At 68.1% G+C, this 54,602-nt stretch carries 52 protein-coding genes and 14 pseudogenes (1 of these 66 running past the window's edge); 29 read left to right on the forward strand and 37 right to left on the reverse strand.

Annotated elements, in window-relative coordinates; translation table 11 throughout:
- Window positions 1-331: 331 nt before the first annotated feature.
- Entirely contained in the window at window positions 332-1,210 is an 879-nt protein-coding gene (locus tag ACNPQM_RS27530; RefSeq protein WP_418086096.1) for a GNAT family N-acetyltransferase, read from the reverse strand.
- Between the two features lie 367 nt (window positions 1,211-1,577).
- Here ACNPQM_RS27530 and ACNPQM_RS27535 point away from each other — a divergent pair, with 367 nt between their 5' ends.
- Window positions 1,578-2,384, forward strand: a complete 807-nt coding sequence (locus tag ACNPQM_RS27535; RefSeq protein ID WP_418086097.1) for a glycoside hydrolase family 15 protein — start codon at window positions 1,578-1,580, stop codon at window positions 2,382-2,384.
- Between the two features lie 516 nt (window positions 2,385-2,900).
- The gene (locus ACNPQM_RS27540; protein WP_418086098.1) at window positions 2,901-3,110 is read left to right on the forward strand and encodes a hypothetical protein; all 210 of its coding nucleotides are present in this window, start codon (window positions 2,901-2,903) and stop codon (window positions 3,108-3,110) included.
- Window positions 3,111-3,258: 148 nt separating this feature from the next.
- Here the strand turns inward: ACNPQM_RS27540 and ACNPQM_RS27545 are convergent, their stop codons facing one another.
- Window positions 3,259-3,519 carry a hypothetical protein gene (locus tag ACNPQM_RS27545; protein ID WP_418086099.1) on the reverse strand — a complete coding sequence of 87 codons (261 nt, stop codon included), beginning with the start codon at window positions 3,517-3,519 and terminating at the stop codon, window positions 3,259-3,261.
- On the opposite strand from ACNPQM_RS27545, the gene ACNPQM_RS27550 reads away from it, so the two are divergent.
- Entirely contained in the window at window positions 3,518-3,709 is a 192-nt protein-coding gene (locus ACNPQM_RS27550) for a hypothetical protein (protein ID WP_418086146.1), read from the forward strand. The genes ACNPQM_RS27545 and ACNPQM_RS27550 overlap by 2 nt on opposite strands.
- A gap of 269 nt (window positions 3,710-3,978) precedes the next feature.
- Here the strand turns inward: ACNPQM_RS27550 and ACNPQM_RS27555 are convergent, their stop codons facing one another.
- On the reverse strand, window positions 3,979-4,485 hold the full coding sequence (locus ACNPQM_RS27555; protein WP_418086100.1) for a hypothetical protein: 507 nt from the start codon (window positions 4,483-4,485) through the stop codon (window positions 3,979-3,981).
- Between the two features lie 203 nt (window positions 4,486-4,688).
- Window positions 4,689-5,249: a hemerythrin domain-containing protein gene (locus tag ACNPQM_RS27560; protein WP_418086101.1), complete on the reverse strand. Its 561-nt coding sequence runs from the start codon at window positions 5,247-5,249 to the stop codon at window positions 4,689-4,691.
- Window positions 5,250-5,416: 167 nt separating this feature from the next.
- Between ACNPQM_RS27560 and ACNPQM_RS27565 the strand changes: the two are divergent.
- Window positions 5,417-5,542 (forward strand): annotated as a pseudogene (locus ACNPQM_RS27565) (catalase); the annotation flags it as partial.
- A 59-nt stretch (window positions 5,543-5,601) separates the two neighbouring features.
- On the opposite strand, the pseudogene ACNPQM_RS27570 reads toward ACNPQM_RS27565, so the two are convergent.
- Window positions 5,602-6,060: pseudogene (locus ACNPQM_RS27570) on the reverse strand (HAD family hydrolase); the annotation flags it as partial.
- A gap of 89 nt (window positions 6,061-6,149) precedes the next feature.
- On the opposite strand from ACNPQM_RS27570, the pseudogene ACNPQM_RS27575 reads away from it, so the two are divergent.
- Together ACNPQM_RS27575 and ACNPQM_RS27580 are read left to right on the forward strand one after the other, a co-directional pair.
- A pseudogene (locus tag ACNPQM_RS27575) lies at window positions 6,150-7,226 on the forward strand (SDR family oxidoreductase).
- Between the two features lie 6 nt (window positions 7,227-7,232).
- A complete protein-coding gene (locus ACNPQM_RS27580; protein WP_418086102.1) occupies window positions 7,233-7,556 on the forward strand; it encodes a plasmid stabilization protein in 324 nt (107 codons plus the stop codon).
- A gap of 142 nt (window positions 7,557-7,698) precedes the next feature.
- On the opposite strand, the pseudogene ACNPQM_RS27585 reads toward ACNPQM_RS27580, so the two are convergent.
- A pseudogene (locus tag ACNPQM_RS27585) lies at window positions 7,699-8,118 on the reverse strand (relaxase domain-containing protein); the annotation flags it as partial.
- A gap of 452 nt (window positions 8,119-8,570) precedes the next feature.
- On the opposite strand from ACNPQM_RS27585, the pseudogene ACNPQM_RS27590 reads away from it, so the two are divergent.
- Window positions 8,571-9,118: pseudogene (locus tag ACNPQM_RS27590) on the forward strand (dihydrofolate reductase family protein).
- Window positions 9,119-9,348: 230 nt separating this feature from the next.
- Here ACNPQM_RS27590 and ACNPQM_RS27595 read toward each other — a convergent pair.
- Window positions 9,349-9,999 carry a site-specific integrase gene (locus ACNPQM_RS27595; protein WP_418086141.1) on the reverse strand — a complete coding sequence of 217 codons (651 nt, stop codon included), beginning with the start codon at window positions 9,997-9,999 and terminating at the stop codon, window positions 9,349-9,351.
- Window positions 10,000-10,460: 461 nt separating this feature from the next.
- On the opposite strand from ACNPQM_RS27595, the gene ACNPQM_RS27600 reads away from it, so the two are divergent.
- On the forward strand, window positions 10,461-11,702 hold the full coding sequence (locus ACNPQM_RS27600) for a PP2C family protein-serine/threonine phosphatase (protein ID WP_418086103.1): 1,242 nt from the start codon (window positions 10,461-10,463) through the stop codon (window positions 11,700-11,702).
- A 442-nt stretch (window positions 11,703-12,144) separates the two neighbouring features.
- Complete coding sequence (locus ACNPQM_RS27605) at window positions 12,145-12,354, forward strand: hypothetical protein (RefSeq protein WP_418086104.1); 210 nt, start codon at window positions 12,145-12,147, stop codon at window positions 12,352-12,354.
- Window positions 12,355-12,411: 57 nt separating this feature from the next.
- Here the strand turns inward: ACNPQM_RS27605 and ACNPQM_RS27610 are convergent, their stop codons facing one another.
- The gene (locus tag ACNPQM_RS27610; RefSeq protein WP_418086105.1) at window positions 12,412-13,488 is read right to left on the reverse strand and encodes a Ku protein; all 1,077 of its coding nucleotides are present in this window, start codon (window positions 13,486-13,488) and stop codon (window positions 12,412-12,414) included.
- A gap of 154 nt (window positions 13,489-13,642) precedes the next feature.
- The gene (locus ACNPQM_RS27615) at window positions 13,643-14,584 is read right to left on the reverse strand and encodes a hypothetical protein (protein WP_418086142.1); all 942 of its coding nucleotides are present in this window, start codon (window positions 14,582-14,584) and stop codon (window positions 13,643-13,645) included.
- Between the two features lie 357 nt (window positions 14,585-14,941).
- Here ACNPQM_RS27615 and ACNPQM_RS27620 point away from each other — a divergent pair, with 357 nt between their 5' ends.
- Together ACNPQM_RS27620 and ACNPQM_RS27625 are read left to right on the forward strand one after the other, a co-directional pair.
- Window positions 14,942-15,268: a plasmid stabilization protein gene (locus ACNPQM_RS27620; protein ID WP_329449489.1), complete on the forward strand. Its 327-nt coding sequence runs from the start codon at window positions 14,942-14,944 to the stop codon at window positions 15,266-15,268.
- A gap of 195 nt (window positions 15,269-15,463) precedes the next feature.
- Window positions 15,464-16,021, forward strand: a complete 558-nt coding sequence (locus ACNPQM_RS27625) for a hemerythrin domain-containing protein (protein WP_418086143.1) — start codon at window positions 15,464-15,466, stop codon at window positions 16,019-16,021.
- A 296-nt stretch (window positions 16,022-16,317) separates the two neighbouring features.
- Here ACNPQM_RS27625 and ACNPQM_RS27630 read toward each other — a convergent pair whose 3' ends face one another.
- From ACNPQM_RS27630 to ACNPQM_RS27645, 4 genes are all read right to left on the reverse strand, one after another.
- A complete protein-coding gene (locus ACNPQM_RS27630) occupies window positions 16,318-16,734 on the reverse strand; it encodes a CBS domain-containing protein (RefSeq protein ID WP_418086106.1) in 417 nt (138 codons plus the stop codon).
- 139 nt (window positions 16,735-16,873) lie between these two features.
- Window positions 16,874-17,380, reverse strand: coding sequence for a hypothetical protein (locus tag ACNPQM_RS27635; RefSeq protein WP_418086107.1), 507 nt, complete (start codon window positions 17,378-17,380; stop codon window positions 16,874-16,876).
- Window positions 17,381-17,449: 69 nt separating this feature from the next.
- Entirely contained in the window at window positions 17,450-17,731 is a 282-nt protein-coding gene (locus ACNPQM_RS27640) for a hypothetical protein (RefSeq protein WP_418086108.1), read from the reverse strand.
- Window positions 17,686-17,910, reverse strand: coding sequence for a hypothetical protein (locus tag ACNPQM_RS27645; RefSeq protein ID WP_418086109.1), 225 nt, complete (start codon window positions 17,908-17,910; stop codon window positions 17,686-17,688). Before ACNPQM_RS27645 ends, ACNPQM_RS27640 begins: the two co-directional genes overlap by 46 nt.
- A 204-nt stretch (window positions 17,911-18,114) precedes the next feature.
- On the opposite strand from ACNPQM_RS27645, the gene ACNPQM_RS27650 reads away from it, so the two are divergent.
- Together ACNPQM_RS27650 and ACNPQM_RS27655 are read left to right on the forward strand one after the other, a co-directional pair.
- A complete protein-coding gene (locus ACNPQM_RS27650; protein WP_418086110.1) occupies window positions 18,115-18,939 on the forward strand; it encodes an SDR family NAD(P)-dependent oxidoreductase in 825 nt (274 codons plus the stop codon).
- Between the two features lie 988 nt (window positions 18,940-19,927).
- Window positions 19,928-20,215 (forward strand): putative quinol monooxygenase, encoded by a 288-nt coding sequence (locus tag ACNPQM_RS27655; RefSeq protein ID WP_418086111.1) that lies wholly within the window; start codon window positions 19,928-19,930, stop codon window positions 20,213-20,215.
- Between the two features lie 184 nt (window positions 20,216-20,399).
- On the opposite strand, the gene ACNPQM_RS27660 is transcribed toward ACNPQM_RS27655, so the two are convergent.
- The gene (locus tag ACNPQM_RS27660) at window positions 20,400-21,242 is read right to left on the reverse strand and encodes an IS5 family transposase (RefSeq protein WP_418086112.1); all 843 of its coding nucleotides are present in this window, start codon (window positions 21,240-21,242) and stop codon (window positions 20,400-20,402) included.
- A 231-nt stretch (window positions 21,243-21,473) separates the two neighbouring features.
- Between ACNPQM_RS27660 and ACNPQM_RS27665 the strand changes: the two genes are divergently transcribed.
- A complete protein-coding gene (locus tag ACNPQM_RS27665; RefSeq protein ID WP_358863357.1) occupies window positions 21,474-22,439 on the forward strand; it encodes an LLM class F420-dependent oxidoreductase in 966 nt (321 codons plus the stop codon).
- A gap of 123 nt (window positions 22,440-22,562) precedes the next feature.
- Entirely contained in the window at window positions 22,563-22,946 is a 384-nt protein-coding gene (locus ACNPQM_RS27670; RefSeq protein ID WP_358863356.1) for a 50S ribosomal protein L11 methyltransferase, read from the forward strand.
- A 5-nt stretch (window positions 22,947-22,951) separates the two neighbouring features.
- On the opposite strand, the pseudogene ACNPQM_RS27675 reads toward ACNPQM_RS27670, so the two are convergent.
- Window positions 22,952-23,081: pseudogene (locus tag ACNPQM_RS27675) on the reverse strand (VOC family protein); the annotation flags it as partial.
- 477 nt (window positions 23,082-23,558) lie between these two features.
- Between ACNPQM_RS27675 and ACNPQM_RS27680 the strand changes: the two are divergent.
- The gene (locus ACNPQM_RS27680) at window positions 23,559-24,437 is read left to right on the forward strand and encodes a Rieske 2Fe-2S domain-containing protein (protein WP_418086113.1); all 879 of its coding nucleotides are present in this window, start codon (window positions 23,559-23,561) and stop codon (window positions 24,435-24,437) included.
- Window positions 24,438-24,456: 19 nt separating this feature from the next.
- Here the strand turns inward: ACNPQM_RS27680 and ACNPQM_RS27685 are convergent.
- The 12 genes and pseudogenes from ACNPQM_RS27685 to ACNPQM_RS27740 all read right to left on the reverse strand — a co-directional run.
- Window positions 24,457-24,678 (reverse strand): annotated as a pseudogene (locus ACNPQM_RS27685) (plasmid stabilization protein); the annotation flags it as partial.
- A gap of 163 nt (window positions 24,679-24,841) precedes the next feature.
- Entirely contained in the window at window positions 24,842-25,627 is a 786-nt protein-coding gene (locus ACNPQM_RS27690; protein ID WP_418086114.1) for a GvpL/GvpF family gas vesicle protein, read from the reverse strand.
- Window positions 25,624-26,067: a gas vesicle protein gene (locus ACNPQM_RS27695; RefSeq protein WP_358862133.1), complete on the reverse strand. Its 444-nt coding sequence runs from the start codon at window positions 26,065-26,067 to the stop codon at window positions 25,624-25,626. The genes ACNPQM_RS27690 and ACNPQM_RS27695 overlap by 4 nt, the downstream gene beginning before the upstream one ends.
- Before the next feature lie 12 nt (window positions 26,068-26,079).
- Window positions 26,080-26,373, reverse strand: coding sequence for a gas vesicle protein GvpG (locus ACNPQM_RS27700; RefSeq protein WP_418086115.1), 294 nt, complete (start codon window positions 26,371-26,373; stop codon window positions 26,080-26,082).
- 9 nt (window positions 26,374-26,382) lie between these two features.
- Window positions 26,383-27,096 carry a GvpL/GvpF family gas vesicle protein gene (locus ACNPQM_RS27705; protein WP_358862132.1) on the reverse strand — a complete coding sequence of 238 codons (714 nt, stop codon included), beginning with the start codon at window positions 27,094-27,096 and terminating at the stop codon, window positions 26,383-26,385.
- 3 nt (window positions 27,097-27,099) lie between these two features.
- A complete protein-coding gene (gene gvpJ / locus ACNPQM_RS27710; RefSeq protein ID WP_358862131.1) occupies window positions 27,100-27,546 on the reverse strand; it encodes a gas vesicle protein GvpJ in 447 nt (148 codons plus the stop codon).
- 83 nt (window positions 27,547-27,629) lie between these two features.
- Window positions 27,630-27,893, reverse strand: a pseudogene (locus ACNPQM_RS27715) (gas vesicle protein); the annotation flags it as partial.
- 213 nt (window positions 27,894-28,106) lie between these two features.
- The gene (locus ACNPQM_RS27720; RefSeq protein ID WP_418086116.1) at window positions 28,107-29,117 is read right to left on the reverse strand and encodes an SRPBCC family protein; all 1,011 of its coding nucleotides are present in this window, start codon (window positions 29,115-29,117) and stop codon (window positions 28,107-28,109) included.
- A gap of 6 nt (window positions 29,118-29,123) precedes the next feature.
- Window positions 29,124-29,966 (reverse strand): histone protein, encoded by an 843-nt coding sequence (locus ACNPQM_RS27725; RefSeq protein WP_418086117.1) that lies wholly within the window; start codon window positions 29,964-29,966, stop codon window positions 29,124-29,126.
- A 7-nt stretch (window positions 29,967-29,973) separates the two neighbouring features.
- On the reverse strand, window positions 29,974-30,132 hold the full coding sequence (locus tag ACNPQM_RS27730) for a hypothetical protein (protein ID WP_418086118.1): 159 nt from the start codon (window positions 30,130-30,132) through the stop codon (window positions 29,974-29,976).
- 95 nt (window positions 30,133-30,227) lie between these two features.
- Complete coding sequence (locus tag ACNPQM_RS27735; RefSeq protein ID WP_358862127.1) at window positions 30,228-30,680, reverse strand: GvpL/GvpF family gas vesicle protein; 453 nt, start codon at window positions 30,678-30,680, stop codon at window positions 30,228-30,230.
- 684 nt (window positions 30,681-31,364) lie between these two features.
- Complete coding sequence (locus ACNPQM_RS27740; RefSeq protein WP_345512025.1) at window positions 31,365-31,520, reverse strand: DUF6131 family protein; 156 nt, start codon at window positions 31,518-31,520, stop codon at window positions 31,365-31,367.
- 1,021 nt (window positions 31,521-32,541) lie between these two features.
- Here ACNPQM_RS27740 and ACNPQM_RS27745 point away from each other — a divergent pair.
- The 3 genes and pseudogenes from ACNPQM_RS27745 to ACNPQM_RS27755 form a co-directional block, all read left to right on the forward strand.
- On the forward strand, window positions 32,542-33,021 hold the full coding sequence (locus ACNPQM_RS27745) for an SRPBCC family protein (RefSeq protein ID WP_358862126.1): 480 nt from the start codon (window positions 32,542-32,544) through the stop codon (window positions 33,019-33,021).
- 69 nt (window positions 33,022-33,090) lie between these two features.
- Window positions 33,091-34,707: a phytoene desaturase family protein gene (locus ACNPQM_RS27750; RefSeq protein ID WP_418086119.1), complete on the forward strand. Its 1,617-nt coding sequence runs from the start codon at window positions 33,091-33,093 to the stop codon at window positions 34,705-34,707.
- Between the two features lie 378 nt (window positions 34,708-35,085).
- Window positions 35,086-35,575: pseudogene (locus ACNPQM_RS27755) on the forward strand (pyruvate oxidase); the annotation flags it as partial.
- A 73-nt stretch (window positions 35,576-35,648) separates the two neighbouring features.
- Here the strand turns inward: ACNPQM_RS27755 and ACNPQM_RS27760 are convergent.
- Entirely contained in the window at window positions 35,649-36,371 is a 723-nt protein-coding gene (locus ACNPQM_RS27760; protein WP_418086120.1) for an ArsR/SmtB family transcription factor, read from the reverse strand.
- 126 nt (window positions 36,372-36,497) lie between these two features.
- Between ACNPQM_RS27760 and ACNPQM_RS27765 the strand changes: the two genes are divergently transcribed.
- From ACNPQM_RS27765 to ACNPQM_RS27775, 3 genes and pseudogenes are all read left to right on the forward strand, one after another.
- Window positions 36,498-36,998, forward strand: coding sequence for a GNAT family N-acetyltransferase (locus ACNPQM_RS27765; protein ID WP_358862123.1), 501 nt, complete (start codon window positions 36,498-36,500; stop codon window positions 36,996-36,998).
- Between the two features lie 7 nt (window positions 36,999-37,005).
- Window positions 37,006-38,279 (forward strand): annotated as a pseudogene (locus ACNPQM_RS27770) (ISAs1 family transposase).
- Window positions 38,280-38,302: 23 nt separating this feature from the next.
- A pseudogene (locus tag ACNPQM_RS27775) lies at window positions 38,303-38,735 on the forward strand (thiamine pyrophosphate-dependent enzyme); the annotation flags it as partial.
- A 375-nt stretch (window positions 38,736-39,110) separates the two neighbouring features.
- Here the strand turns inward: ACNPQM_RS27775 and ACNPQM_RS27780 are convergent.
- A complete protein-coding gene (locus ACNPQM_RS27780) occupies window positions 39,111-39,263 on the reverse strand; it encodes a hypothetical protein (RefSeq protein WP_358862139.1) in 153 nt (50 codons plus the stop codon).
- 378 nt (window positions 39,264-39,641) lie between these two features.
- Between ACNPQM_RS27780 and ACNPQM_RS27785 the strand changes: the two genes are divergently transcribed.
- Window positions 39,642-39,815, forward strand: a complete 174-nt coding sequence (locus ACNPQM_RS27785) for a CsbD family protein (protein ID WP_358862135.1) — start codon at window positions 39,642-39,644, stop codon at window positions 39,813-39,815.
- A 247-nt stretch (window positions 39,816-40,062) separates the two neighbouring features.
- Window positions 40,063-40,833: pseudogene (locus ACNPQM_RS27790) on the forward strand (IS5 family transposase); the annotation flags it as partial.
- Between the two features lie 238 nt (window positions 40,834-41,071).
- Here the strand turns inward: ACNPQM_RS27790 and ACNPQM_RS27795 are convergent.
- A complete protein-coding gene (locus tag ACNPQM_RS27795) occupies window positions 41,072-41,437 on the reverse strand; it encodes a DUF4440 domain-containing protein (RefSeq protein ID WP_358862121.1) in 366 nt (121 codons plus the stop codon).
- A gap of 165 nt (window positions 41,438-41,602) precedes the next feature.
- Between ACNPQM_RS27795 and ACNPQM_RS27800 the strand changes: the two are divergent.
- Window positions 41,603-41,689, forward strand: a pseudogene (locus tag ACNPQM_RS27800) (IS5/IS1182 family transposase); the annotation flags it as partial.
- 604 nt (window positions 41,690-42,293) lie between these two features.
- Window positions 42,294-44,429: a SpoIIE family protein phosphatase gene (locus ACNPQM_RS27805; RefSeq protein WP_418086121.1), complete on the forward strand. Its 2,136-nt coding sequence runs from the start codon at window positions 42,294-42,296 to the stop codon at window positions 44,427-44,429.
- Between the two features lie 134 nt (window positions 44,430-44,563).
- Here ACNPQM_RS27805 and ACNPQM_RS27810 read toward each other — a convergent pair.
- A pseudogene (locus ACNPQM_RS27810) lies at window positions 44,564-44,833 on the reverse strand (transposase); the annotation flags it as partial.
- A 781-nt stretch (window positions 44,834-45,614) separates the two neighbouring features.
- Here ACNPQM_RS27810 and ACNPQM_RS27815 point away from each other — a divergent pair.
- Window positions 45,615-45,857: an excalibur calcium-binding domain-containing protein gene (locus ACNPQM_RS27815; protein ID WP_418086122.1), complete on the forward strand. Its 243-nt coding sequence runs from the start codon at window positions 45,615-45,617 to the stop codon at window positions 45,855-45,857.
- Window positions 45,858-45,889: 32 nt separating this feature from the next.
- Here the strand turns inward: ACNPQM_RS27815 and ACNPQM_RS27820 are convergent, their stop codons facing one another.
- The 3 genes from ACNPQM_RS27820 to ACNPQM_RS27830 form a co-directional block, all read right to left on the reverse strand.
- Entirely contained in the window at window positions 45,890-47,353 is a 1,464-nt protein-coding gene (locus ACNPQM_RS27820) for a UvrD-helicase domain-containing protein (protein WP_418086144.1), read from the reverse strand.
- Between the two features lie 333 nt (window positions 47,354-47,686).
- Window positions 47,687-48,556 carry a DUF6083 domain-containing protein gene (locus ACNPQM_RS27825; RefSeq protein WP_418086123.1) on the reverse strand — a complete coding sequence of 290 codons (870 nt, stop codon included), beginning with the start codon at window positions 48,554-48,556 and terminating at the stop codon, window positions 47,687-47,689.
- A gap of 156 nt (window positions 48,557-48,712) precedes the next feature.
- Window positions 48,713-48,976, reverse strand: a complete 264-nt coding sequence (locus ACNPQM_RS27830; protein WP_358862117.1) for a helix-turn-helix transcriptional regulator — start codon at window positions 48,974-48,976, stop codon at window positions 48,713-48,715.
- 657 nt (window positions 48,977-49,633) lie between these two features.
- Here ACNPQM_RS27830 and ACNPQM_RS27835 point away from each other — a divergent pair.
- Window positions 49,634-50,209 carry a hypothetical protein gene (locus ACNPQM_RS27835; RefSeq protein WP_418086124.1) on the forward strand — a complete coding sequence of 192 codons (576 nt, stop codon included), beginning with the start codon at window positions 49,634-49,636 and terminating at the stop codon, window positions 50,207-50,209.
- Between the two features lie 8 nt (window positions 50,210-50,217).
- Here the strand turns inward: ACNPQM_RS27835 and ACNPQM_RS27840 are convergent, their stop codons facing one another.
- From ACNPQM_RS27840 to ACNPQM_RS27850, 3 genes are all read right to left on the reverse strand, one after another.
- Complete coding sequence (locus ACNPQM_RS27840) at window positions 50,218-50,823, reverse strand: SMI1/KNR4 family protein (protein ID WP_418086125.1); 606 nt, start codon at window positions 50,821-50,823, stop codon at window positions 50,218-50,220.
- A 147-nt stretch (window positions 50,824-50,970) separates the two neighbouring features.
- A complete protein-coding gene (locus tag ACNPQM_RS27845) occupies window positions 50,971-51,456 on the reverse strand; it encodes a DUF6924 domain-containing protein (RefSeq protein WP_418086126.1) in 486 nt (161 codons plus the stop codon).
- A gap of 720 nt (window positions 51,457-52,176) precedes the next feature.
- Window positions 52,177-54,510, reverse strand: coding sequence for a Helicase associated domain protein (locus tag ACNPQM_RS27850; protein ID WP_418086127.1), 2,334 nt, complete (start codon window positions 54,508-54,510; stop codon window positions 52,177-52,179).
- On the opposite strand from ACNPQM_RS27850, the gene ACNPQM_RS27855 reads away from it, so the two are divergent.
- Window positions 54,463-54,602, forward strand: the 5' portion of a protein-coding gene (locus tag ACNPQM_RS27855) for a TniQ family protein (protein WP_418086128.1). 1,150 nt of this gene lie beyond the right edge of the window; 140 of the gene's 1,290 nt are visible here — the first part of the coding sequence; its start codon is at window positions 54,463-54,465; its stop codon lies off the right edge, out of view. The two genes, ACNPQM_RS27850 and ACNPQM_RS27855, sit on opposite strands and share 48 nt — an antisense overlap.

Raw genomic sequence — 54,602 nt, forward strand, 5'->3', positions numbered from 1 at the left:
GGCGGCCGTGTGGCGGTCTCCGGCCTCGCGTCGGCGGTCATAATGGGCCCGCGCTCCCTCCGAGTGGGCCATCGCTGAGAAGGCCCACATGTAGCGGGAGGCGTTGACCGGGCGGCCGTGATCGATGAACAGCAGGTTCGAGCGCAGGCCCTCGGGCCGGTGCAGCAGCCAGTCGACCGGGACGCGGAGCCAGTAGGCGGACCCGGCCGAAACGCCGAGAGTTGCACCGCCAACCGAACCCCTAACCGAACGACATTGGACCTAGGGCCTGTTGTGAAAGTGCCGACGGGCCGGACGAGGTGATGCCCAGGTCCGGCCCGTCCTCTCGTCTCTACAGGTCGAGCTGGTACTGCAGTGTCGTGTGCGTGGGCAGGTAGCCGAGGCTGTCGCTGATGTGTCTCATGTGCGTGTTGCTGTCGGCGGTGTCGGTCAGGAGGCCGCCGAGGTCCGGGTAGTGCCCGTGGGCTTGGCGGATCGACTCGGCCTTCATCCAGCGGCCGAGGCCGTGTCCGCGGTGCTCGGGCAGCACGCCGGTGCCGTAGTGCTGGGCATCACCTGTGCCGCCGCCGGGCACGACGAGTTCGGTGAACCCGGCGATCGAGCCGTTGGAGGTGTCGATGGCGACGACGGTGTGCAGGTGGTCGCCGCGCTGTTCGACGGCCTTTGCCGCAGCCCGGACCCGGTCCACGTCCCAGGCCGTGGTGCCGTGGTCGGTGTCCTCCATGGGCATGTCGTCCATGGCGCGACGTGAGTCGGCGAAGGTCTGGGCGAGATCGTCGGGGACGGTTCCCTGCCAGGACGCCAGCCGGTAGCCGGAATGCGGACGCTCAATGATCTCTGCCAGGTAGGGGATGTCCACATCGGCCAGGGGCAGGCGGGAGTACCTCAGGGTGAGGACCTTGCGGAAGCCGCGGGCCGGCAGGAAGTGGTCGCCGGGCGATCCGGCCTGGGCCTGCGCTACGACGCAGCGCCGGGTGTTGTCCCGGGCGGCGGCCACGGCAGTGTCGAGTAGCCGGGAGCCGACGCCCTTGCGGCGCTCCACGGGATGGACGTGGAGGGTCAGTTCGGCGAGGTGCTCTTGTCCGCCATCGAACAGGCGCAGAAAGGCCGTCCCGACAGGGATGGAATCGGCGTCGGACGCCAGCCATGCAAGGCGTCGGCTGTGCGCCCCGTGAGCGGGGTCGGTCAGTGGGGTGATGCGGAGCGACAAGGTGTCTCCGTCGTGAGGAGGTGGCAAAGGTCCGTACGCGTGCTCAACTGCTGGGCACTCCTGCGCATGTGCTCCACACCTCCTCGTCGACAGTGCCGGTCCGGATCAACATGGACGGCTGGGAGAACGTAGCTGGTCCATCGACTCCTCGGCAAAGGGTTAACTGAAGGCTGCTGCGGCCGCGGGGTCACAGCCACTCATTGATGGCCGCGACCAGCACGGTCGCTTCGTAGCGGACGGCGAGTTTGATGCCCCTATGGATGTCAAGCGGCAACTCCGGCAGGTCCTGCCTGGTCACCGGGCACGGAGGCATTGACAGACCGCTGATTAGGGGCACGAGCGCGCCTACACCGCCACCGGGACCGCGGTGCCCGACCAGCGCCGGCTCGACCTGCCCGGCTACCCGGGCGGCTTCGACGTCGTCGGCAACCGCGTCAACCGCCAGTTCCAGCTCGACGTCTTCGGCGAAAGCCTGCTGCTGCTCGCCGCCGCCGCCCGCCACGACCGGCTCGACGCCGACGGCTGGCACGCCGCGCTCACCGCCGCCGACACGATCGCCGCCCGCCACCGGGAGCCGGACGCCGGGATCTGGGAACTCCACGACGACCGCTGGGCCCACAGCCGACTGATCTGCGCCGCCGGGCTGCACGCTATCGCCACCCAGGCCCCCTCCTGCGGCAGCGGACGGGCGGCCGGATGGGAGGCGCTCGCGGACCGGCTCGTCGCCGAGACCTCCGCCGACTGCCTGCACCCCTCGGGACGCTGGCAACGCTCCCCCACCCAGACGGGCGTGGACGCGGCGCTCCTCATGCCCGCCGTGCGCGGCGCGCTGCCCGCCGACGACCCTCGCACCACCGCCACCCTGCGAGCCGTACGCACCGACCTCGTCCAGGACCACTACGTCTACCGGTTCCGCCTCGACCAACGGCCCCTCGAGGATGCCGAGGGCGCCTTCCTGCTGTGCGGATTCGCCCTGGCCCTGGCCGAACACCAGCAGCATCACAACGTCAAGGCGATGCGCTGGTTCGAGCGCAACCGCGCCGCCTGCGGCCCGCCCGGCCTGTACACGGAGGAGTTCGACGTCGCCCAGCGCCAGCTGCGCGGCAACCTGCCCCAGGCCTTCGTCCACGCCCTCATGCTCGAGGCCGCCGCCACGCTCGCACCCCGCGGGTAAGCACGGCACAGTCGGCGCCGTCGTGATGCAGACCCCGTCGTGCGACGTCACGCGATGCGGGCCCGCTGGTCAGGTACGCCCATGGCAGGTTCCGGGCCGAGCCCCGCGGGAGGACGTGCCATGAGCACCGCCGGAAGCACCGAGGACGACGGCCTGCCGCAGCGCCCCCTGAGGCGGTTGCCGACGCATGCGGCCCGTGCTGGCGCCACGTTTCAGCGGTGGCGAGTCGATGCCTGCAGCAGGAAGGCGACGCCTTCCGACCCGCTCAGCCCCAGACGAACGGGCCAGGGTTCCCCTGCGACCCGCCGGGATGGCACCACACCGCCCCGCCAGCGGCTGCATCGCTCCACGTCTGTGACCCCCCGTCCGGGACTCTCCCCGCTTCTTCATCGTCGTCTTAACGAGAGGCCAGACCACTCGGTTGGTGGCTTCGGCGGGCTACAGACCGGTCGTGCTCTGCGGCACGAATACATGCCTGCACCGGGACCTGTCACCGCATCGCCCATGCCGGGGCTCATGACGGCCCCCCGCGCGCTCATCGACAACGCAGCAGGGCAACCGGCGCTCGAAGCGATGGCCGCCGGATTGCCGGTGGTCAGCTATCGGCCCATTCCAGGGCATGGCGGAGACGGCGCCCAACGGATGGCCGAGCACGGTCTCGCGACGGTACGCCCCGGCCTGAATCACGATGCGGTCCTGGAGATCAACAGCGGCGACTGCGGCTGAACGACGGGCCCACGTGGCACAAGCTCGCACCACCGAACGGCGCCCGTCCGTAAGCCTTCAACGAACCCTCAATCACCTCGGACCCGAGCTCACCGACTCGGGAAAGGGCTTCACGGTGGGCGATCACGACGACTGCGGCGTGGGGCTGTCAGTCGGCCACGGTGTGCAGCGCGTCAGATGCGATCTCCTGGTCGTCGTGCTCGTAGTTGGCGAGGGCCAGACCGATAGCGAAGAAGGTCGGCGCCCACTCGCCGACGAAGATGCCCCAGTGATCTGCACGCTCCATCCCGCGGCACTCCGCTTTCAACGAGCCGGCCCACGACGCAACGGCCAGACCGACGGAAAGGAAGCCAGCGCAGTACGCGTGCTCGGACTTCAGACCCTTCTCGTGCAGCACTTTGATGATCATGGCTCTCCCGAGAGTCAGATGCCTCCATCCAGCGTCGCCCAGGAAGCCGTCCGCCGCACCTGGGGCCAGCAGCGGGCCGCAGGCGGAGGAGTTCGACGTCGCCCAGCGCCAGCTGCGCGGCAACCTGCCCCAGGCCTTCGTCCACGCCCTCATGCTCGAGGCCGTCGCCACGCTCGCACCCCGCGGGTAAGCACGGCACAGTCGGCGCCGTCACGAGGACGACGCCCAGCCCGACGCAGAGAGGCGGGAGCGGTCGGCGGAGGAACGCAACATCGTGGCCCGACCCCGCAGGACGTGCGGGCCAAGGCCGAGGACGACGGGCCCGAGGAGGACAGCGAGCGGCCGGAGCCGCCGGCGGCCGACACTCAGGCCCCGTGACGGCGGCCCCGTCATCGCCAGCGCGACTGCCTTCCGCCCCGTTCGGCGGCGGAACGATGCGTCCGGCCGCTTACGCGCTTGTCACGGTGTCCCAGCGGCCTCGACGTGGAGCAGCTCGATCAGCTGGGGGCGGTGCAGCGTCGCGATGGGTTCCAGCAGGTCGGGATGGCGCAGCAGCGCGCCGGCTTCGGTGTCGTGGGCGCCCGGGTCGACGAGGCGCTGCAGGCCGGCACTGTGATGATCGGTGGTCGCGCGGGCCCGGTGTGCTCGGACGGCGAGGGCGCGGTCGGCCAGCAGGCAGGCAGCCCAGCTGACGACGGTCTCGTCCACCCAGGTCCGCCAGGCGGTGCCGTCGCGGTCCGGGTCGCATCCGGTGAGCCAGTCCAGTCGGTCGGCTCCGCCCGGGCCGCACAGGTGGAGCAGCTGTACATCGAGGCCGGTGGGGTAGCGCAGGTGGGCGGCGAGGGTGGCGGCCTGGAGGGCCTGGGCCTCGGCCAGGGCGTAGTTGAGCGCGCCCGCGGGCGGCGGGTAGGCGTCAAGGAGCCATCGGGTGCAGGCGGCTATGACGGGTGTCAGATCGGTGGGCACGGCGATCGGTTTCCTGGGGAGCGTGCCGGCGCCCTTCCGTCCGGTCGGGTGCGCGAGCTGGTGCGCGGGGCGGCGCTGCCCCGTTCGTGGCCGACCAGCATAGGCGGTGCCTGCCAGGAAGGCCCATGACCTGGGTCACGCCCTGCCCGTGCGGGCAGCGGGGCCGGGCCGCGCGCCTGCGCGGCCCGGCCCGGGAGCCTGGGTCAGGATTTGCCGCGGCCGGTGACGAAGTCGCGGGCCCGGTCGACCAGGCCGACACCCGGGGCGAGGAGCTTGCTGGCCATAGGAGTGCTTGGCACGGAGGGGTGCGGCCGGGTGGGCGCCATGGCTTTGGCCTGGCGGATCTTGTCCCCGAGGTCGTCCAGCTGCTCCGGGGTGCAGGCGCGGCGCAGCATCGGGAAGATGTTGTTCTCCTCGTCCTGGACGTGGGCGGCGACCTCATCCATGAGCTGCTGCAGCATCGTGCTCATCTGCAGGTCGTCGGTGTCCATCCTCTCCAGCTGCTTGAGGATCTTCTCGACCCGGCCGTGGTCGGCGATCTCCTTGTCCGCGAGCCGGTCGCCGCCGTCGATGTGCTCGCGGACCGCCGGGTACAGGTACTGCTCCTCGGCGACCGAGTGCCGCACGAGCTCGATGGTGACCTCGTTCACCTGGTCCCGCAGCTGCTGGCCGCCCGCGGTCATCACCTGGATGCGGCCGAACATCTCCTCGACCTCGCGGTGATCGGTCATCAGCTCGTCGATCACGTTCCCGCCTTGCCCCATCGCACATCCGCCTCTCTCATCCGGGGTCGGGTCTCTCCCACCCAGCCCATAGGTATCCCCGCCCGGCACACCGCGCCTGCCCAGCCCGCTGCGGCCTCACCCGATCGGCCCCACCGCGCACGGCCCGGCACCCGGACCAAGGACACGGCCCTGGACGCCTTCCGGGACCCGATCCGGACGGACCGCTGACCACCGACCAGGCCGTGCGCGTCAACGACACCGACAACTCCCTCACTGTCGGCGACCGCGGCCCCACCCTGCTGGAGGACTTCCAGCTGCGCGAGAAGCTCACGCCGACGAACAGGGCCTGCCCGGGGCCGACGTCGGCCTTGGCCAGGGCGGCGTGGACGAGGTCGGGGGCGGGCTTGCTGGCGTCCACGTCGTCCGCGCTTGTCGCGGCGTCGATCACGTCGTCGGCGTCCAGGACGCGGCGCATCACCTTCAAGTCCCTCGCGGATGCGGAGGAGGCCAGGACGATGCTCCAGCCGCGCTGCCTCAGCTCCCGCAGCAGCACGGCGGCACCGTCGAAGGCCCGCAGGCCGGGCCAGAAGCGCGCGAACAGGGCCTGGTGCGCCGCGCTGATCGCCTCGTCCTCGCTCCGGTCACGGTCCTGGCCGAGCGGGGGCTCCAGGAGCTGGTCGCCGCCCATACCGATCGCCCCGTGGATGCGCGCCATCGCGGGGGGTGGCCGAACTGGGCGAGCGCCTCGGTCCAGGCGATGGTGTGCCAGTAGCTGGTATCGAGCAGGGTCCCGTCGACATCGAACAGCGCCGCGGCCGGCATCAACCGCCTCCCTCATCCAGGCCCTCATCGTGGCCACCGGTCGCCGACCGGGCCCGCACGGACCGCCGCGCCCGTTCGGCCCCGTTTGCGGCCGGCGATCGGGGAAACCCACACCGTATGACACTTCACGAACCCGCCGCCGCCCGGACCGTGGTGGTCACCGGGGCCAGCGGCGGCATCGGGCGCGCCTGCGCGGTGGCGTTCGCGGCCCGCGGCGACCGGCTCGCGCTGATCGCCCGTGGCCGCACCGGTCTCTACGGCGCGGTGCACGAGGCCGAGCAGGCCGGTGCCGCGAAGGTGATCGCCATCGAGACGGACGTCGTCGACCCCCAGGCGGTGGAGGCCGCCGCCCAGCGGGCCGAGGACGAACTCGGGCCGATCGATGTGTGGGTCAACGCCGCCTTCGCCTCCGTCTTCGCCCCCTTCACCGAAATCGAGCCTGAGAAGTTCCGGCGCGTCACCGAGGTCAGTTACCTCGGCTACGTGTATGCCACGGGTGCGGCGTTGCGCCGCATGCTCCCGCGCGATGCCGGGGTGATCGTGCAGGTCGGTTCGGCGATCGCCTACCGCGGTATCCCGCTGCAGAGCGCCTACAGCGGCGCCAAGCACGCCATCCAGGGCTTCAACGAGGCGCTGCGCTGCGAACTGCTCGCCTCCGGCACCCGGGTGCGCACCACGATGGTGCAGATGCCCGCCGTGAACACCCCGCAGTTCGACTGGGTCCGCTCCCGCCTTCCCAGGCGGGCGCAGCCGGTGCCGCCGATCTACTAGCCAGAGGTCGCCGCCCGCGCCGTGCTGTTCGCGGCCGACCATCCGGGGCGGCGGGAGTACTGGGTCGGCGCCAGCACGGTGGCGACCCTGATCGCCAACGCGATTGTCCCCGGTCTGCTGGACCGCTACCTGGCCCGTACCGGCTTCGACTCCCAGCAGACCGACGAGCGGCGGCGTGCGGGCGATCCGGACAACCTGTTCGACCCGGTGGACTCCTGGCAGGACTTCGGGGCGCACGGCCGCTTCGACGACCGGGCCCGGAACCGCAGCCTGCAGCAGCAGGCAGCGCACGCCCTCGGCGCCCTCGCCGAGGTGGCGCGGCGAACGCCTGGCCGGATGAGAACAGGTTTGCCAGGGCTTCCGGCTGGGTTCGTTTCACGGGTGCGGGGCACACGCGTCCCGCAGTCACACGGACAGGAGTGAGCGGCCATGCCTCGCGGATCAACCCCCAAGCGGGAACGGCAGTACGAGCACATCAAGGACAGCGCCTTGGACCGCGGCGAGAGCGAGAAGCGCGCCAAGGAAATCGCCGCCCGCACCGTGAACAAGGAACGCGCCCGGCACGGCGAGTCGAAGACCGCCAGCCGTAGCTCGGTCAAGGACATCTCCTCCTCCAAGCGCGGCGGACAGCGCTCCCACAGCGGGTCGCAGGGCCCCACCAAGGAGCAGCTGTACAACGAGGCCAAGAAGCGCAACATCCATGGTCGTTCGAAAATGAACAAGAAGGAACTCGAACACGCCCTTGGCCGATAGAAGGAGGGAGACGGTGGCGACGACGTCCCGGCGGCGAGGTCCATGACCGGGCGGGCCAGGGTGAGGAAGGACCGGGCCGCGGCTTGGGCGAGGTCGAGCAGGTGGTAGACGACCGCCTGGCTGGGGCGATCGCCCGGTCCCGCCAGCGGGCGCGCAGGACCGGCAGAGGGCGGGCTGTCTTCTTTGCGGGGCGGGTGTCAGTGGAGGCACGGGCCATCATGCGGTGGCGGATCTTCTCGGTGCCGGGCTGAGAGGTGCGGCTGCGGTACTGGGCCACCAGCTCACCCAGGCGCTGCATGGTGGCCTCGTTGCGCGTGGCGGCCCAGTCGATGAGGTCCTCAGGGGTGCCCGCGGGTTCCATCACGGGGTGCCCGGCGGTCGGGTAGCACGGTGTGGTGGCGAGGTTCAGGTCGGTGCAGATCTCTTCGAGGACGCGCTGGTTGTACAGCTCGGACAGCGCGACGGTGTACTCGAGGAGGGTGGGGTACGGAATTCGGGCCTGCGAGATGTGCCGGCCGGACACTGCGCTCGGCGCGGTGTGATCAGTGCCTGGTCGCAGCATGAAAGCGTGGAACTCCCGATCAGCGTGGCGCTGGCCCGTGCCGTTGCGGTGCCGCCGCAGGGCTGGTGGTACGAGCCGAAATTATGGACAGGGTTGAGTGCTGTCCGTTGTCCGCACCAGGACACAGACCGCACCGCACCCCCCATCACAACCGCTTGATGGTGGACCGACCGGCGCCCTTCTGCCAGTCAGCTCCCGCCGCCACCGTGTTCGCGATCAACCCCGCCGGACCGATCGACTGGGGCGACCTCGCCTGTGGCGCAGGCTACTTCGACCAGGCCCACTTCGGCCACGAGTTCCGGGCGCTCACCGGGCTCACGCTCACCCGGTACGTCGAAGTCCGGCGACGGTTCCTGCGCGAACAGCTGGCCGCTGCCGGCCGATTGATTTCTTACAAGAGCGACAGCTCACGACACGCTAATTTGGGGCGCCCCAAAGCAGAGGAGAGCCCCGTGGGCAAGGTGGTCATGTACAGCTCGGTGTCGGTGGACGGCTTCGTCGCGGACGAGAATGACCAGCCCGGACCGCTGTTCGACTGGTTGTCCAGCGGTGACGTCCCGTTGGACGAGAGCGGCGAGGTGAAGGTGTCGCAGACGTCCTACGACTACACCCGGCCGTACTGGGACCAGATCGGGGTCACGATCGTCGGCCGCCACGTCTTCGACATGACGGACGGCTGGGACGGGAAGCCTCCGGGCGGGATCGACCACGTGGTCGTCGTGAGGCGCCGTTTCACTTCGTCGACGGCGTCGAGGCAGCCGTGGCCAAGGCGCAGGAGCTTGCGGGCGACCGCATGGTCGAGGTCGCCGCCGGCGACGTCGGTGGCCAGGTGCTTGCCGCGGGCCTGATCGACGAGGTGCGCATGGACGTCGTACCCGTCGTGTTCGGGTCCGGCAAGCGCTACTTCGGGTCGGTCCACGCGCAGCACCTGTTGGAGGATCCAGACGTGGTGATTCAGGGCAACCGGGTGCTTCACCTGCGCTATCGGGTGCGCCGTTGACCGATCTGAGCGGGTACGCGAAGAAGTCCACTGCGAACGGTGACACAAGATCGGGCCTCCGGCTGCGTTTGCGCATCGCTGTCCCCGGTCGGGCAGCCGACGCCGATCCGCCCCAGCACCTCACCTGCGGCAAGTTCAACTCAAGATCACTGGTTGCCGGTTTCCGTCGTATCTTGGCCGACCCCCCGGAAGGGATGAGAGGGGTCCGCAATGGCTGATCGGGCGTTCATCTAACGAAGGCTTGAACGCGTTTGCGGGGAGTCGGGTTTGCGTGTGCACGGACTGGTCAGGCTCGGGCAGGCGTGCCGCGGCCGGTAGGCAGGGGCACGATGGCGGCGTGCTGGCGGAGGGCGTCGTTTTCGAGGGTGAGCTGGCGGATGGCTTCCTCGTACAGGGCCAGGGTGCGGCGTAGGTCGGTGGCCGGCCCCGGAACGCCCGCCGCAGCGCTCGGCGGCGTCGAAGCCGCACAGGCCCACGTTCCGCCACACCCGGTACGACGCCGGAGGCGGCCACTTCACATCACGTCGAGGCCCCGTGTGCGAGGTCTCCGCTGGCACATGACGGGACCCACCACGCCCACCACCCGACGTCCAAGGCAACCAGGCGGCGGCGGTCCGCTGCCGGACCGGGTTCGCCCGCACGAGGTCCTGGTCGAACGCCCAGAGGTAGAACTGGTTGACCGTGGACACCTCCCGGTCCCATGAGGTGTCCTCCACCCGAGGCCCGCGCTCATCCCGCCGGCGCCACCACTCGTACGCCGCACGATCCTCAGGCGTCGCCTCACGCCACCCGCATCCGTCCCGGGCCGACCACAGAAAGTCGAAGAACGTCCGAAGATCCCGCGCGCGCGCAGCCTGCGTGTTCCACGGTGACGACGCCAGCTACACCGAGAAGTACCGATTCAACCCAACATCGAACCGGGCCTCTGGGCAGATCAAGAACGGCTGGCCCTCACAGGCACTCCTTGCTTGTCCAGTCTCCCTTCGAGGGTGGCGAACAGATCGTTGAACTCACGCATAAAGGGTGTGCCCTCGCGCGGCCCCACCGGATCCCGGCGGTGAAGTGCACCCGCCACCCCGTGCTCGACATGGGGCCGGACACTATCCGTGGACAGCTCAACAGCGCATAACCGAAGTTCGACGGGCACCGGAGGTGCGTGCCGAGGACACGCTCAGTCCGATGACCGGTCCCGTTTGCACCGTTGGAGTGATTCACCGGTCATGGGAGCCTGCACGCCGGGTGAGCCAGGCGTCGGCAGCGATGATCAGGGGAGCGAAAGCTTGGGGCGAGTCGAGTCCCACAAGGTGAACAATTCCGGTTAGTCAGGCCAATAGGGACGGCTATGGAGGAACGAGAGCGGCCCGGCAAGAAGGTGCTGGACCGTTCGGAGGGGTTCGGTGAGCGGCTCCTGGGGCCGCTTCTGGACCGGGCGCACGAGATGCCGCCGCAGTTGATCGCTCCGATGATCGCAGAAGAAGTGGCCGGCATCGATGGCCGCGAGGTCTCGATCCTCCTGCAGGACTATGCCCGCGAGCTGCTGGTGCCACTGCCAGGCCGAAGGCTGCTTGTCGGCGAGCCCCAGGAGATCGCTGACTCTCCGGCCGGTACGGCGTTCCTGCGAGCCACACCTGTCGAGGTCGCACAGGCAGACGGCGTCCGGATGTATCTGCCGTTGCTGGACGGCAGCGACGAGGTGGGAGTGCTGGCCCTCACCCTGGACACCGTCGATGATGACGACCGGAGGCTGCTGCGCCGGCTCGCCAGTCTGGTCGCCGACATTCTGGTCACCAAGCATGCCTACACCGACCGGTTCTTCCAGGCCCGCCGCCGCGAACCGATGAGCGTGGCCGCGGAGATGCAATGGTCCCTGCTGCCCCCGCTGATGATGTCCGTGCCACAGGTCGCGGTGGGCGGGGCCGTCGAGCCTTCATACGACATCGCCGGCGACAGCTTCGACTACGCCCTCAACGACAACATCCTGCACGCGGCCGTGATCGACGCCATGGGCCACGCTCTGGACGCCGCCACAATAGCTACCGTCGCCATCGGCGCCTACCGGCACGCCAGACGTGCCGGCATCAGCCTGCCCGAGACGTACCTGTACATGGACCAGGCCATCGCCGAACAGTTCGGGCCCGACCACTTCGTCACCGCGCAAATGATGAACCTGGACATCACCACCGGCCTGTTCCAATGGGTCAATGCGGGCCACCCCCTACCGCTACTGATCCGCAAAAGACACGTGGTCCGCCAGCTGGAAAGCCCGACTACCCTGCCAGTCGGCCTCGGCGGTGAACGCCCGTCCATCAGCCAGCTCCAGCTCCAACCCGGCGACCGGGTCCTGTGCTACACCGACGGGGTGATCGAGGAACGTGACGCACACGGACAACCATTCGGCGAGGAACGGCTCATCCGCTGCGTCAACCGAATCGAACACGTGGAAGGCGGAATGCGGGCCGAGGCACTCCGGCTCTCCCAGGTCCTCAAACAAGAACGCGGCGGGCACACCAGCGATGACGCAACCCTCTTCCTCATCGAATGGCGCGGGAACCCCGCCAACCACCCCGCCGCCCTGCACGAGTGAAGTCCCCAGGCTCGGCACGGGGCGCGAGTCGTTGTACGTCGTCGTCGGCGCTGACTGACCCCGGACGCACGAACCGCCCCCTGCCCCGGCCGTAGCCGTGGCCAGAGACAGGGGCGGAGTGCTCGGGGATTCGGGTTGGAACCCAGCTTGAGTCCGCCCCCCTCCCGAGTGGGGGGGCGGATTCGCCGTCCGGCCGCGGCCGGGGGGAGGGTTCCGTGGACAGGACGACTCCTCCACTCAACCAGCCCACATTCCCCACCCCCAAACCTCACGTAGGCCATACGGCGGTACGGCGAGGTCCGTGAGCCCCCGTCTGTCGGTGGCGGTCCAGGCCGCCGCCAGGAGACATCGGGACCGCCACCTCCATCAATTTTCCTCCCGGGCCGGACCCTCCGCAGCTCGGTCGGGTGCGCCTGACGTCACCGTGGACCAGTCTGGAGGGATGAGTGCCCCGATAGTTGTCCACGGCCTCTCCCTTACCCGAGGTCGGACGGTCACGATCAATGATGAGATCGTTGGTCTCGTCTGCAACGACCACGGCCTGATCGAACTTCTCCGGAGGGCGGGCGTCTACGACGCCGAGCATTGCCTCGACGACCCGCAATGGATCGAATGGCGCGGCGGCCGGGCGCATGCATACGAACCAGCATGACAAAACCGCCGCCAGAGCCGTCAGAGTCACGGACCGTCCGGACGGTTGTGGCCGTGGTCAAGCGGCGCTCTTGTTGCGGCGGTGTCCGGCCCGGGCGAGCGCGTCGATGAGCTCTTCCCGGCTCATCTTGGAGCGGCCCGCGATGTCCTGCTCGGTGGCCCGCTGGTACAGCTCCGTCTTGCTCAACTGCCGAAGCTCGCTCTTGCCCCGTCCCTGGCCGCGGGATGTCGCCGACGCGCGGGCTGCCTTCGGCGGGGCCTTCCTGGCGGCGGTCTTCCTCTTCGTCTCCGGCTGGCGCACCTTGCGCGCGACGGTCTTCTTCTGCCGTGGCGCGACCGGCTCCTGGTCTTTGGCGCCTCGGGCCTGGTCGAGGCTGCCCTGCAGGAGTGTCATCAGGTCGGCGACGTTGCTAGCCTGCGGCGCCTCCTCCGCCGCCGAGATCTCCTGGCCCTCGGCCTTCGCCCGCACCAGCTCCCGCACCTTCTCCTGGTAGGTGTCGTGATACCGGGCCGGATCCCACGGCGCGTCCAGAGCGTCGATCAGCTGGATCGCCATGTCCCGCTCCTTGCCTTTGCCGGCACGGCCGGTGGGCAGTTCGGGTAGCTCCTGACCGGGATCGCGGACCTCGTCGGCCCAGTGGAGCGTCTGCAGCACCAGGAGCTTGTCCTCGGCACGCAGCGCGGTCAGGTACTGCTTGCCGCGCATCACGAATGTGGCGATGCCGGCCTTGCCCGCCTCTGCCAGCGCAGCCCGCAGCAGCTCGTAGACCTTGGTGTACTCCTTGCCGCGGGGGGCGATGTAGTACGTGCGGTCGAAGTAGACCGGCTCGATGTCGTCCAGGTCGACGAAGTCGCTGATGTCGATGGTCCGGGAGCGGCCCGGCGCGATCTCGTCCAGTTCGTCGGGCTCGACGACGACGTACTCGCCTTCGGCCGCCTCGAAGCCCTTGACGATGTCCTCGGCCGGCACTTCCTTGCCGGTGCGTTCGTTGACCCGCCGGTTGCGGACCCGGTCGGCGCTGCCGCGCTGCAGCTGGTGGAAGTGGACCGTGTGGTCCCCGACCGCGGTGTACAGGCCGACCGGCACGCTGACCAGTCCGAAGGTGATCACGCCTGTCCAGATCGCGCGTGCCATGACCGCCCACTCTCGTCCCGCCTGTCACCGTCAGCGCACCAGGTGCAGATGCTCCTGCTGACCACGTTGGCACTCCTGCACGCGCAGTGCGCGCTGGGCGCGGGCGAGCGGAGTACGAGCATGGAGCCGGGTAGCAGACGGCCTGGCGGTCGATCTACGGATCCGGGTGGCTGCCGGGGCCGGCCAGACGTTCTACTTCCTGCGCAGCCTCCTGTACCGCTCGTTCGGCCCGGGTCACAGCGTCAGCCGCCGCCTGACGCCGTTCCTCGGCTTCCTGCTGTTCGTCTTCGGCCCGCTGCAACTTTTCGCGTGCCTTTCGCAATTGCTCCTCGACCGCGGTCACTTGCTGGCGGGCCTGGTCATGCCGGTCGCGTGCCTGCTGCAGCGATGCGTCAGCATCCGCCTGTTCGGCACACTGCCTGCGAAACTGCTGATCGGCCGTCGCGGCGGCCTTGCGGGCTTGGGCGAGCTGTTCCTGCCTCTGGCGGCGCCGCTCGGCGAGTTCGTCCTTCGCCCGCGTCCGCGAAGACCGTAGCGCAGTCGGCGCTCGTGCCAGATTTGGAGGTGCGTCGGCTGTCACGGCGGTGCTGGACGGAAAGTCCGCTGGCGGAGTGAGGGCGCTCTCCAGGCGGCCGGCGGCCCACCGGGCTGCCGCGTCCTGATCGGCGAGCACGGCGCGCAGGGTGGATGCGACGTCCAGCTGCGCCGCATCCGACAGCCGGTGCCCCGCTTCACGGGCAAGTGCGGCAGCCTGCCGGGACAGGGCCGAGACGATACTGCTGCGCTGGTCAGTCAGTTCTTTGATCCCGTCGGCATCCAGGGTTCGGTATGCCTCGCGCAGCGCCCGTCCGAGTTCCAGGAACCGCTGGCTCTCTGCCGGTTGCGAGCGCAGCAGCAGGTTCGCCGACCAGGCCGCGAGCGTGGGGCGGCGGGCGGCATGGATCCGGCGGGCATCCTCCACGCGCCCGTCCGCCTTCGCCTCGGCAGCAAGCTCCTCACGGCGGGAGACGAAATCGGGCGGCGGCGTGGCGTAGAGCTCGTCCAGAAGTCCCTCTACGTCGTGCCCTCCGCTCCCCCGCCCATCCGTACGCTGCATGGTCATCAGGCTCCATCGAGACGGGCCCCCGCGCACCTCTTGCTGGAGTCCCAACGCGGCAGGAGTAGGCCGGGGCCGTCGCCTCATCCGCGATGGCTTCAGTCTGCGCCGACGGAGGGTGCCAGCGCGGTGTGCCCCTTGCAGCAGTACCCACAATCCGTGCCGCTTGCAAGGCGTCGTTTTGCCCGCACCGTCGGTTTGCCCGCACCGTCGGTCCGCTGTGCTGTCCCAGGTGGTGTGTGGGGCGTGGTGGGCGTATGCGTGGAGTGCCTACGGCGGCCCGGTATCAGATGCCGCGTGGCGCAAGAGCCGCCTCGCGGGCCCCCGCAGGTTCGGGTACGAGGAATGGAGTGTGTGATGCCAGCGGGATCGAGTCGTAAGCGGGAGCGGCAGTACGAGCACATCAAGGAGAGCGCAGAAAAGCGGGGTGCTTCCGAGGGGCGTGCGAAGGAGATTGCAGCACGCACGGTGAACAAGGAGCGGGCGCGCTCAGGCGAGGCGAAGTCAGCGAGCAAGACGTCCACACGTGATCCGAAGTCTGCCTCGCAGCGTGGTGGTGAGCGATCCCATCGTGGAGCGCAAGGGCCAACGAAGGACCAGCTGTACGAGGAGGCGAAGAAGAAGCACGTCGAGGGCCGGTCAACGATGAACAAAGAGGAGCTGCGCAAAGCGCTCGGTCATTGACGTCGGACGGACCATCGACCAGGTCTTCTCCTGGGTGGGGCCAGCCGATGGCGGGAGGCGAGGAGACAATCCCACATAACGCCAACAGGGTCGGGTTCGGCACATGGGCCGATATCTGTTTCGCGGGTCCGGGAATGCGTTTCCGTGCGCGTCCGGGTCCGAACGCGCAACTGGACCGGAAGGGCAGTGTGCAGCATGGGACATGGCGGCGATGTCATCGAGGAGCTGACGGCCGACCACCGTGAGGTGGACAAACTTTTCGACCGGATCGAAGCCGTTCCGGCACGAGGCTCAGATCGCAGACGGCTGCTCGACCAGCTCACGATTGAGCTGGTACGGCACTCGGTCGCAGAGGAGCAGCACCTGTATCCGGCGGTGCGGGAGTACGTCCCACGCGGGGATGCGCTGGCCGATAAGGAGATCGCCGACCACAGCCGTGTCGAGCGGATTCTGAAAGACCTTGAGGGGATGGATGCGGACGATCCCGAGCTCATCCACCTGTTCGTCAAGCTCCGCACCGAGGTCCGCGCCCATGTCCAGGACGAGGAAGGCAATCTGTTCGTTCAGCTCCGCGCGGCTTGTGGACCAGAAGTTCTGGACCTCCTGGGGCAGGAGGTCCGTATGGCGAAGGAGACTGCCCCCACTCGCCCGCACCCCGGCGCCCCGAGTTCCCCACTGGCTAGCAAGATCCTCTCTCCCGGGTTGGGGCTGGTCGATCGTGTCCGCGACTTCATCACCGGCCGCGGCGAATGACCCCGCACCGCTGACGCGCAAAACCCGAACGGTCCTGGGCCGACCGCAGGACACCGTCGTAAGTCGCGCAGGTTAGGAAGGGCAGTTCCAGCATGCCGAAGGGGACGGCGGCTATCCGGGCACTGGCCTGGTCGTCCTGCATCGTCGCCCAGCCAGGGGCGCGTGTGTTGCCACGGCCGCAGCCGTTCCGTTGCCGCGTGAGCCAGCGGTCACAGCGGGCAGCCGACAAAGTCCACGCGCCCGGCTCCAGCCGTGCGGAATTGCTCTTCTCCGCGTCGGTGTTGCTGTCCGGGCGGTCAGCCGGTGGACAGTGCTTCGAGGAGGTCCCCGACGACCGGATCGGGCAGCGCCCGAGCGACATCGGCCTGGGCGACCATGCCGACCAACACGTGACCGTCGATGACCGGCAGTCGACGCACCTTGTGTTCGCTCATCGTGCGGAGAATCTCCGACGCGTCGTCGTCAGCGCCGATCGTGACAACTTCACCCTGCGCCAGCTCGCCCGCCTTGATCTCGGCGGGGTCCTTGTCCGCCGCAAGCACCTTGACCACGATGTCGCGGTCGGTGAGTACGCCCTTGAGGCGTTCGTCCGCTCCGCAGATAGGCAGAGCACCCACGCCCAGTTCGGCCATCTTATGGGCGGCAAGGAGCGCGGACTCGTTCGCCCCGATGCACTCGGCGTCCGGGGTCATGATGTCTCGCGCGGTAGTCATTACACACACTTCCTTTCCGATGGATTCCGGTTCGGACTCTTGCGTGGTCTTCGCGGCCCGCAGAGCGCAACGCGGGCACCGCAGGCACTCTCCCGTCTGATCCATGGGGCCGGCCTGCGAAGCGGGGCGGTCGCGATGGTCATGTGCTGAGCAGGCGGTTGAAGAACGAGCGGTAGCGCTGAAGCGCTATGCGCAGGTCCTCGGTGAGGACCTCCTCTCCCCGGCCCCACTGGCTTTCGAGCCCTTCCTTGCGGGATGCGAACGACCGGGCCAGCGTCTGCATGACCTCGGCGACCAAGGCGTCGGCCGTACGGACGGCGTCCTGCGGATCGTCGACGAAGGCTGTCTGGACGGCCTGCCATTTGGCCTGGAAGGCCTCGGCTTCCTCGGGACCGAGAAGCGGCTCGTTCTCCTGGGCCTGCTCCGGTGCCGAAGAGCCCGGTGTGCCCGCCGCCGGCCTCGTGGACGCGGCGTTCTCAGCGGCATTGTCAGCGGCCGCAGTGGGCGGGGGAGCGTCGCCCGCCGTCGTCGACGGTGTTCCACGACCCGTGTCCCGGTCGTCCCGGGGCCGGGCGAGGTCCTCGGTGCTCAGGCCCGCGTCGGTCGCGTCGCCGCGGTTGCCCGCTTCACTGGGTTCGCGCTGCATGCTTTCACCTCGTCCAATGGTTTCGGCGGGCTCTCGATCCGTGGCCCGCCGGTATACGCGGGGCCCGGGTCAAGCGTGTTGCTGCCCCGGCCTGTCGCCGTTGGTGAGCAGGTCGTCGAAGAGCGCGCGGTAGTGCACCATCGCTCCCCGCAGTTCCTCGGTGGTCGTCTGCTGACCGCCGGCTCGTGCATTGACTTCGTGGGCGGCGCGGTAATGCTCCAACGTGCGCCCGTGTTCGACCGACAAGTCCTTCACCTGCTGCTCGTACCCCTCGGTCGGGTACCCGCGGTCCTTCATGAGCCGGGTCACCAGCTGGTCCGCCTCACCGACCGCCTCTTGCGGACGGTCCACGAAGTGCTCCTGCACGCTGTTCCAGGGCAGTGGCGGAGCGCCGTGCGGTATGCGGCGCGCAGCCCGCGCCCGGCGCCAGGGGGAAGTATGTCGAGGAGGTCCACACGTGCGGTCAGGTGGCCGTCGGCCCGCAGCCGCCCGGCCAGTTCGGCGGCCACGGCGTCGTGTCCGGCGCCCATGCGCTGACGATCAGAATCCGGCGTCCCATTCTTGGATATTCCTCGCATCGCGGCGGGTGCGGCAACCCCGGAGTGGCGGGTCGTTAGCCCAGGTGTGGACGAGCGCGATTGCCGGTGCGCTGGTTGCATGAAGGATGACTCGTTACGGGCCGCTATCGGCTGGTGGTTCACCAGGATGTCGGCGGCCCCGGAGGACGGAAGCCCATGCGCAAGAGCCACCCAGCCCACGGCACCCCGGCCGACGCGACGCGGTCGGTTGCGGCCGGTCCGCCCGCCCCCGGCCCGCGGCCGGTCGTGTTGATCACCGGGGCCTCCTCCGGTATCGGCGCCGAAATCGCGTCACGGCTCGCGGTCGGAGGGCGATGGGAGCTGCTGCTCAACGGGCGGGACGAGGGCCGGCTCGGCAGTGTCGCCGCCCGCACCGCCGGTGCCGCGCTGCCGATGGACCTGGCCTCCGAGGAGGGCTGCCGCAAACTGGCCGAGGCGGCACTGGCGCACAGCGGAAGAGTCGACGCGCTCGTCGCCGGAGCGGGGCTCGGCTGGGCCGGCGCGTACACCGACATGCCACCCGCCACGGTGGACCGTCTGGTGAGTGTCAACATCTGCGCCGTACTCCACCTCGTCCGCCTGGTGCTGCCTCAGATGGTGTCCCGCAGGTCGGGCCGGCTGGTGCTGATCGGCTCTGTCGCCGGCCGGTTCGGTGTACGGGACGAGGCGGTCTACGCGGCGACGAAGGGCGCGCTGATCGCGTTCGCGGAGAGCCTGCGCTACGAACTCCGGGGCACAGGCATCCAGGTCTGCCTGGTGCTGCCGGGTCCCGTGGACACGCCGTTCTTCACCCGCCGTGGCACCCCGTACACCCGGTCCTGGCCACGACCGGTACCCGCCGGGCGGGTCGCGGCAGCGGTCGAGAAGGCACTCGCCGGTGGCCGGGACGAGATCACCGTACCGGGCTGGCTTGGCGTGCCGGGGCGGCTGCAGGGCATGGCTCCGCAGCTCTTCCGCAAGCTGGCCATGCGATTCGGCTGAACGGGCCCCCGGCAAACCCCCTGTAGCCTCCGCCGGCCGGGCAAAAGCGCCAGCTTCTGCGCAGGGCCCGCTGCAGCTCCGCCTTGTCCATGTGCGAGCGGCCGTCGACGTTGCGGCGCTTGGCGTCGGTGTAGATCTGGTCGGTTGCCTGCTCGCGGAGGCCCGGGGCCTGCGGGTGCTCGCCCTCGCTGGTCAGGCGTCTCTTGAGGCACGGCGCGATCGTGCGCATCGCCCATCTGCTTCTTGGCCTCGGCCTTGGCAGCGGGCAGGCTGGTTTGCACGCTGTACGCCGCCGGGCGAAGCTGAAACTGTCGGGTAGAGCTGGAGCGCCATAGACGGCAGGGTCAGCCTGGCCAGACGCGCGGTCCATGGCCCCTATCCGGTGGCCGGCGGCACCCCATGGGCTTTGCTGCCCACGGGCCACGGGCCAGCAGTTTCGGCTCAACTCGCCTTGAACAATGTGGCGTCGGAGGCGCACTCATGGTAGCGCTGTTCGCCTTGATTTTGGCTGGACCGTCGACAGCCGAAGAGCAAATCGGCGGTCTGTCCACCTCAGCAGCAGAATGTCCGTAAGTAGCCTGCCATCAGCCGCTCGTCACCGCTTGGAAGGCTCGCCGTCTCGCGCCGCGTGCTCCCCGGGAAGGTACGTGAGTGCGTCATGAGCAAGAAGGACGAGGCCGTGGTTAGCGCACCACCCACGATGCGGTTACCGAAGCGGAGTTCTACCTCGGGTGGGTCTGATCGGTGATGACGGCTTAAGAGGTCGCGCAGATAGGTGGCAGCCGGGACCGGGGCCGACAGGACAGGCACAGGTCTCGAGTTTCCCAGGTGCGGCCAGTTAGCGCTGTCACAGTCCGTAGCGAACGGTGAAGTTGGCCCCAGCGCAGCGGCAGGGCCGCAGGTTCCATGGCGCGCGCGTAGATGAGTCTGGCCTCGGTCGACGGTCATAGTTAGCGACAGCCGGTTCGGACCCAGTAAGGAGCAGCACGTGGTGATCATCGCAGGGCACATCGTTGTGGACCCTCAACAGCGTGAGTCCTATCTCGCAGGCTGTGTGACCATTGTCGAACTGGCCCGCCGCACTTCGGGCTGCCTCGACTTCGCCATCACCGCGGACCTGGTGGATGCCGGGCGCATCAACATCTTCGAGCGGTGGGAGTCGCAGGCGGCCGTCGAGGCGTTCCGAGGCGATGGTCCGAGCGACGAGCAGGGCGCAGCGATGCTCGCCGCCGCGGTTGCCGAATACGACGTCGCGGAGGTGCGCTCACTGACCTGAGCGGAGCGCGATTTCCGGTTGGAGGGTTCGGAATCCTGACCGAGATCCCTTCCCTGCTGGCCTCACGACAAGGCGGCAAATACAGAACGTGAGAACCGTGGCCAGATAGTCTCCCCGCAACTTGCCGCCAGCGGGCAAAGCTATGCGCACCCGGAGTGCGAGATGCGATCAAGAGGGCGGCTGGTCATGGTCGACGCCGGGGACGGGTGTCCCAGCGGTGGGTGGTCCAGGCCCGGCGGATCAGACTACGGACGGTGATGATCGTGTCGGCGAGGTCGAAGAAGGCGTCGACGACGGTGGCGCGCCGCTCGTAGCAGCGGGCGAGCCGGTGGAAGGCGTTCTGCCAGGCGTGGGTGCGTTCGACGTGCCAGCGCTGACCGGCCTGGCTGGGCGCCTTCTCGCCTTTGTGCGCAATGCGGCCGTGGAGGCCGCGTTCGTTGAGCAGGGTGCGGGTCTTGTCGGAGTCGTAGCCGGCGTCCAGGTGGACGGTGATGTCGTCGGGCAGCGGACCCAGGTCGTTCAGGCGGTCCAGGGTCGGGGCGAGCAGTGGGGAGTCGTGGCGGTTGGCGCCGGCCAGGACGCGACCCAGGGGAATGCCGTATCCGTCCGTCATGCCCGAGCGTTTCAGGCCCTGTTTGCCGCGGTCGACCGGGGAACGCCCGGCCACCTCGCCGCCTCCGGGAGCCTTGGTGATGGAGCCGTCCACGGCGATCCGGTCGAGGACGAGACCGACGATCCGGTCGTAGGAGTCGAGCGCGATCTGCTTGAGCCGGGCGAAGACGCCCTGTCGTATCCACTCGTCGCGGCGGCTGCGGATCGTGGTGGCCGAGCAGGTTGTGTCGGCGATCGCCTCGTAAGAACAGCCGAAGCGCAGCAGCTGCAGCATCTTGTCGAAGATGATCCGGTCGCTGATGCGCCGACGGTGGCAGCCAAGCGGATGGTCCGGGTGGTACTCCGGCCGCTCGGGCAGCAGGACCGCGAATTGGTCCCAGAGCGGTTCGGTCAGCCATGATGGAAGCGCGGGCACAGGTCTCCCCAGTGATCACAGAGCGTCGCAACTCCATGATCACCGGAACCTGTGCCCGTCCTGTTGCCGGTGTCCCCAACCGCACCTATCCGCGCGACCTCTAAGTCGCGGGACGGCGGAAATCAGTCTCGTGAGTCCTCGAGCCGGGGCGAGCGGCCTCGTCACATGACCCGGGTGCCCCGGAGTCGGACCGCTCGTGTTCGGAGCCGAAGACTCGGCAAGGAGTGTTCCATGGTGCTGGTCGGATACACGATGATGACCGAGCAGGCCGGTCCGCGTGAGCTCGTCGAGCATGTGGTGGGCGCCGAGCGCGCCGGCTTCGACTTCTCTGTCACTTCGGACCACTTCTTTCCGTGGCTGGACTCCCAGGGGCACGCCCCGTACGCATGGAGCGTGCTCGGCGCGGCTGCACAAGCCACGTCGCGGATCCCGTTGATGACGTACGTGACGTGCCCGACCGTGCGATACCACCCTGCAGTGGTCGCGCAGAAGGCCGCGACGATGCAGCTGCTCTCCCAGGGGCGGTTCCGACTCGGTCTCGGCTCCGGTGAGAACCTCAACGAGCACGTGGTGGGCGCGGGGTGGCCCGCCGCCCACGTTCGCTTGGAGATGCTGGAAGAGGCCGTAGAAATCATTCGTGCACTCTTCAGCGGCCGTGATGTGAGCCATCACGGCACACATTTCGACGTGGAGGACGCCAAGCTCTGGGACCTGCCCGACGAGCTGCCTGCGATCGGGATCGCGGTGTCGGGGGAACGGTCCTGCGAAATCGCTGGCCGGTTCGGCGATCTCGTCATTGCCACGGAGCCCAAGAGCGACCTGCTGGACGCTTTCGACCGGCACGGCGGTACGGGCAAGCCGCGGGTCGGCCAGCTGCCCGTCTGCTACGACACAGACCGGGATGCGGCGGTCGCACGGGCGCACGACCAGTTCCGCTGGTCGGTCGGCAGTTGGAAGGTCAACGCAGAGCTGCCCGGGCCGGCCGGGTTCGCCGGGGCCTCCCAGTTCGTGCGCCCGGACGACATCGCGGACTCCATCCCGTGCGGTGACTTCGTCGGCACCTTTGTCGAGGCAGTGCGTCCTTACACCGAGGCGGGCTTCACGGAGATCGCCCTGGTCCAGGTCGGAGGTGACCAACAGCAGCCCTTCCTCGATTGGGCGGAGAAGACCCTTCTGCCGGCACTGCGTGATCTCTAAGAGCCGGTCGCGACAGTGAAGTTCCTCCAGCCTCCGGGTTCCACGCGCCACAGGAAGACACAGTCATGCTGATATCCGCTCTGCGACGCGCAGCATCTGTCACCCGGCGCGGAGGTACTCGACGTGGGTACCGGTACCGGCGTGGTGGCGATCGCCGCCGCCCGCTATGGCGCTGCCCAGGTGATCGCCATCGACACGTCGGCCGCGGCGGTGTTCACAGCACGACTGAATGCACTGCTGTCCGGGTACGCGCGGGCCATCCGGGCCATCCGCGGTGACCTGACGGAGCCTGTGACCGGCTTGAGGTTCGACCTGGTGCTGGCGAACCCTCCGTACGTACCGTCCGCGAACGTACGCATGCCGCGTCGTGGTGCTGCTCGGGCCTGGGAGGCGGTGATCGACCGGCTCTGTGCCAAGGTCCCTGCTCTGCTGCGCCCCCGGGGGTGTGCTGCTTGCGGTCCACTCCGCGCTGAGCGGCCCAGCGATGACCGCAGTACGGCTGGCTGAAGCCGGACGAGTTCCACAAAGTCAGGATCGCTCACCACCTGGATTTCCGCATCGAGCAGTAACGCGTAGAACTCCGCCAGGGCTTCGGGCTCCGCGCAGGTTCAGAACCAGGACATTTATCTTTGTAACGGTCATGTTGTTTCGACGCTCGGAACACACGGGCGGCGACGGCCAGTGCTCGGCGGGGTTCCGTCGTCGCGATCCGTGCCGCATGCACGCTGAGTGACGGAAGTTGCCCGAAAATGACGACGAGCCAGGCATGCCGGACAATTCGGCGCCGTGGAAAATACGGTGTTCGAACCGAAAGAGACATTGTTCCAGTCGATAGGTTCGATATTGGCAGCGGTCAGTCTCGCCCCTTACTGGCCGGGCCGGGCCCCGGATGGGCCATGTCTTCGACGTGCCCATCAGGCGGAATATCGTGCTGCGCCTGGTCGGCATACAGTCCGAGCCGGATGACGACGTCCTGCCCGAGAGGTCTGCAGCCACCAGAGTGGAGCGGAGCTGACGCCTGTTTGGGAATCGGCTGCACATGGCAAACCGCTCACCATGCGGCTTTCAGCGGGCTACACGAAATTCGCGGTTCTCGCTCCGAGCAGCGGCACAGTGGAAGTGGCGGCCGCCCGCACGGACGACCTCTTTCTGAGGACCCTCGACGCGCTGGGACGCCTGGAGAAGCTTGATGTGGTGATCAGCCCCGTGCGGCGGTTGGTGCGTGGCGTGCCTCTGGGGCGCTACCGCGACGTGCTGCACGGTCTGCCGATCGGCCATCCCCTGCACCCTGCGCTGGTGCAGGTTCCGATGGGCGCGTGGCTTTCCGCCGCGGTGCTGGACATCGTGCCCGGCACCCGGCGGAGTGCCCGCATCTTGGTGGGTGTGGGAGTCCTGGGGGCCGCGCCGGCTGCGTTGGCCGGCTGGGTGGACTGGGCTGAGCAGCACGAGGACCAGATGCGTGCCGGCCTGGTGCACGCGGCGTCGATCGCCGCGGCCATCGGGCTCTACGCGGGATCTTGGGTGCATCGTGGCCGTGGCCGTACGGCATTGGGCAAGGCACTCGGCTTTGCGGGGCTGTGTACGGCTGGCACGGGTGCGATGCTCGGTGGCCACCTCGCTTATCGCCAGGCCGCAGGCGCCAACAAGGCGGCAGCGGTCCCGCATCTGTTGGAAGAGGGTTGGCATCCGGTTGGCAGAGTGGAGGACTTCCCCGTCGGCGAGGTCGTCCGGCGGGAATTGGGCGAGGTGCCTTTGCTGGTATTCCGTCAGCCGGGCGGCCGCATTCATGTCCTCGCGGAGCGGTGCAGCCACCTGTCGGGACCCCTGTCGGACGGGAAGATCGCCGACGGCTGCGTGGAATGCCCCTGGCACGGCAGTGTCTTCCGACTGTCGGACGGCGCGAACGTACGTGGGCCGGCCACCGCACCGCAGCCGTCCTTCCAAGTGAGCGTGGACAGCAACGGCACCGTCCACGTACAGCTGCCCGGCGTCGGCTGAACCACGCGATGATGTAACAGCGGCCCAGGGCGTTCCGAAGCTGCTGCTTGTTCATGGAGGAGCGGCCGTTGATGTTGCGGTTCTTCGCCTCCGCGTACAGCTAATCCTTCGTCAGCCATTGCGATCCGCTGTGGGAGCGTTCGCCACCACGTTGTGAGGCGGACTTCCTGTCTTGAGTGGAGACCTTGCTGGAGGTCTTCGACTCGCCGGAGCGCGCCCGCCCCTTGTTCACGGTGCGCGCAGGTTGCTGGGCCGGCGGGTTTCATCTGTCATGGCTGCCTCGCAGGGGTGCGGGGCTGGGCCACGGGGAGGGGCTCTGTTCCGAGTCAGCGCGATCTGCCGGTCCGGCAGCGGCTCTTGTGCCGCGGCCGGCGCCGCCGTCCGCTCTCACGGCGCTGCTCTCTTCAATGGTTCGGCTTCGGCGGGCGTGGCGAAGGAGTAGGGCGCCCAGGATCCGGTGACCTCGATGCGTACCCCTGGAAGCCCTTCGGCGGCCTGCATGACGTCGGTCCGTGCGCCAGCGGCCCAAGGTAGGCGTCGTTGACGATGTTCTCTCCTGGCTCGCGGGCGAGTTCGCCTTGCTGAGTCCGGTGCTGGACCCGGTCAACGGCCACGTCTCGGGCTGCGTCCTCGACACGCCGGGCTGCCTGTTCGGCGTCGCGGTAGGCGTCTTCGCGGGCGTGGCGCTGTGCTCTGCGGTGGCTGAGATAGGCACGCCCGGGGCTCAGGTCCGGATCTGCGGACGGCTCTGCCGGGCTTTCGGTGGCCGCGGGCGCTTCGACGTAGATCTTGACGCCCCATTCCACCTGTGCGGCCAGGTCGGACAGCCGCTCGGCGAAAGCCTCCCGGCGGGCATCGAGCATCTGCCTCACCCGCTCGTCGTCGAGGTACACGGTGGCCAGCCGGAGCGGCAGGACAGTGGTGCGCGCGGCAAGAGCCTCGATCACCCGGTGATGTGCGCGGGCAACCGACTCCAGCCAGTCCAGGTCCTCGAGGTGCGTGCGCAGCGCGGCCTCCTGGAAGTCCTGTGCGGGCACCGGACTAGCCGCGACCACCACGTCACCGCGGTGCCTTGTGTGCACCAGGTGCACCGGCGCGTCCGCCACTCCGGAGAGCCCGGCCAGCTCCTCTTCCAGAACTCCGTCGGCGTCCCGCGCCACGGCGTAGGCATAGGTGATGCCCTCGGTCATGACTCATCCCGCTTCTGCGGCTCGGCCCGTTTGGTGCGTGATGTACGTGCGGTGCGGCGGGCGGCAGGGTGGCTCTCCTCGTCCTCGGCTGGGGACAGCTCACCGCCCTCGCGCATGGCCTCGATCTCGGCGCGCAGCCGCTTGTTCTCCTGGGCGAGTGAGCGGTAGCCGTCGCTGGCGCGTGAGGACAGCGCGGGATCGTGCTCCCACCAGTCGATGCCCATCTCCTTCGCCTTGTCCACCGATGCGACCAGCAGGCGCAGCTTGATGGTGAGCAGTTCGATATCCAGCAGGTTGATCTGGATATCGCCCGCGATGACGATGCCCTTGTCCAGGACCCGCTCCAGGATGTCGGCGAGATTGGCCGAGGAGCCCTGACCGCCGTAGGGGCCGGCCCTGGACGGGAAGTCGCCCGTCCTTCTCGCGACGGGTTGGTTCACGGCGCTGCACCTCTATCCCGGGTGTCCCGGCGTTGCGACGGGAGCAAGTGGCGGTGCTCCGTCTCCGCGGCAGCTGCCGCGACCAGGTATCGGTGCCCTTACATTGGCCCCTGATCTCGTCCAGTCGAAGGTTTCCTCGTCGATGTCTCCCGTCAGCAGCGCCCCGCTCGAGGTCAGCGAGTTCCCTCTCGACGGTGCGGGCTCGTAGTGCCCGTTCTCCGCGATCTCGACGCCGCGCTCGATGACCCAGGCCACACCACGCACCGGCGCCATTGGCAGGGTGGCGATTTGGGTCAAGAGTCCCATGAGGAATCCTTAGACGAAGCTGTAGGCGGGCAGCGGACCGTGCAGCCTGACACTGAAGTCCTCACCGAGCTTCTTGGCGAGATCCTGTTCCGCGCTGAGGAAGCTCTTCTCGTTGTCCTGCTCCACCAGGAAGGACACGCTCAGGAAGTCGTTCCCAGTCGCCTGCAACGAGCGTTCCTCGCGCGCGAATCGGCGCAGGGGATCGAGGACTCCGGCGGCGAGCTGATCCTGCCGCGCCTGCACTTCCTGGGAGACCAGTTCCCCGAGGGCGAGCGGCAGTTCCGGGCTGCTGTTGCCGCTTCTGATCTCCTCGTTGAGCCCGCGTGCCTCGTCGGACTCCTGAAGGATCTGCCGCAGCAGCGCATTCTCGTCCTGGGCGGCCTTCAGGTGGTATTCGACGCAGCCCTCCAGCGCCCGCAACCGTTCGGTGAACTCTTCCGTACGGTCCTCCAGCACCGCTCGTACGGCGTTGTCGTCCGTGGTGGTGAAGCCGAACTGCAGCGGTAGAACCGTGCCGTCGGTCATCAGCCGCTCCTGGACGGCCTGGTGCGCGCCGAGGTCGCGGCGTTTGGGCCGTAGCTCCTCGGGGGCGTCGCTGACGACCGCGGACAGCTCTTTGGTATGCACTGTGCGCAGGGTCGAGGGCGGGTTCCCCACCCCGCCGAGGCCAGCCAGGCGCTGCGGATGAGTTGTCGCGACAATGGAGTAGACGTATACGGCCATGGCTTACTCCTTCCGGCGCCGGGCGGCAGGCCGACGCCTCGGCCGCTCCCGCCTCTCCTCGGGTTCCTCGATCTCTTCGTCGTCCTCATGTCTTCCCTTGAGGGCGTCGGTGACCACATCTGCGGCCCCGCTGAGGGCTCCCTTGGCCTTGCCTTGCTCTCCGCCTTCGGTCACCTCGCCGACCAGGTCGGTCAGCTCGGAGGGCGCCTTGCGGCCCTCCTCGAGGTCGAGGCGGTTACAGGCCTCCGCGAAGCGCAGGTAGGTGTCCACGCTCGCCACAACGATGCGGGCGTCGACCTTGAGGATCTCGATGCCCACCAGCGACACACGCACAAACGCGTCGATGACCAGGCCGCGGTCCAGAATCAGATCGAGGACGTCGTAGAGGTCGCCGGAACCTCCTCCGTCGCCCCTGGAAATGGTTCCTCCGCCTTGCGGCACCACAGTCATGGTGCCTCCTCTCAGCGGCTCACGCCTGGTGTCGGGCGTGCTCGCCGTTCGTCCTGCGAACGGCTGCGGTAGCAGCCCAGACCCTAGCTGCGCCGGTCCATCTGCCCTCGGGTGTAGCGATGGGTGCGCTCGTACGCCACCAATTCGCCCTCCTCGTCCAGCGTCACACGATGGGTCGCCATCACGCTGGTGGTCGTGGGGGCACGTTCCAGCTCCAACACTTCCACGTCCGCCTGCCAGCCGTCCTCCGTCGGTTTCACCGCCGAGACGACAGCTCCCTGGGGGCACTCGGTCAGGCCCCGAGACATATCTGCGGCCCGCTCGACCGCGTCGTCCACGGTGAAGCAATCCGACCTTTGGCGCCAGACACTGCAGACTCTGAATCAGATTGTCGGGCATGACCCTTCGAGTCACCCAAACGAGCCCGCTCGTTGTTCACCAGCGATTCCTTCGCCCGCTCGCGTTCGAGCTCGCCGGTAAGGTTGGTGGTCTGCGGCCCCGGAACGGGGTAGGCCCCCTGCCTGAAGTCGACGTCAGTCACGGCGTCGCCTCTGTTCTCGTTAATTCCTGGAGGGGGTTACGTCCTCTTCCTCTTCCTCTTCCTCTTCGGCTTCCTCGTCTTCGTCTTCGTAGTTCTCGTCCTCCTCTTCGTTCTCATCCTCCTCTTCGTCCTGGGGCTCGTCTTCGTCCTGGGGCTCGTAGTCCTCGTCCTCGGGCTCCTCGCCTTGTGCGTCCTCCTGCTCGGCGGCCTCTTCTTCTTCCATGGCGTCTTCGTGGGACACGACGACTTCACCGTCCCGGATTTCACCGCGCCAGCCCTCGGGCTCTTCCTGGGTGAGGGTGACGTATCGCTGAAAGTGCTTGAAGTCGAGTCGCATTCGGCGCCCTTGGGCGCGCCACAGGTTGCCCGTCTTCTCGAAGAATCCGGACGGGTAGTACTCCACGACCAGGACGATTCGAGTCAGGCTGGGTGCCAGCTCATGGAAGCTGACCGCACCACGGGTAGTTCCCTTGGCTCCCTCGGATGTCCAAACGATGCGGTCGTCGGGAATCTGTTCTTGGACAGTCGCTTTGAAGCCGCGCGAGGAAGGGCCGACTTTGACCTTCCAGTTGCTGGACATCTCATCGGTCTTCGAGACGTCGCGAACGCCCTTCGCGAAGCTGCTGAACCGGTCGTACAGCGTCCAGTGGTCGTACGCGACACGCAGGGGCACTCCCACATCGAGAGCCTCGATGATGTTCATGACCTTGCGGCCGCTCGACTTGCGTTTTCCCTTTCCGCCGCCGAACGCTTCCTTGGCCTTCCCCACGACTTTGTCCTTGACGCCCTTGACTTTCTCTGCGACGAATGCCTTCAGCGGGGATTCGCCCTGGAGAATGCGGGAGCCGATCGCGGGAAGCGATCCACTCTCGGCCACATCAGCGAGCTGCTCAGTGACATCGGTCAGTTTGTCTCCCGCCTTCTCGGCGAGCCTCTCCATCTGTGCGCTGAGGAAGTTGGACGCTTCTTCGCGAAGCCGGTCCGCACCCGACATTTGTGCCGTGGGCTGGTCTGTTTCCGTTCTGGTCATGACTGGCTACCTCCGACGCTCGGAGCGCTTGGACGCTGCTCGCTTCGACGAGGTCGTCTTTCGGGCGGCGGACTTCTTGGCGGGAGCAGTTTTCTTCGCAGCCGTCTTCTTTGGTGGGGCCGTCTTTTGGGCGGCGGACTTCTTGGCGGGAGCAGTTTTCTTCGCAGCCGTCTTCTTTGGCGGGGCCGCCTTCCGTGCGGCAGACTTCTTGGCCGTCCGAGGCTTCTCTCCGTGGGCGGGAGCGGCCTTCTTGCGTGCCGCGCCTCCTCTGGGCTGGGCTGATTGGCGAGAACTGCGGCGCCGCTTCGGCTGCCTCTCTTCCGGCTCTTCCTCTTCCGGCTGTTCCTCCTCTTCCTCCTCTTCCTCAGCCTGGCGCTCTTCGTACTCGGCCTCCGGCTCTTCCTCTTCCGGCTCTTCCTCTTCTTCCTCTTCCGGTTCTTCTTCCGGTTCTTCCTCTTCCTCTTCCTCTTCCGGTTCTTCCTCTTCCTCGTACTCCGCGCCTCCCTCTTCCGGCTCTTCCTCCTCCTCTTCCTGCCTCTCGCCGAGCCGGGCCGTACGCTCGCTGAGGGCATCGGCGAGCGAACCCATGCCGCGGTCGACGGCGGCCGTCACTGCCTTTCGGCCTGCGTCGAGGGCTTCCCCTTTCAGCTGCTCCTGCAGCTCGGCGAACTGGGGAATCTCTCCGAGCCTGCGCATCCCTTCGGCGGCAAGCTGTCGGGGTTCAAGGCCGAATCGTCTCCCTGCCAGATACGTCGCAATCGTCAGCGCCAGCCGGCCCTTCTTCGTCCGGCCCAGCACATAGCCGCCCACTACTGCGGCCGCGAGGGTCACCTTGGCTGTGTCATCCATGAGTGCGTCACCTTCGATCGCTCGGTGCGGGGCCGACTGTGCGGCATGCAGCCGGTCGAGCAGCTTTTCCTCTTCCCGGTTCGAACTCCTCCGTGCTGATATCTCCGTCTTCAAGCTCCCGGTTCAGTACAGCCACCTGGGCACGGAGCACTCCTGGGTCGTGCACCTCGTGCTCGGTAGCGACGCTGAGCTTCCGCCACCCAGATCACAGCGCGGACCGGTGCGACGGGGAGCGTGAGCAGTCCCGTGATCAGTGCCATGTCAGACTCCGGCGGCCGGCACGTGAGTGCCTGCAGCGGCGACGAAGTTGCAACAGGACAGCGGGCCCGCAAGACGCAGCTCGACGTGTTCGCCGTGCGCGCTTCCGAATCGCTCCGCCGCGCTTCGGAAGTCGTCGCTTTCGGCGCGGTTGACGAGGAACGACACGTTGACCACGCACCCCTGGGCGTCCGGTCCGGCGGCCACCGCACGGGCCATGGGTGTGAGCCCGCGCAGAACTCGGCGGCTGACTTCGGCTGCCCTGCTCTCAAGAGCAGTCGCCACTGCTTGGCCCAGCCGGAGGCTGGCTTCATAACCAGGACGCCGACGTGCTTCCTCCCGCAGCGTCCAGACCTTTTTGTCCTCCGCGAGGAGACTTGCAAGCGCGTTCTGTGCCGGGAGTGCCTTGACGTTGGCCTCGACCGCTTCGGAGAAATACTCCAGTGCAGCAGGCATGCCGCGTCTCGCCAACAGACCGTTGACCGCGCACAGTCTCCTCGTCCGGTGCGACCGTCCCGAACCGCATGGGCAGCCACCCCGTGTCCTGGGGCATTCCTCCGACGACTTCCGCAAGCCTCCGCAGCATGCCGCGGTGCCGGATCTGCGCAAAGACAGTCGAGAACTGTGTTGTGGAGACCCCCTCCCAGCCCGCGCAGCGGAGGCTCGTCGAGAATGACCAGGGTCTTGTCGCTCAACGGCCGGATGTCGAAGGCGATCCGTGCCGTAATCAACGGCCCTGCGTGCGATCGGAGTTCCGGCGTCCGCGGCACGTCGAGGCGACGCACCGTCGTGCGTCCGTGGAACTCCTTCGGCCCCACACGCGCCGTGTATTTGGTCGACGATCCGTCTTCCGGCCAACGCCTGTTGCCCGGGGCGGAGTCGAAGGTCCCCACCGCCCAGTCCGCGTTACGGCTCTCGTCCTCCAGAACCGCCCAGTGTACGGACGGTTCCCGAGCGATGAGCTGATGACGTACAGCCATGTGTGCTCCCACCGGGACGCTGAATTCCCGCACCCTGGTAGTGATCTGCGGGCTGGGCACCAATTACCCACATCGAGCACACGGCACCCGAACACACCGAGATCACAGCCGCCGCTGGATATCACATTGACCGCGTCACGGGGAGCCGGAACAAGCAGCCCTACCAGTAATGCCGCCGACCGCCCACCGCATGCCCGACGGCACCCAGGATCCAAAGGACGATGCCGATCGCGACAAGCACGACACCGATGGTCCACAGGATCGATATGCCGGCCACCAGACCGATGACTAGCAGAATGACGCCGAGGATGATCATGGCGTCCTCCGTTCTCCCGGGCCTTTTCAGTATGCGCCTCACACATACACACGGCGATGCAGACCAGACGAAAGCCCCACAGCCGCCAGAACTCGCACCATGTACGACGGGGTGGGCGAACAGTCCATGGACCGTTCACGGGCTACAGCTCTCCGCTACCTCAGTCCTCGGCGCGTGTGTCAAAGGAACTGGAGGGATGGGGGATGCGATTGGGGGGGCGTCACCTGGATGACGAAGGTTACGCCGGTCCTTTTAACGTGGACGCGCTGGTGACGGACGACGGGGAGCTGTTCGCAAGCGAGAGCAACGTTCGCCGGACAGCCACGGTGGTTCGGACTCGAAGAGGCCCTGAACCGTCTGGAAACACACTCGCCTTCGGCCCGGCGCGAGGTGAGGGAGTCGTTCTCTACGAGGACGTGCCGCCGAACGGCCACACTTGGCGCTACGGAACGATAACTGCTTAGGTTGCCAGCGTACAGGAGCAGGAAGGCCGCCTGGCTGAGGCATTGGGGGTTCGAGCTGGATGTTCAGGTGAAATGACCCAAGAGCGGCTTGAAAAGACTCCCTTCCCGTCTCTCCTCTCACCACGCTGGGTTCATCGAGGGGCGCTCCCGGTTTCACCGATCGTGCAGCGTACGAACTCATCGGCCGTCTGCGGCCTGTGCGTGGTTTCTTGAGAGCAGGGCTGGCGCCGCATTCAGGCGGCCCCGTGGGGAGCGGAGCGGCGGTGATTGCCAGGCAGGGACGTTACGCGCCCGCGCCGAGGATGAAGACGTAGAGCATCGGGGTGGTCACGACCGCCGTACGGTTGGCCAGGGGACTCGCAACGGACATGGCACCTCCATGCAGCGGAACAGGCCGGTGTCCGGTACCCAGGATGCCCCGGGCCGCGGCGGGCGGCGCTCCGGCGATCAACCCGGCTGCGCCGGGTTGATCGCCGTCCCCGCGCGGGAGTGTGGCCCCGGGCCTAGCGTGGGAACACGCAGCGAGGGACGCGACACTTCGAACGGCGGAGGAGCGCATGGCCGTACGGCACCGGTTGATCAGGAAGCCCCCCGAGGACGTCTGGGGGGTCCTGTCCGACGCCGAACAGTACGGGGACTGGGTAGTCGGCACCTCACAGGTCGAGCTGGACGAAGGACGGTGGCCCGAGCTGGGGGCTGCCCTCCGCTACGAGATCAAGATCGGGCCGCTGACCCTGCACAACCGGACCGTCGTGCGCCGCAGCGAGCCGACCGCCGTCCTCGAACTGGAGGCGGACAGCGGGCCGCTGGGGACCGCGAGGATCGCGATGGAACTGCGGCCCTGGGGCGAGCACACGCTGCTTATCTTCGACGAGCACCCGTTGCGCGGTGCAGGGGGCTCCCTGCACAACGGGCTCCTGGACGCGGCGCAGCAAATGCGGCACCGCGCGATGCTCGGCCGTCTCGCCCGGCTGTGCGAGGGGGCCGAAAGCCCGGCCCGCACCACCCTTGAGCAACCGCGACCGCGCAAAGCCTGAACCGGCACCGAGACCTGGAGACAGCCGCGCCACCAGGCGCGGCGGCACCCACCGAGCCGGGAGCAAGTCATGCCGGACGCCGTAGTGATCGGGGCGGGCCCCAATGGGCTGGTCGCAGCGAACCTCCTGGCCGACGCGGGCTGGAGCGTGGAGGTCCTGGAGGCCCAGGACGAGCCCGGAGGAGCGGTCCGGCACGATCGGGGCGTCGACCCCGAGTTCGCCAGTGACCTTTTCAGTGCTTTCTATCCTCTGGCCGCGGCCTCCCCGGTGCTGGCCGGCCTGAATCTGGAGCGTGAGGGGCTGACCTGGAGCCACGCCCCGAAGGTACTCGCCCACCCCTTGCGAGACGGTCGCTGTGCGGTCCTCAGCCGTGACCCGGAGGAGACGGCCGCAAGCCTGGAGGCGTTCGCCGCTGGAGACGGGGCCGCGTGGAAGGAACTGCGAGAGGTCTGGGAGACGCTGCGGCCCGACCTCCTGGACGCCCTGTTCACGCCGTTCCCCCCGGTCCGCGCCGGGGCCCGGCTGGCCCTGCGACTGGGTGCGGCGGGCGGCCTGCGCCTGGCCCGAACGATGGTGCTGCCGGTGCGGCGTCTGGGCGAAGAGGAGTTCCGCGGCGAGGGCGGCAGGCTCCTGCTCGCGGGCAACGCCCTGCACGCGGACCTCGCACCGGAGGCGGCGGGCAGCGGCGGGTTCGGGTGGCTCATGTCCATGCTCGGTCAGACCTACGGCTTCCCCGTTCCCACCGGCGGCGCCGGGACTCTCACCGCCGCTCTCGTCCGCCGCCTGGCGCGGCGCGGCGGGAAAATCCGCTGCGGGGAACAGGTAACCGAGGTCGTCGTCCGCGGCGGACGGGCCGTCGGCGTCCGCACCACAGGCGGCGAGGCGGTAGCAGCTCGCAGGGCAGTCCTGGCCGATGTGTCCGCGCCCGCTCTCTACGGTTCCCTGGTGGCCGAACGGCATCTCCCCCCACGGCTGCTCGCCGACCTGAAGCGCTTCCAGTGGGACTTCGCCACGTTCAAAGTCGACTGGGCACTGAACGGCCAGGTGCCATGGACCTGCTCGGAGGCCGCGCAGGCGGGAACCATCCACCTCGCAGAGGGCGTGGACGGCCTCACCCGCTTCGCCGCGCAGATCGCCATGGGCCGCGTCCCCGACGAGCCCTTCGCTCTTTTCGGCCAGATGACCACCGCCGACCCCAGCCGCTCGCCCCAGGGCACCGAGTCCGCCTGGGCCTACACGCACGTACCGCACCGGGTGAGGGGTGACGCCGGCGACGACGGGCTGACCGGCTCCTGGGACGCCCGGGAGCAGGAGGCGATGGCGGACCGTGTCGAGGCACAGGTCGAGCGCTATGCCCCCGGTTTCCGCGGCCTCATCAGAGCCCGGCGCATCCTCGCCCCGCCAACGCTGGAGAGCATGGACGCCAACCTCCACGGAGGAGCCATCAACGGTGGCACCACGGCCGTGTACCAGCAGCTGGTCTTCCGCCCCACGCCCGGCACCGGACGCCCGGAGACACCCGTCCGGGGGCTCTACCTCGCTTCGGCCTCCGCACACCCGGGCGGGGGAGTTCATGGCGCCCCAGGAGCCAACGCCGCCCGGGCCGCCCTGCGCCGGCAGCGCACCGGCGCCCTGTCCCACCTCCAGAGCCGGCTGACCCACCGCGACCGCAAAGGGCAGCACTGATGACCCGTCCCGCGTCAACCGGGCGCTCGTCCCGTCTGCGGCCAGGTCGCGGGGGCAGGTAGCAGCGGTGAATACCTCCTCCGCAGTGGCGCCCGGAAGCCCCCAGGGCGAGGCTCAAGTCATCCTCCACCCCGGCGCTCAGAACCCACGCACCGCCGGCCTTTCGCCCCGACAAAGCCCGGGCGCCTGCATCGAAGTCATCAGCCCGTACCCAACTGGTCCGAGCACCGTTCGTGGCTGGCAGTGCGGGCATCAGACGGTGCGGCGTCCGGCGGCACGACCCGGAGCACAAGGGCCGGCCGCAGTGGGGCACAGCGGCTGGCTGTCGTCCCTGCGTCCCGTGAGTCGCCGCAGGTCGCCGCCATAGAGCAGTATCCCCGCGCAGCCCACGAGGACGTCCTCGCACTCGCTGACCGCCTCGCCGCGCCTATGGTGCTCACCTTCAAGACGGAGGAGGGCTTCGAGGGAGACAACAACCCCTTCCAAGTCGGCCAGACCAGGCTGATCGGTAATCCGGCTGCAGCTTCCGCCATGCAGGAAGCCGACACCTTTTGCTGCTGGGTACGGACTTTCCCTACCGGGAGTGGTATCCGGACGGCCGGACTGTCATCCAGGTGGACACCGAAGCCACCCACATCGGACGCCGCGTCCCGGTCAAGGCAGGGCTCGTCGGCGACGTGGGTGCCACGATCCGCGACCTGCTCCGGTGCCTGGGATCCGGGGAAGGGCGCGACCGCAAGCATCTTGACCACACCCGCAGACGATTCGAAAGCTCGCCGCCCCGAAGCACGACAAGGGTGCGGTCGGACGGATCCGCTCGGCGCTCGACAATCCCGAACATGGAATACGGCCCGAGGCGCTGGCCGCAACAGGCAGGGCCCCGGGGAGAGTCCTGTTCGCCCGGCTTGATCACGTGTCGGTGTGGCCGGTCCAGTTCAGGATCAGAGTTCAGCTGGCGGCAGGCCGAGGTGGTCGTGCCATGCCTTGCGTCCGGCGGGTGTCACGAGGAGGGCGCGGGTGGTGCCGATGCGCGTCATCCATCCGGTGGTGAGTGCGTGGGCGCACAGGGCGGCGCCCACGGCGCCGGCCAGGTGGGGACGGCGCTCGGTCCAGTCGAGGCATGAGCGCACCGGTGGTCGGCGTGAGCCAGCAGGCACCGTGATACCGGTCTCGGCCAGCCAGAGGGCGCCCTTGCCGGTCAGGCCCGGTTCGGGTCCCCACTCCAGCAGTCCGCGCTCGACCATCGCGTCGGTGATCGCCAGCGCAACGGTTCCGGCCAGGTGGTCGTAGCACAGCCGGGCGCGGGCCAATGCCTGCTGCCGGCCGGAGGCCGCCAGTGAACGTGGGCGGTCGCTGTGCTGCGGGGCCAGCGCGGCGAGGCTCTCGATCAGCTCGACCACTCTCCGGTCGGTCATCCGTACGTAGCGGTGGCGTCCGTGCCGCTCCTCGACGAGGAGTCCGCCGTTCACGAGCAGGTTCAGGTGTGAGGTCGCGGTGGACGGTGCGATGCTGGCGTAACGCGCGAGCTCGTTCGCCGTCCACGCCCGGCCGTCGAGCAGCGCGAGGCAGAAGGCGGCCCGGGTGCCGTCGGCCAGCAGTTTGGCCACGCCCGCCAGGTCCACACCCACATCCCGGCCTGCGCACTGAATGTCCACGGTGCCCATTGTCGCCGACGTCCCTTCGACGTCCGTCGAAGCGTCCCCGTCCTAGCGTCGGCCCGTGCGCAGGGCTCACCGGCCCCGCATCCGATCGCGAGGCCGTGCCGCCTCCGCTCACGTACTGGAGCAACCATGACCGCGTCCGACACGGCCGTCGCCGCCTCCCGCCATCCCGGACCCCGGAGGCACCTCGTGCTCACCGACGCCCCCGGCCCGGCGGACGTCGCGGCAATCTCCGACGCGCTGGACCGCTTCAACATCGAGCACACGGGAATCGCCGACCACAGACCTCTGGCCGTCCTGGTCCGTGATCCCGCAATGCGCCAGGTAGTCGGCGGACTGACCGGGCGTACCTCGCTCGGGCTGTTCTTCCTCGACCTCTTCTACCTGCCGCCCCGGCTGCGTGGCGGCGGGCTGGGAACAGAGATCCTTCAGCAGGCCGAAGACGAGGCCCGTGCCCGCGGCTGCCGCACGGCCGTGCTCTACACGATCACCTTCCAGGCCCCCGGCTTCTACCAGAAACAAGGGTGGAAGCGTCTGGGAGAGGTGCCCTGCGACCCGCCGGGCACCAGCCGCGTCTTCATGACCAAAGAACTCACCGCACCGAGCGGCGAACCAGTTCGGTCCCGGTAAGGTCGCCGTGCTCGTTGCACCATCATCCTTCCCGTCCGCTCCGCTCCTGCCCCGGACCGCGTCTGGGGTGTCACGGTCCGAGGCGTTGGTGCCGTCCGGGCTGCTCGATGCACTGGCCCGGGTGCCCGATCCGCGTAATCCGCGCGGGGTGCGGTTCCGGCTGGCGAGGTCGGGGGGTGTGCTCTCACCAGCGTCGGCCACAACTCCCTGACCGCTATCGCCGAGTGGGTACGCCGCTGTGACCAGGATGTCCTGGCCCGGCTGGGCTGTCCCTTCGATCCCTTCACCGGACGGTTCAGGGCGCCGGGCGAGCGCACGCTGCGCGATGTGTTCGCCCGGGTCGACCCCGCGGTACTCACGGCTGCCGGTTTCGCCAGGCTCACCGCACTCCAGCCCCGCGCGGTGAGCCCGACCGGCCCGGACGGGACCGTCGAGCGCGAACAGCGCCGCGCCCACCGCACCGCCCGGCGCGAGAGGGACCGGCCGCGACCGCGTCGTGCGGCCTTCGCCGTGGACGGCAAATGCCTGCGCGGAGCGGTCCGCGCGGACGGCAGTCGCGTCTTCTTGACCGCCGTGCGCCACCACGATGCGTTGACCGCTGCATTGCGCGAGATCGTCGCGAAGACCAACGAGATACCCTAGTTCGCCCCGCTGCTGGACACCATCGATGATCAGGACCTGACCGGCTCCGTCGTCACCGTCGACGCCCTGCACGCCCAGACGAGCCACGCCCGCTACCTTGTCGAGGACCGAAAGGCCCACTACCTGCTGTCGGTGAAGAACAACCAGCCCACCCCGGCACACCAGTTGACGAATCTACCCTGGAAGCAGGCACCGGTCCTCAACCGCTCCCGCGACCGCGGACACGGCCGTGACGAGGTCCGCGAGGTGAAGGTGGTGAGCGTGGACGGTCTACTGTTCCCCCACGCCCGCCAGGTTGTCCGCATCCACCGCAAACGCCGCCGAATCAACACATCGAAATGGCAGACCGAGACCGTCTACGCCGTCACCGACCTCGCTGCCCACCAGGCATCTCCCGCTGAGATCGCCGCCTGGGCACGCGGCCACTGGATCATCGAGAACGCCGTCCACTGGACCAAAGACGTAACCTTCACCGAAGACACCAGCCAGATCCGCCGCCACCGCACCCCCGCCGTCATGAGCGCCCTGCGCGACCTCGCTCGCGCCACCCTCCACCGCTCCGGATGGGCCAACATCGCTAGCGGCCGACGAGCCCACACCCACCCCGCAACCACCCTCACCCTCCACGGGATTCCATGATCAAAACGGGCGAGCGCGACTCTCCCCGGGGCCCTGCCGCAACAGGCGACCGGGTCGCCGCCGACAACGCCGTCTTCACCTCCGACACTGGAATGGCCATCGTGTGGCTCTCGCGATTCGTGGAGATGCGCGGTACGCGACGGCTCCTCGGCTCGTACAACCTCGGCTCCATAGCCAACGCCATGCCACACGCTTTCAAAGCGCAGTACCTCGACCGGCAACGCCAGGTGATCGCATTCTGCGGTGACGGTGGCCTGAGTATGCTTCTCGGCGACCTCATGACCCTCAAGACCGGCAATCTCCTTCGACAACCACCGCCTCGGCATGGTCAAGCTGGAGCAGGAACAGGCGGGACTGCCTGAGTTCGGCACTGTGCTGGACAACCCGGATTTCGCCGCGGTGGCCACCGCCATGGGCATCACCGGCATCCATGTCACGGACCCCGCCGAGCTCGCACTGACCCGGGCACCGCCAGCTCCGTCATCCCGTGCCAGGAGTTGCCGGCACCGCGGTGCACGCCCACACCATCGATGCCGGGGTGACGGCTGGGCCGACGAGGGGTCGTGCCCGTGGCCCCGGCGATCTCCTGATAGGAACGCCCGGAACCTCCCGCAACAGCCAGCATGCCCGCTGCTCGGGCGTCAGTCGCTTCAAAGCGGCGGCGAGCGCGATCAGCTGCTCGCTGACCTGTGCCGCCCTCTCCGGGGATCCAGCCCCCGCCGCGGATTCGCGACTGTCCAGGTCAGCCTCCGCGACGGGTCTGCGTGCCCGGATGATGTTCAGGCACCGGTTGGTCGTCGTCCGGTAGAGCCAGCCCACGTCAGGAACACCTCAGCGGTACATCGGCCCCTGATAGCGGCGTACCAGCACCTCGAAGGCGCGCATGTCCCCGTCACGGGCGCGGACCACCAAGGTGGCGTCATCCAGTACCACCTCCCGGGCGGGGGAGGCGGGCTGTGAACCGACACTGGCAGACGACGTCACCTGCACAACTTTCCTGCGCCAGGCATACTCTCGGGTCAATCCGGAATGCCGGCCGAACCTGCCACGCAGTAGAAGGACACAACAGCCGCGCCCTCGTCACGGCACATCAAGTATCTGCCGCATGCGGGGCCGCTGAGTGTTCGGTGCTGAAGCCAGTGACCGGCAACCGCGGATCCCAACCTCCGCAGAACGAGGCAGAGCCTCTCAAGATGCGGCTGACACGATTCGGGCGAGACTGGTGGCAAACAGGACCGGCATTGAGCGATGACTCTCGCGCCGAGACGACCGTGCCACGTGCCAAAATCGCCGGGCGCAGACCGGTCTGCCCGAAGGTAAATGAAATATCCATCGAGTTCGAAGAAGCGGGATGTGAGTGTCGTGGCCAAGGATGAGAAGGCCAAGGCCAAAGTGGAACAGGCCAAGGGCAAGGCGAAGGAGGCCGTCGGCCGCACGGTAGGTAACGAGGGTTTGACGACCAAGGGTCGCGCCGAAAAGGCAAAGGGTGACCTGCGTCAGGCAAAGGAGAAGACGAAGGACGCCTTCAAGCACTGAGCTTGATCTTTAACCTCGCTGCTGTTCAGGCGGAAGTGTTCGGTGAGGGTTTCGGCTCGTTTCACGGTCTTCCCGGGTTCGTGCCGTGGGCTGGCCCTGGTGGGTGCGGTCTTTCGAGCCGGGCCCGGGCCGGGTGGGTTTAGTTAGAGCTCGCGCAGATAGGCGGCGTGGGCAGCCCCGGCAACAAGGTGGGAACAGGTCCCGGTGATCATGGAGCTGCGACGCTCTGTGACCACTGGGGAGATCTGTGCCCGTCCTTCCATCGTGGCTGACCGACCCGCTCTGGGATCAATTCGCGGCACTGCTGCCCAAGCGCCCTGCGGTCGATCCGGCCCACCCGCTGGGTTGCCACCGCCGCCGTATCAGCGACCGGATCGTGTTCGACAAGCTGCTCCAGCTCCTGCGGTTCGGCTGCTCCTACCAGGCGATCTCCGACACGACCTGCTCGGCGACCACGATCCGCAACCGCCGCAACGAGTGGATCCGGCTCGGCGTCTTCGCCCGACTCAAACAGATCGCGCTTGAGTCCTACGACCGGATCGTCGGGCTCGTGCTCGACCAGATCGCCGTCGACGGCTCCATCACCAAGGCCCCCGGCGGCGGAGAAGCGGCCGGGCGCTCGCCGGTCGACCGCGGCAAACAGGGCCTGAAACGCTCCGGCATGACGGATGGCTATGGGATCCCGCTCGGCAGGGTCCTCGCCGGAGCGAACCGCCACGACTCTCCGCTGCTGGCTCCGACCCTGGACCTGCTGGTGGACCTGGGACCGCTGCCCGAGGCCATCACCGTGCACCTGGACGCCGGCTACGACTCGGACAAGACCCGCGCCGAACTCGCCGCGCGCAGTCTGCACGGCCGCATCGCGCACAAGGGCGAGAAGGTACCGATCCAGGCGAGCCAGCGGTGGCACGTCGAGCGCACCCACGCGTGGCAGAACGCCTTCTACCGGCTCGCCCGATGCTACGAACGCCGTGTCGCGGTCATCGACGCGTTCTTCGGCCTCGCCGATATGGCTTTGTCCACGAGTTGCGACGGCGGTTGTACACGGGTTTGGGAGTCGCCTGATTCCACGGTCGGGTGATGTTCACGAGTTTTGAAGGCAGTTGGGTCCTTGCAGGGACAGCATCGAGGTGTTCCTGGTGAAAGGGCCTGGTCATGCCGCGGATGTCGAAGGTCGAGCCCCGCCAAGGCCAGCTGACACACAACGGTTCCAGCCCGCTGGTCCTGCCGCCCTCACGGGCGGCAGGACAATCTACTCAGGCGGCCAAAGTGCCCTGATGGAAGTACATCCGCCAGCCCGTTTCCGTCAGGCGCCACAACGAGCTCCTCCGAGCCCGACGGCCCTCGTGGTCGGTGAAGAACGTCAGATGGACGAGCCCCGGAGCAAGGACGACCCCGGTCATCTCGCTGACCTTGACCGGAGACTCCGGAGTCACTGACCCGTCACCAGTCACGGAGAGCACCGAGTCCATGTTCCACCAGCGTCCAGAAGCCCCGATCTCGGTGAACTCCGGATCCAGAAGCTCCAGAACACGGGACGAGGAAGCACGCACCTCGGGATCGAGTAGGCGCATCTCCCCATCGATAGCTGCTTGCACGGCCCGCTCGTTCTCATCCGTCATGCCCGGACCCTACGGGCGCCGCTTCGCGGATCACAGTGAATTGTTGATCTGCTGCCCCGACAGCCAGGCCACGCCGTCATAACTCGTGAACATTCCGATTCGTTCACAGCAACCGATGCCTCCCAAACCGGTGTTGAAGTGCTGCCCGTTGTCGTGAACAAAGCCACCGATACGATCATCACCGTCCGTAGCCTGCTCCGCAGGGCGTGGACGACCCACCGCTGGGACAACCGTCCGAACCGCCGCCCATGAGCGAGTGCCGATCTACGCAGCGTCTAAGTGCAGCAGTTTGGGCATCTTGATGCCGACATGATCGGTACGTATGCCTGCCGACGTATCGGTACGGCCGCCACCGCCCCGGCGGACGTGTGCAGCACGTCGTCACGGCAGTAGAGCATATTCCCCCTATATGGGCGACGATCGGTATATGGATGACGATCGGTGCGGCTGGTGCGGAGCTTCACTGCCGGAGTCGGCAGGCCCGGGTCGGCGGTATTGCCGTCAGGCGCATCGGCAGGCGGCCTGGCGAGCCAGGCGTCGCTGGCAGGCGGCGGCGGAGGCGCGGCAGGCGCTGGTGTTCGCGGAAGCGGATCTCCTGACGCAGGTGCACGCCGCAGCCCAGCAGGCAAGCGACTCGCGCCCGGGGCGAGGAGCGGAGGGCTGCCATGTTGCCGCGGTGGCGGAGGTGCCCGGGTTGGCCGGGCAGCTGGTGCGCTCTGCGGTGCTGGCGGACCGACGAACCGGGGCGAGCTGGGCGCAGATCGGTGCTGGCCTGGGCATCAGCGCGGAGGCGGCCAGATGCCGCTTCAGGCGCCTGGAGGGATCCCTGCCTGGTGCCGCTCGGGAGGGTGAGAGCATGAGGGACCTTGCCGGCTTCCGCACTCGCACAGGCTCCGGCACGCATCTACTCTGCGCCGCTTTGGACCAGTTCATGCGGGAGACAGACGCTTCCGGGGGCCTGGTATACCTGCTGCCGCCGGGCGAGCGGGTGCTGCGGCTGGCGGTGCTGCGGGGGGTTCCCCGGCAGATCGCCGCGCACTGGACGCAGGTGCCGCTGGCGGCCCGCACCCCGGCGACCGACGCCGTGCGCGAGCGGCGTCTGGTGTGGATAGGCGGCCAGGAAGAGATGGCGCGGCACTACCCGCAGATGGCGCTCGCGCTGCCCTACCCCTTCTCGGCGGCCGCTGCCCCGATCACCACCGGCACCACCGTCTGGGGCGCCCTGGTGGTGCGGTGGCCCAGCTCGCATCCATCGCCGCTGACCCGACACGAACGCAACGCGGTCCGTACCTCCTGCCGCCGCCTGGGCCTTGTCCTGCGGCAGGCCGCCGACAGCGGCCACCCGATGCTGCCCGGGTCCGAGCCGCAGGTCCTGGCTCCCCTGCGTGCCCGCGCTCGCGGGCCGACCCAGGAGGCGGCAGCGGCGGACTTCGCCGAGCGCCTGCCCGGAGGATGCTGCACCTTGGACCTTGACGGCCGGATCACCTTCATCACAACCACCGCCGCCGACCTCCTCGGCGCCAGCGCCGTCGACCTGCTGGGCGTCCTGCCCCGGGAGGTCCTGCCGTGGCTGGACGACCCGGTCGTCGAAGACCGCTACCGGGCCGCGGTGCTCAGCCAGGAGGCCACTTCCTTCACCGTCCTGCGCCCACCGGACCGGTGGCTGTCCTTCCACCTGTACCCGGACGTCTGCGGCATCAGCGTCCGCATCGCCCCGGCCTCCCCGTCCCCTGCCTCGGAGACGTCAGAGGTTCTGCACCCCGCACCGTCGGCCGCACCGGGCCGGTCGACCGCCCACCACCTCCTGATGCACCTCGCCGCCACGCTGACCGAGGCTGTCGGGGTCATGGACGTGATCGCCCGGATCGATGACCTGGTCCCGACCGCCTTCGAGGCCCAAGCCCTCGCCCTGATGATCGCCGAGGAGGGCCGGCTGCGGATCATCGGTTACCGCGGCTACACCACCGAACTCATGGACCGCTTCGACGGCACCCCCCTGGCCTCCAACACCCCTGCCGTGCGTGTCCTGACCAGCGGCGTCCCCAGCTTCTACGCCACCTTCGAGGACCTCAAGCGCTCTCATCCCCCCGCCGTCCTGCAGGACGGCAAGGCCGCCTGGGCCTTCCTGCCCCTGATCACCTCCGGCCGCCCCGTCGGCTCGCTGGTCCTCGCGTACGACCGGCCGCATCCCTTCACGCCCGAGGAACGAGCTGTCCTCACCGCGACCGCCGGGCTGATCGCCCAGGCCCTGGACCGCGCCCGCCTCTACGACGCCAAACAGGCTCTCGCCCACAGCTTGCAAGCCAGCCTGCTGCCCCAAGCACTGCCCCGCGTCCCCGGCCTGGACGTGGCCACCCGCTACCTCCCCACCGCTCACGGCATCGACGTCGGCGGCGACTTCTACGACCTCATCCATCTCGACACCGACCTCGCCGCCGCAGCAATCGGCGACGTCCAAGGCCACAACGTGAACGCCGCCGCCCTCATGGGGCAGGTCCGCACCGCCGTCCACGCCACCGCCGGCGCATCGCCCGGCCAAGTCCTCGCCCGCACCAACCACCTGCTCACCGACCTCGACCCCGGCCTGTTCACCAGCTGCCTCTACGTCCAGCTCGACCTGGCACGCCACCGCGCCTGCCTGGCCACCGCCGGCCACCCGCCCCCACTCCTGCGCCACCCCGACCTACACACTGAGATCCTTCCGCTGACGCCCGGGCTCCTGCTCGGCATCGACCCCGCGGCCGACTACCCGGAGACCGACATCCCCCTACCGCCCGGAGCCGTGCTCGCCCTGTACACCGATGGACTCGTCGAAACCCCCGGCATCGACATCGAGGACGCCACCGCCGACCTCGCCGCCCAGCTCGCACAGGCCCAGGGCCAGACCCTGGACGCCCTCGCCGACACCCTCATCCACCACGCCCAACGGTCCGCCCCCCGCAACGACGACATCGCCCTGCTCCTCATCCGGCCTCAACAACACGGCCGCTGACACCAAAGGCCCGCCCGGCTCGGCGGGGCTCCAGTCTCCGCCCCGCCGACACCGCCGGGCTCGGTGAAGCATGCCTCCCTTTCCGAGCCCACCGCCGATCGGAGCCGGTGGAAGGCGTTCTGCCAGACGTGCGCGATCTGTTTGAGTCGGGCGAAGACGCCGAGCCGGATCCACTCGTTGCGGCGGTTGCGGATCGTGGTCGCCGAGCAGGTCGTGTCGGAGATCGCCTGGTAGGAGCAGCCGAACCGCAGGAGCTGGAGCAGCTTGTCGAACACGATCCGGTCGCTGATACGGCGGCGGTGGCAACCCAGCGGGTGGGCCGGATCGACCGCAGGGCGCTTGGGCAGCAGTGCCGCGAATTGATCCCAGAGCGGGTCGGTCAGCCACGATGGAAGGACGGGCACAGATCTCCCCAGTGGTCACAGAGCGTCGCAGCTCCATGATCATCGGGACCTGTTCCCACCTTGTTGCCGGGGCTGCCCGCGCCGCCTATCTGCGCGAGCTCTTAGTTGCACGGCGGTGGGACGGGTGGGAGGCTGTCGCACGACCCCTGCCCGGTGAAGATCAAGAGCGATTCGTTGTTCGCTTGTGGATCTCCATGCCGAGCCGGCAGCCGAAGCGCACACCGTCAACGCCGAAGGTCACCGGTGAGAGGCCGCCCACGGCGAGAACCTCGACCTGCGCAGGCGCCTGGCCCGCTACGAGGCCGATTGACCAGGCGACACACGGCTCTGGCGTCAGCTCAGCGATGTACTCCAGCCGTCTCTCGCAGTGACTGGCAGTGGTAGGCGCCGCTCCTCGCATTCTCCACCCCTTGGTAACAGCGCTCCGTCACTAACGGAACATATGGCTCCCGCACTCCATACGGCGTAGCTACGGTCATCCCTCCATGAACCACACTCGGGGGGATGTATGTCTCAGAGCCAGCAGCCACCGTGGGGTCAACCGCCCCAGCCGCCCAGCAACAACCCCTACACCACGCCCGCTCCCCCACAGCGCCGTCCGAAGTGGATACGGAAGCGAGTCCTGATCCCGGCCTGCGTCATCTTGTTCTTCGTCGGCGTAGGGATTGGCAGTGCGGATGATCCCGCGAAGACCCAGAAAACTGCCAGCGCGCAACCGGTCCCTTCCGCCACGGTTACGGCAACAGCGACCGTGACCGCTAGTCCAGCACCTGTCGAGGCGGTGACCGCAAGCCCGGAACCAGTGCCGACCGTCACCAAGACGAAGACCGTCAAAGTGACCGTCGCCCCCAAAGTCCAGGACGATGGCACGTCCGGCGGATCAGGTTCAGGCGGGAGCAACAGCAGCGCGTACTACGCCAACTGCGATGCTGTCCGCGCAGCCGGCGCCGCACCCATCCACGCCGGGGACCCCGGCTATGGACGCCATCTCGACCGGGACGGCGACGGGGTCGGTTGTGAATAGTGGTGCTGCGGCAGTGAGCGGTCTTGTCTGTGTCATGCGGGGCTGCCGTCGGGGTGGTGGTTGATCCACGCGAGGCCCCCGATGTCGAGACGGTGGCGGGCTCGTGTGACCGCTACGTAGGCGAGCCGGGCTTCGCTGTCGTCGATAGGCCTGGGGAGGGGTTGGCCCTTGTCGTCGTGCTCGTCGCTGTCCGGAGGCGGGGTGAAGTCGTCAGCGATTCGTACACGCGCCCATTCGCGCCCTTTTGCTTTGTGTGCGGTGGAGACGGTCACCTCTGCTGTGTGTTCGTCGTCGAGCTGGTCGATGGCTCGGAGGATGGTGGTGGTGCCGTGGGTGTCGACGAGGTCGACGAGTGGCTGGAGGTCGCCGCCGGCCGGGTCGTGGCCGGCGTAGTCCTGCAGTTCGCCCCAGGTCGGGAAGAGGACGAGCTCGGGGTGGGAGGTGCGGCGGCCCTCTTTGAGGTCGTTGGCGGCCCGGGCCAAGGCCCGCAGCGCTTCCCCTCCGCCGACCAGAGCTACGCGGTGGCCTGTTTCCAGTAGTTGCATGACTTCGCGCATGGCGCCCACGTTGGTGCGGCATAGAACGGCATCGGGGGCCTCGACGGGCCCAAGCTCGGTGGGGATCGCGTCGGTTCCTTCCAGGCGCAGGGGTGCGTCGGCGATGGTGAGCCAGCGGTTGGCTTCGGCTGCGAGGTGAGGGCCGAAGCGGAAGGACTTGGACAGGGTGAGTTGTGTGGCGTGGAAGGTGGTCATGACGTCGCGTGCTCCGCGCCATTGGTAGATGGCTTGTGCGGAGTCTCCGACCATGACCAGCTGGGCGTGGCTGCGCTGGTTGAGGAAGATTTCTTCGACGATGGGGTTGGTGTCCTGTGCTTCGTCGAGGAGGAGGAAGTCGGTGTTGATTTTGGGTTGGGTGAGGGCCCAGATCTTGAGGTAGTGGTCGTGGTCGAAGCGGACGGCTCCGTCGTCTGTGTGCTGTAGGTCGGTCCAGGCTCGGCGGGCGAAGGGCACGATGTGTTTGGTGAGTTGGGTGTGCAGGTCGGGGTCTTCGAGGCCGCGTAGGCGGGGTACGTGGCGGTGAGTGATGGTGGGGTCGGCGGTGTGGCAGAAGCTGGTGACGGTGCGCAGAGTGGCGTAGGAGAGGGCCTTGGGTGACAGGTCGCGTTCGCCAATGCGGATGGTTTTGGTGATGCCGAGGGCTTGGCCTGTCTGCCAGGCAGGGCGTCTGGGGGCGTTCAGGCGCCGGGCGTAGTGGTGGCCGGTGGCCGCGTAGGCCAGGGCGTGGGCGGTTTTGCAGGTGACGGTGGAAGGGAAGCGGGCAGCGGCGTCCTTGGCGATGGCTCTGTTGTAGGCGAGGTAGCGGCCGCGGCGGCGGGTGTGGTGGGCGAGAAAGGCGAGAGTGCTGGTCTTGCCGGTGCCAGCGCCCGCCTGGAGGGCCAGGTGGTTGCCGGCATGGAAGACGTCGGCGGCAGCGGTCTGTTCGTCGGTGGGATTCAGCTTCAGCACCCTGGTACTCCGTCGATGTGTGGGGGCGTGGTGCGCTTGTTTGCGGCAACGGTCAGCTATCGCTGTGGGGTGATGTGGGCAGTCGTGCCGGGGCGACGTCGAGCCTGTGGGCGTTTTCTGCTGCGGCGCGTACCAGCGCCGGGGTCACGGTGTGGCGAGGTAGATATCGGGCCCTTGGCCGGCTCGTGCTGCGGCGCGCTCGACGGCGGTGTAGTCGCCGGGGGGAAGGCGACTTTGGCCTGTCGGCTTCCGGTGACACCCTGCGGCATGGGCCGGGAAGGACCGCCGCAGTGAAGTTCGGCTGCGCGTGGCCGTATGCGGTTCTCATGCCCGCGCCTGGGTGCGGTGGCGGGCTGTGGTGGGCAGCCGGTTGTGGATGTGCTGGTGGTGCAGCAGTGGGTCGAAGGGTTCCCAGTTGCAGAATGCGAGGTCGGCTGCGCCTGGGGCGGCGGCGTGATGGAGGCAGCGTTGGTGGCGCCAGCGCAACTGTTCCGTGTAGGTGAGGTGGGTGAGGTCGTAGACGGCCATCAGGCCGTCGGGGAGGGCCAGTTGTCTGCGTCCAGTGGTGGCGGGGACGAGTGTCCAAGTTCCGGCCGGTGCGCCAGGGCTGAGGACGGGGTAGGTGCAGCGGTGGCGTCGTCGGGTCTGGGCTACGCACTGGATGGTGTCCATGGGCTGGGCGGCAAGGTAGCGGGTGTGGAGGGCCAGGACGATGGGCCGGGCCGGGCGGCAGGGCCCCTGGGCGGTTGCTGGTGAGGCTGTGTCCGGTGTGGGTGGGGTGAGGGTGCCTGTGTCGAGGAGTCGGCGGGTGTGCAGGGCGACGTGGCGGCGCAGTGCGGCAACCTGCGGGCTGAGCGGGGTGGGGGCGTTTCGTGCGGGGCACAGGGCGAGGTGGGGGATGCGGCACCAGGGGGTGCCGTCGTCGGCGGGGTGAGCGATGCCGGAGCTGACGTGCCAGCGGCTGGCGGCCGGAACGGTGGTGGCGTCGAGTTCCTGCGGGTGGAGGCTCACGGGGCGGTTGTCGGGGCGGGTGTACCAGTCGATGCGGTTGCCGCAGTCGTGGCAGCGGCTGGACTGGGCGCTGCGTACGAGGCGGGTGGGGCTGTCGGGGGCGGCGCGCAGGGCCCGCTGGCGGTGGTGGGGGCGGTTGGGGGTTCCGTCCCATCGGCGGCCGGATGAGGCAGTGGAGGACATGGCCGTGAAGGTGACAGGCGCCGCGCCGTGGCTGCGGTGAGCGTGCCGGGTTGTCCTGCGGATGGCTCAATACGGCGGGACTGATGTGCGGTTTCCCGTAAGGCAGTTCCCGTCGGTGACTGGATCGGGTGATCCTCGACAGCAGGGCTGGTGGTGCTATTCGGCAGACTCGGCGGGAGGTTCGTGTCCTTCGCAGAGGGTGGCGAAGAGGTGGTCGACGGGGACTTCGAGGGCGTGGGCGAGGGCGTGCCAGGTCTTGAGGGATCCGATGGTGCGGCCCTGCTCGATTTCGATGAGGGTGCGTCTGGCCAGGCCGGTGCGGCGGGCGAGTTCGTCGTAGGTCCAGCCGCGTTCGCTCCTCAGCCGCGCGAGCTCCAGGCGGAGGGCGGTGAGGTTCGGGTCGGGCGGGAAGGTTGTCACTCCCCCATCCGAAGGTGCAGACCCCTGCCCTGTCAGTGCAGACCTCTGCCCTATTTCTGCAGGTGGCCGCCCCACACGAAGGGCAGAGGTCTGCACTACGGTGTGCCGTCGACACCCCTCCCCTCACCACAACTCCCAGGGGCGGGTCGGCTCCCGACTGAAGGCAGGAGGAACGGGCGCCCCATGAGGCTGTGTACCCTGCGCCCACAGGTACGGCGCACCTGGACCGTGGAACTACGCCCGCAGCAGGGCAAAACCGTGCTCTATTGCGCCTTGTGCGCACCACACGGTCACGCTCTGGCAGCGTCTGCGGCCCGGCCTGCGGTCCTGGCGCACCTGGCCCACCACGCGCGGCGCGATGTGCTGCCCCTGCACCTGCGTACCTGCCAGTGCCATGAACGCGGGTGCCGGTGGCATCCGCGCCACCGGGGTTGCGCCGGCCCCGTCCTGCTCGTCCTCACGCGTGAACGCGGCGGTCGTCTCTGGCGTCTGGCCGACGTTTGCGCCGCCTGCTCGGGCGCCACCCCGAGCAGCGCCGTCGTCCCCGACACCGCCGTCGCATCAACCTCAGCGAGACCCGATGCCGGCCCCGGTTCCGCTTGGGCAAAGCGTGCCAGGCTGCCCAGTGGCGCCGCTCCGGCGGTTCGTGTCCGCGACATGCTCAGCTATCTCGCGGCCGCGCTTCCCCCGGAGATGAGCGCCGAGGGCCGACTCCTCGCCCTGCAGTGCGCACTGCGCAGCAACACATCCGGACAGGTGCATCTGCTGGCCGGACTGCTCCGCGGCATGCGCCTGGCCCGAACCCTCGCCCCCTGGGACGAGCTGGAGGACGCCCGCTGGCTGCGCCGTCTGACGCATCCCACAGAACAGACGGGGCACAGAACTGCCGCCGCGCAACTGCTCGATGCGACCGTCCTCACCCAGGAACCCGCCCGGCACGACCGTCACCGGGCTGCCGACTGGGCTCTGCGTGCGGTCTCCCGGCCACGACTGTGCGCCTTGCCGGCCGCAGACCGTCTGACCGCACTGGTGCTCGTCACGCACTACTCCCCCGGCGCCGGGCGGACCAGCATGGAAGCAGATCGCCTGACCCGTACCTGCGGACTCGACCGGAACATGCTGACCCCGACGCTCGACCGCCTCGTGTCCGTGAACGCCGTCGGAGCATGGACGTTCGAACCGATCACGGAAGACGTGTCCTGGGACCCGCCTCATACTCGTCTCGTTTGGTGAAGTGAGGATTACATGCCGCGGTCAGGCCCGTGGTAGGGCTGCGTGCGTTCACCCGGTGACATGGGCAGATGCTCCAGTTTGACGGGGCCGGGGTAGAACGCTGAGCTGTTGGGGCCGGTCATGTCGTCACCGATGAGGTAGCGGTGAAGCCACTCGGCGAATGGCGTCCTGTGCTCTGCCCACCAGCCGTCTCCGTCGGCAATGATCAGCCGTTCTCCTTGTCCGCCCGGCTCAGCGAGGAAAACGGTTTCCCCACGATCAGTGGATGCAAGGGGCCACAGCCCGTTCGGTGTTCCAAAGGTCAACTCCTCCAAGCCGAAGAGTTCCCGAGGGTCTTCGTCCGGATCGAGGTCAAGTTCGTCCCAGTCGACATCGGAGAAGGCTCGGATCGTGTCTTGGATCCACTGGCCAAGATTCCAACGGTGGGTCGCGGGGTGAGACAAGTAGAGATGCCCGTTCAGCTTGATCGGGGCATACGCATCGATGATCGACTTGTAGTCGGCCGGAAGCTTCAGGCCCAGCTCACCCTCCAGACGGGGCCATGCAGCGGGATCGGCGTAGCGGTTCTCGGGTGTACCAATCATGTTGATGACGACCTGGAGGTAGTCGGTCATGGCACCTCATGTGTCGAAAGTCAGACTTGATGCCGGTGGCAGCAACCCAGGATCGCTCATGCATGGACGGGGCAGGTGGCCGGGGACGCTCTGCGGATCAGTCGACGACACGCCAGGGCCAACGATCGGGGAGGAATGGAGGTCGCCTCACAAGGGTCTGAGCACGCCCTCGGGATCGGCGGACGCCTCCTCAGCGAACTCCTCAAAATCCATGTTCGCGATCGACAGATTCGCGTGGACGTCGTGGACGGCGGCCGGAGCAGTACGGAACTCACGGGGCTGCGGGGAGTCGATGAGTTCCTGGTAGTACATCGGGTCGAGATCCTCGTCCTCGGACCAGACATCGCAGGCCAGAAGCGCGCAGTCGGCGGAGCGCATGGTCACGCGGTCGGCGACGAACACCACGCTCAGGTTCTCGTCCCGTCTCACGGCGGTGAGGACCTCATCGGGGGTGGCGTCGGCCCAGGCCGGATCGTCGATGAGGTGGACGTGGGCCTCGAACTCCCCCTTCTCGCCCCATGACTGCGTCAGACCCGTCGCCACCGCCTGCCATGTGGTTTCGTCGTTGTAGTCGGTCCTGATGATCAGGGCAGCAAATTCATCACGTCCGACAATTTCAGGCAATACGCGCATGTGCCCCTCCCCAGACCACGATTAGGGGACCGACTGTCTCACGAAGCACTGACACGGCCTTCGCTCGGGGACTCTGCCATTCACGGCGCCGCACAGCAGACTGATCCGCGAACGACAGCACCGGCAGCGTCAACACCGTCCGCAGCACCCTCGACCGCCTCGTCGCTCCTCCCGCGCCGACCGCGTGAACCTCGCGACCAGCCGGATTCGCGCACTGTGGCCTGGCCTGGTGAGTCACAAATTCGACCGAGCACTCCTAGCGGATGTCCAGGACCTTTCCGGGATGTCCGTCGCGCCCCGCATCGTGGCGGGCTGATAGTCAGCTGGTGGCGGGCGAACGCTGACGAAGCTCCCTGTGCCGATGGCAGACCCCCGCCGACGCACTGCCGCCTCGCGTCGGGACAGCCGAAGCTCGGGCGTGATCCGTGGGCGCCTCCGCCGGATGGATATGGGATGCGCAAAAAGCCCGCACACCATTGGTGTGCGGGCAAAAGAAAGAGAGGGGCAGTGGCCACAATGCGGCGAGTGCCCCTTCAAGTCCGAGCAGAGGCTATCAAGAATGCCGCCGCACCGCTGCTCAAAACAGGGTTCGACCACATCACCCGCGCTACCAGCGCCGAGGCTCGGCCTGGCAAATCTTCAGCGACAGGCGGCGGCAATACCGCCGCACCCTGGAGGTCCTCGGTCTCGGTTCCCGAACGAGGTGTCTCGTGGTGGGGCTCACTCCGGGGCAGAGGGCTGGTTGCGGATCCATCGCATGTCGAGGGCCTCGAGGGCCTCGCGTTGTTCTTGTGTGAGTTGGTGAGGGCGGCGGCGCTTGTCGGCGAGCCAGTCCGCGAGGTGGAGGGAGCTACCAGGGCAGGTGTAGTTGTACGGCACGTCGAGGTGTTGGTGGCTGCGCCAGAAGGTGCGTGCTGCTCGTAGTCCTCTGGCGAAGGCCCATTCTGCGGAGCCGCGTGGACGCCGCAGGAGTAGGGCCAGGGGGTGGTTGAGGTGGAGGGCGCCGAGGAGGTTGTGCTGATCGCTGTGAAGCCGGGGAAGGGCGTCGATCTGGTCGTCGAGCCAGCGCGTGAGCGGCGGGTCGTCGCTGTCGGGGCGGAGGTCGGGAAAGGTGAGTTCTCCGCGGCGGGCGGCTGCCAGGGCTTGGGCGTAGGTGCGGTGCCACTGCCATTGGCCGGGCCAGTGGGCGTTCCACCATGGGTAGATTTCGTTGAGGGCGCGTTGGTAGCAGTAGGGAAGGGTGCGCCGGCGGGCTTCTCGTCGGCGGTCTGCGATCCAGCGGCCGAGGTGGATTCCGCCGAAGCTTTCATTGGTGCGTGGGGCGAGGTGGCCGTGGCGGGCTTTGTAGTCGCGTGCGACTTGCAGCTTGTATTCGATGCTTTCGCGGGGGTGTTCCCAGGTCATGCCGAGGATGTCGAGCTGGTCGATGCGTTCTTTTAGCAACATGTTGTTCAGGCGCATGGAGCGTTGACGGCCGATCCACCAGCCGAGGTAGAAGCGGTCGGATCCCAGGTAGCGGCTGGGGACGTCGAGGTGGCCGTGTGTGTCGTGGAAGCGCTGGGCGCTTTCGAAGCCGAACTGCCAGATGCGGTTGGGGGCTTCGGCGGCTTTCAGTCCGAGCAGAGGGATGATCTCGTCGGCCCGTTCGGGGCGGGCGGCTGGTCCCAGGATCTTGGGTTCTTCCGGGATCCGTGCCCATTCGACGCGGTGGAAGACGTGTTCGTCGTAGACGCTCAGGCCGATGAGCACCCGGCAGAGCAGATCGAACGCTGTGCGTTTCGCTCCTTCGCTCAGGTCTTGGCCAGGGGCGATGTAGACGGGGATGACGATGGTGGAGATCTTGCCGTCGCCAGGTGTCTGGCGCAGGGCGCGGCCTACGGCCTGGACGATGGCGAGGGAGCTTTCCTTGGGGTCGGCGAAGACGATGGAGTCGATGGCGGGGACATCGATACCTTCGGCCAGGCAGCGGCAGTTGGTCAGGACTGATCGCCGTGGCGCGGTGCGCATTGTGTCCCCGGCAAGTGGGGTGGCAGCGAAGGCCTCGAGAGCCTGGCGCCGGTCGAACGGGCGCTGCTTGGAGTTGACCGTGCCGACCTGCAGGGGTGCTTGCATGCCGGGGGGCATCAGTGCGGCCGTCTCGTGGAGGGTTTCGGCGAACATGTCGGCGGCCGCCACAAGGCGGTGGAAGGTCAGCGTTCGCCTGAGGTCGTAGGTGTGCTGGGAGTACAGCAGCGCTACCTGAGCGGCGGCGACTCTGAGGCCTTCGGCTCCGGCTGACGTGAGCGAGGACTGGTTCAGGACGCCTCGTAGGTCGTCGTCGCTGATCTCGACTGCGACGATGCGGTAGTCCGCGAGCAGCCCTTGGTCGATCGATTCGGCCAGCGAGATGCGGTAGACGACGGGTCCGTGCAGGCTCGGATCGTCCATCGAGGCGATCTCACAATCGATGGGATGATTTCGGTCAGCTTCCTCGTCGAAGACCCGTGGGGTGGCTGTCATGTAGAGGCGGTGGCGGGCGGGCAGGGTGGCGTTGTCGTGCACGACGCCCCAGTCCTTGCCCAGTTTCCCGGCGGTGCGGTGGGCTTCGTCTGCGATCAGGATGTCCCACGGCGGCAGGTGGAAGTACTGGTGAGCTTTGGCAAGGTTGTTCAGCGACTGGTACGTGCAAAAGACGTTCACCGCCCCGCCTGACAGGGCCGCGTAACGGGCCAGCTCGCCCGGGTCATCGACCATGGTCAGAATGCCGGTCAGCGAGCGGTCCTGGGGGTAGTCACGCGAGCAGTAGCCGAGGTAGACGCCTTGGCGCCCTTCACGGCGCCAGACCGCGGCCGTCTGTTCGAGGAGGTCCAGGGACGGCATCACCACCAGGGCACTGCCGTGTGGCGCGGTCTCCTGGGCGGTGTTGAGGCCTACGAAGGTCTTTCCGGTGCCGGTAGCCATGGTGACGGTCACGCGGGGCGCACCAGCGGCAAAGTTGGTGACGCAGGCGTCGAGGGCGAGTTCCTGGTGGCCCCGCAGCTGTGTTCTGAGGCCATTACTCGTCAGTGTGGCCACGGAGCCCTCCCAGTGCGTGTCGCCATTTCCGGATCAAGCGTGGAGCGGGCGTCGCTGCGAATGTCGAGGCATCGTGAGCCGGTTCACCCGAA

It is taken from the genome of Streptomyces sp. NPDC056231 (genome assembly GCF_048270745.1).
Lineage (GTDB): Bacteria > Actinomycetota > Actinomycetes > Streptomycetales > Streptomycetaceae > Streptomyces.

Coding starts and splice junctions, on each gene's coding strand:
- ACNPQM_RS27540 (WP_418086098.1), top strand. CDS start 2,901: ATGACGGCCCCCCGCGCGCTCATCGACAACGCAGCAGGGCAACCGGCG.
- ACNPQM_RS27550 (WP_418086146.1), top strand. CDS start 3,518: ATGGCTCTCCCGAGAGTCAGATGCCTCCATCCAGCGTCGCCCAGGAAG.
- ACNPQM_RS27545 (WP_418086099.1), bottom strand. CDS start 3,519: ATGATCATCAAAGTGCTGCACGAGAAGGGTCTGAAGTCCGAGCACGCG.
- ACNPQM_RS27560 (WP_418086101.1), bottom strand. CDS start 5,249: ATGGGGCAAGGCGGGAACGTGATCGACGAGCTGATGACCGATCACCGC.
- ACNPQM_RS27580 (WP_418086102.1), top strand. CDS start 7,233: ATGCCTCGCGGATCAACCCCCAAGCGGGAACGGCAGTACGAGCACATC.
- ACNPQM_RS27600 (WP_418086103.1), top strand. CDS start 10,461: ATGGAGGAACGAGAGCGGCCCGGCAAGAAGGTGCTGGACCGTTCGGAG.
- ACNPQM_RS27605 (WP_418086104.1), top strand. CDS start 12,145: ATGAGTGCCCCGATAGTTGTCCACGGCCTCTCCCTTACCCGAGGTCGG.
- ACNPQM_RS27610 (WP_418086105.1), bottom strand. CDS start 13,488: ATGGCACGCGCGATCTGGACAGGCGTGATCACCTTCGGACTGGTCAGC.
- ACNPQM_RS27615 (WP_418086142.1), bottom strand. CDS start 14,584: ATGCAGCGTACGGATGGGCGGGGGAGCGGAGGGCACGACGTAGAGGGA.
- ACNPQM_RS27620 (WP_329449489.1), top strand. CDS start 14,942: ATGCCAGCGGGATCGAGTCGTAAGCGGGAGCGGCAGTACGAGCACATC.
- ACNPQM_RS27625 (WP_418086143.1), top strand. CDS start 15,464: ATGGGACATGGCGGCGATGTCATCGAGGAGCTGACGGCCGACCACCGT.
- ACNPQM_RS27630 (WP_418086106.1), bottom strand. CDS start 16,734: ATGACTACCGCGCGAGACATCATGACCCCGGACGCCGAGTGCATCGGG.
- ACNPQM_RS27635 (WP_418086107.1), bottom strand. CDS start 17,380: ATGCAGCGCGAACCCAGTGAAGCGGGCAACCGCGGCGACGCGACCGAC.
- ACNPQM_RS27645 (WP_418086109.1), bottom strand. CDS start 17,910: ATGGGCGCCGGACACGACGCCGTGGCCGCCGAACTGGCCGGGCGGCTG.
- ACNPQM_RS27650 (WP_418086110.1), top strand. CDS start 18,115: ATGCGCAAGAGCCACCCAGCCCACGGCACCCCGGCCGACGCGACGCGG.
- ACNPQM_RS27665 (WP_358863357.1), top strand. CDS start 21,474: ATGGTGCTGGTCGGATACACGATGATGACCGAGCAGGCCGGTCCGCGT.
- ACNPQM_RS27690 (WP_418086114.1), bottom strand. CDS start 25,627: ATGACCGAGGGCATCACCTATGCCTACGCCGTGGCGCGGGACGCCGAC.
- ACNPQM_RS27700 (WP_418086115.1), bottom strand. CDS start 26,373: ATGGGACTCTTGACCCAAATCGCCACCCTGCCAATGGCGCCGGTGCGT.
- ACNPQM_RS27705 (WP_358862132.1), bottom strand. CDS start 27,096: ATGGCCGTATACGTCTACTCCATTGTCGCGACAACTCATCCGCAGCGC.
- gvpJ (WP_358862131.1), bottom strand. CDS start 27,546: ATGACTGTGGTGCCGCAAGGCGGAGGAACCATTTCCAGGGGCGACGGA.
- ACNPQM_RS27720 (WP_418086116.1), bottom strand. CDS start 29,117: ATGACCAGAACGGAAACAGACCAGCCCACGGCACAAATGTCGGGTGCG.
- ACNPQM_RS27725 (WP_418086117.1), bottom strand. CDS start 29,966: ATGGATGACACAGCCAAGGTGACCCTCGCGGCCGCAGTAGTGGGCGGC.
- ACNPQM_RS27735 (WP_358862127.1), bottom strand. CDS start 30,680: ATGCCTGCTGCACTGGAGTATTTCTCCGAAGCGGTCGAGGCCAACGTC.
- ACNPQM_RS27740 (WP_345512025.1), bottom strand. CDS start 31,520: ATGATCATCCTCGGCGTCATTCTGCTAGTCATCGGTCTGGTGGCCGGC.
- ACNPQM_RS27745 (WP_358862126.1), top strand. CDS start 32,542: ATGGCCGTACGGCACCGGTTGATCAGGAAGCCCCCCGAGGACGTCTGG.
- ACNPQM_RS27750 (WP_418086119.1), top strand. CDS start 33,091: ATGCCGGACGCCGTAGTGATCGGGGCGGGCCCCAATGGGCTGGTCGCA.
- ACNPQM_RS27760 (WP_418086120.1), bottom strand. CDS start 36,371: ATGGGCACCGTGGACATTCAGTGCGCAGGCCGGGATGTGGGTGTGGAC.
- ACNPQM_RS27765 (WP_358862123.1), top strand. CDS start 36,498: ATGACCGCGTCCGACACGGCCGTCGCCGCCTCCCGCCATCCCGGACCC.
- ACNPQM_RS27795 (WP_358862121.1), bottom strand. CDS start 41,437: ATGACGGATGAGAACGAGCGGGCCGTGCAAGCAGCTATCGATGGGGAG.
- ACNPQM_RS27805 (WP_418086121.1), top strand. CDS start 42,294: ATGAGGGACCTTGCCGGCTTCCGCACTCGCACAGGCTCCGGCACGCAT.
- ACNPQM_RS27825 (WP_418086123.1), bottom strand. CDS start 48,556: ATGTCCTCCACTGCCTCATCCGGCCGCCGATGGGACGGAACCCCCAAC.
- ACNPQM_RS27835 (WP_418086124.1), top strand. CDS start 49,634: ATGCTCAGCTATCTCGCGGCCGCGCTTCCCCCGGAGATGAGCGCCGAG.
- ACNPQM_RS27840 (WP_418086125.1), bottom strand. CDS start 50,823: ATGACCGACTACCTCCAGGTCGTCATCAACATGATTGGTACACCCGAG.
- ACNPQM_RS27845 (WP_418086126.1), bottom strand. CDS start 51,456: ATGCGCGTATTGCCTGAAATTGTCGGACGTGATGAATTTGCTGCCCTG.